The organism is Muricoccus vinaceus (assembly GCF_042433125.1).
GTDB classification, from domain to species: Bacteria; Pseudomonadota; Alphaproteobacteria; order Acetobacterales; family Acetobacteraceae; genus Roseomonas; species Roseomonas vinacea.
Window position 1 is genome coordinate 1 of record NZ_JBHLVZ010000011.1, and the last position, 54637, is coordinate 54637.

The window sequence follows — 54637 nt, forward strand, 5'->3', positions numbered from 1 at the left end:
TACGTTGGCGTAGACTGATCAGACCAGGTCGTGGAAACCCTTGCGGACGGGGCGGGCCATACGATTCGTGTATGGACGCGGCGCGCAGGGCGACCCGCACAAGGTGATCTTCGGCACCAACAACGAATGGCTTCTTCCACTCGTTGCCCGCGTTGCCTGGAAGCCGCTCGACCTGACGCCCGTCACCGCGATGGCGTTCGACGAGTTCATGCTCTGGGTGAAGGAGGATTCTCCTTATCGCAGCGCGGCCGACCTCGTCGCCGCCGCGCGCGAGCGGCCGGGCGTGTTGCGCATGGGCGGCAGCCAGACGCGCGACACCGACCAGACGCTGACGCTGCTGATCCAGAAGGCCGCGGGCATCCGCTTCACCTACATCCCGTTCCGCGGCGGCGGAGAGGCGGGCGTGCAGCTCGCGGGCGGGCATATCGACGCCAACACCAACAATCCCTCGGAAAGCACGGGCGGATGGCGCGGCGGGCAGGTGCGTCCCGTCTGCGTCTTCCGCCGTGAACCGCTTCCCGCGGGCCCGCGCGTGACCGAGGCGCAGTCATGGTCGGACATCCCCCCCTGCGCTGCCCAGGGCATCACCGTCGATGAATTCCGCATGCCCCGCACCGTCTTCCTGCCCCCCGCGGTGCCGCCGGGGGCGCAATCCTTCTGGGCGGATGTGATGCGCAAGGTCAGCGAGACGCCGGAATGGCAGGACTACATCCAGCGCACCAGCCAGACCGCGGCGCTGCTATCGCCCGACCAGATGCGCGCCCTGATGCAGACCGAGGAGCGCGCGGCGCGTGAACTCTATGGCCCCGAAGGCTGGCTGGTGAACTAGCGGCGGGCGACCGGAAGGGGAGAAGGGGATGCTGGACCGCTTCCGGCTTGAGCTGGCCTTTGCCGGCGTCATCCTGCTGGTCGGCGCGCTGGGGTTGCTGGGCTCGGCCGGGCTCGACACGGGGTGGGCCTCCGACGGACCGCAGGCGGGCTTTTTCCCCTTCCGCGTTTCGATCATCCTGATCGGCGCCGCGGCGCTGGTGGCGGTGAATGCGTGGCGCGCGCGCGGAACCCTGGCTGCGATCCCGGTGATCGACCGCGAGGGCGGGCTGCGCGTGCTGCGCTTCGGCCTGCCCGTTCTCGGCATGGTGGCCGTGGCGCAGTGGCTGGGCCTATACGTCGCCATGGCGCTCTACCTGCTCGTGGCGATCCGCTGGGTCGGCGGCCGCCGCTTCGCCACGGGCCTCGCGGTCGCGCTCGGCGTGACCTTCGCCAGCTTTGTCGTGTTCGAGAAATGGTTCGGTGTTCCCTTGCTCAAGGGCCCTCTCGAAACGCTGCTCGGCCTGGGCTGAGGGAGGAGCCGCCATGCTGTCCAACCTCGAAGCCCTCATGCACGGCTTTTCCGTCGCCCTCACCGGTTACCATGTGCTGCTGATGATCGCGGGCGTGCTGCTGGGCATCCTGGTTGGCGTGCTGCCCGGACTGGGCGCGCCCAATGGGGTGACGCTGCTGCTGCCGCTCACCTTCTCCATGGACCCGGTATCGGCCATCATCCTGCTCACCAGCCTTTACTGGGGCGCATTGTTCGGCGGCTCCACCACCTCGATCCTGTTCAACATTCCCGGCGAGCCCTCTTCCGTCGCCACGACCTTCGACGGCTACCCCATGGCGCGGCAGGGCCGTGCGACGGAGGCGTTGACCTTCGCCTTCGTGTCCGCCGGCATCGGCGCGCTGGTGGGCATCGTGGTGATCACCCTCCTGTCGGGCGCCGTCGCCTCCTTCGCGCTGCGCTTCGGGCCGCCCGAGTACTTCGCGGTCTACCTTCTCGCCTTCGCCTCCTTCATCGCCTTCGGCGGCGGCGCGCCGCTCAAGACCATCGTGTCGCTGGCTCTGGGATTCGGCTTCGGCATGATGGGCATGGACACCGTCTCCGGCTCCATGCGCCTGACCTTCGACATTCCCGAACTCATCCGCGGGATCTCCTTCCTGGTCGTGGTGATCGGCCTTTTCGGCCTGGGCGAGCTGTTGCTGACCATCGAGGAAGGGCCGGAGTTCAAGGGCGCCAACGCCCGGCTCGACCCCGCCGCCATGCTGCGCGCCATCGCCGCCTTGCCGCGCTACTGGCTGGCCATCCTGCGCGGCTGCGCGGTCGGCGTCTGGATGGGCATCACCCCGGGTGGCCCCACCGCGGCCTCCTTCATGTCCTACGGGCTGGCGCGCCGCATGTCGCGCAACGGCACCGGCTTCGGCGGTGGCGAACCGGAGGGCGTGATCGCGCCGGAAACCGCCGATCATTCCGCCGGCACGGCCGCGATGCTGCCGATGCTCTCACTCGGCATTCCCGGTTCGGCCACCTCCGCCGTCATGCTCGGCGGGCTGATGATATGGGGCCTCAATCCCGGCCCCATGCTGTTCATCGAGCAGCGCGACTTCGTCTGGGGCATGATCGCCTCCATGTATCTCGGCAACGTCATCGGCATGGTGCTGGCGCTGGCCACGGTGCCGCTTTTCGCCGCCATGCTGTCGGTTTCCTTCTCCATCATCGGGCCGGTGATCGTCACGGTCTGCCTCGTCGGTGCCTATACCGTGGCCGGGGCGCCGTTCGACCTTTGGCTCGCCCTGGGCTTCGGCGCCGCCGGCTATGTCATGAAGAAGCTCGACTATCCGCTCGCGCCGCTCGTGCTGGCGATGGTGATCGGCGACAAGGCGGAGGATGCCTTCCGCCAGTCCATGCTGATGTCGAACGGCTCGCTCGGCGTGCTCTGGGCCAACCCGCTGGTGGGGACGCTCTCCACCATCGCCCTGTTCTTTTTGTTATGGCCCGTCGCCGCGGCGGCGCTGGGCCGGCGCCGCACGGCCGCGGTTGCGGCCGAACCCGGCGCGTGAACCCTTCCTGATCCAGCAAGGACCCGATCCGTGACCGACGACGTGCCACCGGGCACCCTGCGCTCCCGCGCCTGGTTCGCCCGCCAGGACAAGATGGGCTTCTACTACCGCTCCTGGCTTCGCAACCGCGGCCTGCCCAACGACCAGTTCGATGGCCGGCCCGTGATCGGCATCTGCAACACCTGGTCCGAGCTCACGCCCTGCAACGGCCATTTCCGGACCATCGCGGAGCACGTGCGCTACGGCATCCTGGAAGCGGGCGGCTATCCGCTCGAGTTCCCCGTGCTGAGCCTCGGCGAGACGCAGATGCGGCCGACCGCCATGCTCTACCGCAACCTCGCCTCCATGGACGTGGAGGAAGCGCTGCGCGCCAATCCGCTGGACGGCGTCGTGCTGCTGATGGGCTGCGACAAGACCACGCCCGCGCTGCTGATGGGGGCGGCGAGCGTGGACCTGCCCTCCATCGGGGTTTCCGGCGGCCCCATGCTGAATGGCCACTACCGCGGCCAGAAGATCGGCTCCGGCACCAACACCATCTCCATGAGCGAGCAGCTTCGTGCGGGCGAGATCACGCTGCGCGAGTTCCACGAGGCCGAGGGTGCGATGTCGCGCTCGGCGGGAAGCTGCATGACCATGGGCACGGCCTCGACCATGGCCTGCATGGTGGAGGCGCTGGGCGTGGGCCTTCCGGGCAACGCCGCCATCCCCGCGCCCGATGCCCGCCGCAACGAGCTGGCGCGCCTCGCCGGGCGCCGCATTGTGGAGATGGTGCGGGAGGACCTCCGGCTTTCGAAACTCCTCACGCGGGACGCATTCGAGAACGCGATCCGCGTGCTGGCGGCAGTTGGTGGATCCACCAACGCCGTGGTCCACCTCCTGGCGATCGCTGGCCGCCTCGGCGTTCCGCTGCAACTGGACGATTTCGACCTCCTGGCCAGCGAGGTGAACTGCCTGGTCAACCTCCGTCCATCAGGCGAACACCTGATGGAGGATTTCTTCTACGCCGGCGGCCTGCCCGTGGTGCTGCGCGAGCTGGTCGAGCGCGGGCTGATGCACGGGGACGCACCCACCGCGAACGGCCGCAGCCTGGCCGAGAACGTGGCGGACGCCGAGTGCTGGAACCGCGACGTGATCCATCGCTACGACGCGCCCTTCAAGCCGCAGGCCGGCATTGCCATCCTGCGCGGCAACCTTTGCCCGGATGGCGCGGTGATCAAGCCTTCAGCCGCCTCGCCGCACCTGCTTCGCCACACCGGCCGCGCCGTGGTGTTCGAGAGCATCGAGGACCTGCACGCCCGCATCAACGACGAGGCGCTGGACATCGACGAGAGCTGCGTCATGGTGCTGAAGTACTGTGGCCCCAGGGGTTATCCGGGCATGGCGGAGGTCGGCAACATGCCGCTCCCGCCCAAGCTGCTCCGCCAGGGCGTGCGGGACATGATCCGGATCTCGGATGCGCGCATGTCCGGCACGGCCTATGGCACGGTGGTGCTGCACGCCGCGCCCGAGGCCATGGCGGGCGGCGCACTCGCCCTGGTGGAGAACGGGGACATGATCACGCTGGACGTCGCGGAACGCCGGCTGCACCTGCATGTGGACGACGCCGCGCTGGCCCAGCGCCGTGCCGCCTGGACAGCCCCGCCCATCCCGCTCGCGGAGCGCGGCTACACCCGCATGTACGTCGACCACGTGATGCAGGCCGACAAGGGCGTGGACCTCGACTTCCTTCGCGGCGGCAGCGGCGCACCCGTCGCGCGCGACAACCACTGACGCCCGCGCCGTGAACCACGAGATCCTGTTCCGAGACCCCGCCGGACGGCGCGTGCGCTTCGCGCTCAGCGGTGCGCGCGGCGGCTTCGCTCGCACGCTCCTTGCCCAGGCACGCGCCATCCCGCGCCTGGAGCCTGCGGTCCTGTGCGACCTCGACGCGGAGGGCGTGATGGCCCTGCTGGCCGAGCTCGGCTACCCGCCGGGTGCCGCCGTGCTGTGCGAGACCGCGGCCCAGGCCGGGGGCAGGGGCGACCGGATCGCGGTGGTGCGCGACGCGAGCCTGCTGGATGCCGTTCCGCACGACATCCTCGTGGAGGCGACCGGGCAGCCGGAGGCGGGCGCGCGGATGGCGCTCGATGCCATCGGCAGGGGCGCTCATGTCGCCATGGTGAGCAAGGAGACCGACTCCGTTGTCGGGCCGGAGCTGAACCGCCTGGCGGTGGAGCGTGGGCTTGTTTACACCACGGCGGACGGCGACCAGCCCGCCAACCTCATCGGGCTCGTCACCTGGGCGCGACTGCTGGGCTTCGAGGTTCTCGCCGCCGGCAAGTCCAGCGAGTACGACTTCGTCTTCGACCATGCCAGGGCCGAGGTCACCTGCGCGGAGTTGCGCTGCGCCGCGCCGGGGCTCGGGGCGCTCTGGATGCTCGGCGCGGATGTTCCGGGCATGCTGGCCAGCCGCTCGGACGTTCTGGCTGCCCTCCCGCAGCGTGCCACGCCCGATTATTGCGAGATGAACGTGGTGTCGAACTCCACGGGCCTGCTCCCCTCGCGCGATGCGCTCAGCTTTCCCCTTTGCCGGATCACCGAACTGGCCGACGTGTTCGCCCCGCGCGCGGAGGGCGGCATCCTCAACCGGACCGGCGTGGTGGACGTCTTCAACTGCCTCCGGCGTCCGGAGGAGGTCAGCCTCGGCGGCGGCGTTTTCGTGATCGTGGCCTGCGGTGATCCCGTGGTCTGGGAGATGCTGCGCGGCAAGGGGCATGTGGTGTCGCGGGACGGCCGGCGCGCCTGCATCTTCCTGCCTTACCACCTCATGGGCCTGGAAACGCCCGTCAGCCTGTTCTCGGCCGTGCTGCACGGCCGCGCATCCGGCAGCGACCAACAATCCGTGCAGTCGGTGATGGTGGCGCGCGCCGGGCGGGACTTCCGCGCGGGGGAGGTGCTCCACATGGGCGGACACCATCACGTCATGGATGATTGCACCGCCCTTCTCCTGCCCGCCTCCCGTGCGGGGGGGCTCGTGCCCTTCTACCTGGCCGCCAACAAGACCCTGTGCGCGGATGTGCCGGCCGGCGCGATGATCCCGGAGAGCGCGGTCGCGCTGGAGGGCTCGCTGCTGCAGGCGCTCCGCCGCGGCGCCGCGCGTCCCTTGCCTGCTGCCACCGGAGCCATGCGATGAGCCACCCCCGTTACCGCGGCGTCTTCCCCGTGGTTCCCACCATCTTCGACGAACGGGGCGCCCTCGATCTCGGCGGCCAGCGCCGCTGCCTCGATTTCATGATCGATGCCGGGTCCGAAGGCCTCTGCATCCTCGCGAATTTCTCCGAGCAGTTCGTGCTCTCGGACGAGGAACGCGAGGTGCTGACGCGGGTCATGCTCGATCATGTGGGCGGGCGCGTGCCGGTGATCGCGACCACCACCCATTTCTCCACGCGCATCTGCGCCGAACGCTCGCGCCGCGCCCAGGAGGCGGGCGCGGCCATGGTGATGATCATGCCGCCCTATCACGGCGCCACGATCCGCGTGGCGGAGCCCGGCATCCAGGCTTTCTTCCAGGGTGTCTCCGACTCGATCGGTATTCCCATCATGATCCAGGACGCGCCGGTCAGCGGCACCGCGCTTCCGGCGGCCTTCCTCGCGCGCATGGCGCGGGAGATCGAGCAGGTGGCCTATTTCAAGGTCGAGGTGCCTTTTGCCGCCAACAAGCTGCGGGACCTGATCGCGCTGGGCGGGGAGGCGGTCGAGGGCCCCTGGGACGGCGAGGAGGCGATCACCCTCATGGCCGACCTTGATGCCGGCGCCACGGGCTCCATGACCGGTGGCGGGTACCCCGACGGCATCCGCCGCATCATGGACGCCTACCGCGGCGGCCGCCGGGAGGAAGCGGCGGCGGCCTACCAGCACTTGCTGCCGCTCATCAACTACGAGAACCGCCAGTGCGGCCTTCTCGCCGCGAAGGCCCTGATGAAGGAGGGCGGCGTGATCGCCTGCGACGCACCCCGCGCGCCGCTCCCCCCGCTGCACCCGGCCACCCGGGCGGGGCTGATCGAGGTGGCACGGAAGGCCGATCCGCTGGTGCTCCGCTGGGCGCGTTGACCGCGTTGCCCTGACACGGGACAACGGGTGGCGCGCGGCGGTCCTTGGCGCCGCGCGGCAGCGCCGGCACGGGGCCGGCGTCACGGAGCGCAAGATGGCCGCGACCGAACCCGCGTTGATCGCGCTCGACTGGGGCACCTCCTCGCTCCGCGCCTACCTGATGGGGCCCGGCGGCGCCGTGCTGGAAACGCGGCGCCTGCCGCTCGGCCTGATGCAGGTGCCCGGCCGCGACTTCGCGGGGGTGATGGAGCGTGCCGTGGGCGACTGGCGCCTGGCCTGGCCGGGCCTGCGGGCCGTCGCCGCCGGCATGATCGGCAGTGCGCAGGGCTGGGTGGAGGCGCCCTATGCCGAATGCCCGGCGGGCACCGATGAACTGGCGCGCGCCCTGGTGCCTGTCCCGGGTGGCGCCCTCCTGGTGATACCAGGGGTCGCGCGCTATGGCGCGGCGCCGGACATGATGCGGGGCGAGGAGACCCAGATCGTCGGCGCGCTGGTGCAACGGCCCGCCCTCGCGGCCGGCGCGCTCTTCGTCCTGCCGGGCACGCATTCGAAATGGGTCCCGGTCTCCGATGGCCGCATCCGGGATTTCCGCACCTTCATGACGGGCGAGGTCTTCGCGACCCTGCGCGAGCACTCCATCCTCGGGCGCTTCGCCACGAAGGATGCGCCCGCGGCGGACGCGGGCCGTCTGGCCGAGGCCTTTGCACGCGGTGTCACGGCGCTGCGCGACAGCGGGTCCGGGGCCGCGCCGCTTCTCTTTTCCGCCCGTGCCCTGGTGCTGGCAGGCCAGCTCCGTCCCGAGCTGAGCCTGGAATACCTGTCCGGCCTCTTGATCGGCGAGGAAATCCGCTGCGGCCTGCATGGGGAGGGCGCCGCGCCCGTGCTGGTGGGCGACGCCGCGCTCTGCGATCGCTACCGCCGCGCTTTCGCGTTGTTCGGCATCGACGAGGTGGCGGTTCTCGGCGACACCGCCCCGGCCGGGTTGTGGCGCATCGCTGAACTCGCCGAACTCACCGGGCGCAAGGAGCTTCAGCCATGATCCTGCAATCCTTCATGGATCGCCTGCCGCTGGTCGCGATCCTGCGCGGCATCACGCCCGAGGAAGCCTTGCCGATCGGCCATGCCCTGGTGGCGGCCGGCTTCGCGATCATCGAGGTGCCGCTGAACTCGCCGCGTCCCTTCGAGAGCATCCGCGCCCTCTCGGCCGAGTTCGGCCGGGACGTGCTGGTTGGCGCGGGAACGGTGACCGACCCTGCCCAGGTCGCGGAGCTCGCCTCGGCGGGCGGACGGATCGTGGTGATGCCGCACGGCGACCCCGAGGTGATCCGCGCCGCCAAGGCCGCCGGCCTGCTCTGCGTGCCCGGCGTCTCCACGCCGACCGAGGGCTTCGCGGCGCTCCGCAGCGGCGCCGACGCCCTCAAGCTGTTCCCTGCCGAGCTGCTCACGCCCCGGGTGCTCAAGGCCATGCTCAGCGTGTTTCCGCGGGGCACGCGCTTCCTGCCCGTTGGCGGCATCGCGCCGGACAACATGGGCGAGTTCGTGTCCGCGGGCGCCGCAGGCTTCGGGCTCGGCTCCGCCCTCTACAAGCCGGGCGCGACGGCGGCGCAGGTGGCCGATCGCGCCCAGGCTTTCGCCGCGGCCTGGCGCGCCCTGCGGCCCGCCGGCTGAACCCCGGCTTCAGTCCAGCGCCGCGAGCGCCGGGTGCAGGCAGGATCCCTGGCGCGCCAGCACGTCCGACCAGTCGCGGATCAACTTCGCATAGGCCCGCCCGGCCGCGCGCGGGCGGCGGTCCAGGTCGAACAGGCCGCGCGGGTTCACGCGGCCGCGCTGCTGGCGCAGCGCCACGTCCCAGTCCACCTGGTCGGTCAGGGAATACCAGGTGAAGCCCAGCACCGGCACGTGGTCGCGGCGAAGCTGCATCACCCCGGCCCACTGCTTCCATAGCCAGCGCTCGGCCTCGTCGCCGTTCGGGCCCTCGTCGCAATTGGTTTCGGTGTGCATGATCGGCAGGCGGTAGCGGTCGTGGTAGAGGCGCGTCACCGGGCCATAGCCGAAGACCTCGCCAGCCCAGCGGCTGCTGCCGGTGCCGGTGATCAGGTGCTCGTTGGTGGCGTACCAGTCGTTGCCCATGATGCAGTGGCGGCGCAGGTCCTGCTGCATGAAGAAACGGTACTCGTCACGGGTCATGCCGTTGTCGAGAAGGAACTCGTACATGCCGCTGTCCACGCGGTGCCCGTAGTTCAGGTCGAGCGTCAGGAAGCGCTCTCCGTTCCGGAAGTCGGCGTGGCGGAGGGCGGCCGGGCATTCCGGATGGAAGTGCTCGGTGGATTCCGATTGCACGAACAGGGCGTCGGGCCGCACCTCCAGGATGGCGTGCATGGCCAGCACGTTGGCGCGCACGATGTTCTTGATGGCGGTGACGTAGGACAGGTCGTCGCGCGCCTGCTCGTTCCACCAGCCGTACTTGGCGGAGAAGACCGCCGTGATGAACATCTCGTTCACGGGGGTGTAGAGCTGTATCCAGGGAAAGCGGCGCGCGAAGGCTCCGGCATAATCGGCGAAAAGCCCGGAGAAGTCGGGGTTCTGGAAGTCGCCGATCCAGTCGGGCACGCCGAAGTGGCAGAGGTCGACGATGGGCACGGTGCCCTGGCGGCGCAACGCGGCGAAGGCCTCCTCGGCGAAGCTCCAGTCATAGCGCCCGGCGCCCAGCAGGCAGCGGTGAAGCTGGGGACCATAGCGCAGGTAGTTGCAGCCGACCTCGCGCACCAGGGCGAAGTCCTCCTGCCAGCGCTCGTAATGGCCGCATTCGGCGAGCTGGTCGCGCCGGATGCGCCCGCCGGCGATGGTGGGTGCGCTGTTCTCGATGCCTGTCGCGAACATGAAGCCCGGGCGAACTCCCGCAGCGCCGAACGGCCCTGCGGGAGACATGGGGTAAGTGTTGGCGACGGTGCCGACGACGTCCAGCATGACCTGTTTCCCGCGTTCCGGGGACCTGCCGCCCCCTTCACGGATAGGTTATCGGGGTATCACGATCCGTTGAACAGGTATTTTCACGGATTTGCCCGGTGTGGCCATGGCGCCACGACTGACCGTCGCAGGCGGGTTGCTGGTCCTTGCCCCTCGCCACCCGGCGCGTGGCGTGGCCTCCCTTGTCAGGCCTCTTCCTCCTCGAGGAGCTGGTCCTCCTCTGCCTCCAGCGCCGGAGCCTCGGCAGGCTCCAGGCCGAAGCGCGCAGCGACATCCGGGGCGTAGCGCAGAAGATCCGGGCGCAGGCGGATCAGCGCGAGGTCCTTCACCTTGGCCTCCAGCATCACATCGAACTCGAGCCCCTCGGCGAGGCGCATGAAGGTGATGAACTCGAAGGGATTGCAGAAGTCGGCGTGGCCCGTGTTCACGGGCGCGACGAACACCGTCTTGAGCTTGCGCGAGCCCTTCTCCTTCCGCTTCAGCTCGCGCATCTCCGTGCGTGGGGAGGAGAAATGCACCTTGGGCCGCTGGCCCTCGGGCCAGGTGCGCAGGACGGCCTCCAGCGCCGCTCGCATTTCGAGCCCGTCCGGGTTGAGGCACCAGAAGTGCTGGTGGTCGAAGATCAGCCGCACCCCCGTGCGCTCGTGGATCCAAAGGATGTCGGAGACCGAGAAGCGGAGGTCATCGTGCTCCAGCACCAGCCGGCGGCGCACATGCTCGGGGAGGAGGTTGTTCCAGGTTTCCACCCAGCGCGCATTGGCCGCGGGGCGATCGCCATAGGTGCCGCCCACATGGATCACCATCACCGCCTCCGGGCCAAGCTCCATCCGGTCCAGCATCTCGGCCTGGGAGGAAAGGTCCCAGATGCTCTTCTCCACCAGCGCGGGGTCGGGGCTGTTGAGGACCACGAACTGGGAGGGATGGAAGCTCAGCCGGATGCCCAGCCGGCGGGCCTTGGCGCCGAGCGCGCGCAGTTCCGCATCGCTTTCCCGGACCATGCCGTGGAACTGCGGCATGTCGGGATGCGTGGCATAGGGCGCGAGGTCGGAGGACAGCCGGTACATGCGGATGTCGTGCTGGTCCAGGTAGTCCAGCGCGCGGTCCATGTGCTCCAGCGACACCTTGAGGTGCGGGTTCTGCTGCCAGCGCCGCGTGTCGTTGCTCTTGATCTCCGGTGCCCCCATCAGCTTCACGGGAACGCCCAGGCGCAGCGGCGCGGGAGCGCCGGGACGCTGGGGCGTCACGATGGGCTTGCGGCGCGTGCTCACGCCGGCACCTGCATGTCGGCCTCAAAGCCGAGCCCGGCGACGAAGCGGTTCCAGGCCGCCGGCGGCAAGGCTCCGCCGGAGGCCTGGGCATGGCCATTGCCGTAGTTCACGGGATCCGCTCCTTCTGGCCGGTGGTTTCGGAAAAAGGCGATCAGGTCCGTGCCGCTCCCCGCCCGCGCGGCGAAATGCACCCAGCCCGGCCGGTATCCGGTGTTCACCGCGATCACCACCTTGTCCTTCAGCCGCCCTTTCCACTGCTGCGCCACCAGGGGGTGGATCTGGCAGGGTGAATCCAGGGGGATCAGCGCCACGTCGCCGCGGATCCGCGGCGCGACGCGGCGCCCCTCCGCCAGGGCCTCCTGCACCTCGGCCTTGGCCGCCAGCAGCAGGGCCGTCTCGGCGTGGCCACCCGAGAGCACGTCCTTCGGCCCATCCGCCTTCATCAGCAGCGCGAAGGCGGGCCCGGCATCGGCCGCGCTGGCGCGCCGGGGCGCGTTGACCAGCGACACCGCGTTGCGCAGAGCGGTGATCCCCCAGCGCGACCGCGCTTCCGCCAGCTCGGCGAAGCCCGCCGCCTCCTCCATGTCCCCGATGATGCCCAGCGCCGCCAGCCAGAGCAGGTCCTCCACGGGGGCAACCGCGCCCGCGCACCACCAGGCCAGCAGGGAGGTCGTGGGCGTCGGCACCAAGCCTTGACCGCTCACGAGGAGGGCCTCTTCCGGTACGCCGGTGGGAACATGGTGGTCCAGCAGGATGGTCGGCGTGCCCGGCAGCGGCGGTTCGGACCGCGTGCCGAGATCGGCCACGATGAGCCCGCCAAGCGGGCGCTCCCTCAGCGCCGCCGCCATCTCGGGCGACCACGCATTCTCCCCGCGCCCGAGGATGCGCACCTCCGGGCGGCGGCCCGCCCTTTCCAACGCGCGCGCCAGGATGGCGGCGGAGGAAAGGCCGTCGGCGTCATGGTGCGACAGGAGCAGCAGCGGGCGGGAGGCATCGAACTGCTCCAGCGCCGCGCGAAAGCCGTCCCGTTTCGCCGCGATCCAGGCCGCGTCCGCCCGCGCCGCTCCGTCGCCCTGCTCGGCCATGGCCAGTCTCCCCCGCGCACCGCTTCACCAGCCGAGAGAAGGGTGCGGGGCCGCGCGGGTTGCGGTGGGGAACGGGGAACCGGACGCTTGACATGCTTTGAGAGCTGTTCGACCTAGTGTTCGCAGATTGATAAAAGTGTTCGCTGTGCGCACGGAGTGTGCTGGTGGAGGGGAGGGGAAGGGATGACGGACGAGGCCGGCCTGGAGGCGCTCTGCGACGCCTCGGATGTGGAGGAGGACACGCCCGTGCGCGCCGAGCTGCGCGGCGAGGCCTATGCCGTCTTCCTTGTGGAGGGCCGCTTCTACGTCACGCAGGACCTCTGCACCCACGGCCCCGGTTCGCTTTCGGAAGGCTTCGTGGAGGGGAGCGAGATCGAATGCCCCTTTCACCAGGGCAAGTTCGACATCCGCACCGGCGCTCCCGCCGCCGCGCCCTGCACCGAGCCGCTGCGGACCTGGCCGGCGCAGGTGGTGGACGGAAAGGTCTGCATCGATCCCGCGAAGGGGCGGCGCGCCGCATGAACGCCATCGCCAAGCCCGCATCGCCGAGACCCCGCATCGCCCTGGCCCTGGGCGACCCCGCCGGGATCGGGCCCGAGATCGCGCTGAAGGCGGCGCTCGACCCCCGCGTCCGCGCGGCCTGCCGCCCCGTGCTGGTGGGCGACCGCGGTGCCCTGGAGCGGCACGCGCAGGCCTGCGGCCTCGCCGCACCGCTGGCGGTGGTGGGCACGGCTGCCGAGGAGGTGGGCGAGGACCGGATCGCGCTGATCGACCTCGACCAGTTTCGCGAGGAGCCGCTCCGCCTCGGAGAGATCCAGGCGGTGCATGGAAAGGCTGCCGTGGAGGCCGCCGCCGTCGCCATCCGCGCCGCCATGGCAGGCGAGGTGGAGGCGGTCGCCGCTTGCCCGCAGACGGAGTTCGCCATCCAGGCGGCCGGCATCGCCTTTGACGGCTATCCCACCTTCGTCGCCCGCTGCACGGGCACGCCGGAGGAGGACGCCTTCCTGATGCTGTGCTTCGACAACAAGCGCATCGTCCACACCACCCTTCATGTGGGCCTGCGCCAGGCCATCGACCTCGTCACCCCCGGGCGTGTGCTGCGCGTGCTGGAGGCCACCCAGGCGGTGCTGGTGAAGCTCGGTGTGGCCGAACCGCGCATCGCCGTGTCCGGCCTCAACCCCCATGCCAGCGAGCACGGCATGTTCGGCAACGAGGAAGCCACGATCATCGAGCCCGCCATGGAGCGCGCCCGCGCGCGCGGCATCCGCTGCGAGGGCCCCTTCGGCGCCGACACGATGTTCCAGAAGCCGGACTACGACGCCTTCGTCGTCATGGTGCACGACCAGGGGCACCTGGCGGCCAAGCTGCTGGCCACCAACCGCACGGCGGGCATGACCATCGGCACGCCCGTGCTCTTTTCCTCCGTGGCCCATGGGAGCGCGCTCGAGATCGCGGGCCAGAACAAGGCGAGCCCCGAGGCCGTCGTGGAAGCCCTGCTGCGCCTCTCCGGCGCCGCCATCCGCGCCCGGGCGGCGGCCTGAGCCATGGAGCCCTTGCTGCGCGACGGCGTGGTGGTGGTCGGCGGGGGCCAGGCGGGGGGCCGCGCGGTGGAAGCCATGCGCGGCGCCGGCTTCACCGGCCCCATCACCCTGGTGGGCGAGGAGGCCGAACCACCCTACGAGCGTCCGGCGCTCTCCAAGGACATGCTGCTGGGCTCGGACGAGATCGCCTGGGTTCGGCCAGCCGACTGGTACGCGCAGCACGGCATCGCGCTGCGTCTCGACACGCGCGTGGCGGCGATCGACCGTGCGGCGCGCAGCCTTCGCCTGGAGGACGGCGACGCGCTGCCCTACGGCGCGCTGCTCCTCGCAACCGGCGGGCGCCCCCGCCCGCTGCCGGCGCCGGGCGGCGACCACCCACGCTGCCACCCCATCCGCAGGTTGGCCGATACGCGGGCGCTGCGCCCGCACCTCCGTCCCGGGGCGCATCTGGTCGTGGTCGGGGGCGGCTTCATCGGGCTGGAAGCCGCCTCCGCCGCGCGCGCGAAGGGGGCGCAGGTCACGCTGGTGGAGGCCGGCGGGGCGCTGATGGCCCGCTGCGTGCCGGCCGAGGTCGGCGCCTTCTACGCTGCGCTGCACGCGGGCAAGGGTGTCGACCTGCGCTTCAACACCCAGGTGGCAAGGATCGAGGACGACGCCGGCATCCCGTCCGTCGTTCTCGACACGGGCGAACGCATCCGGGCGGACGCAGTGGTGGTCGGCATCGGGATGGTGCCCAACGCCGAGCTTGCCGCCGGGGCAGGGCTGCGCGTGGCCAACGGCATCGTGGTGGATGCCTTCGGCCGCACGGAGGACCCGTTGATCTGGGCCGCCGGCGACGTCGCCAGCCGCTATGATCCCCGCTACGGCCGGCATCTCCGGCTGGAGTCCTGGCAGAACGCGCAGAACGCCGCCATCGCCGTGGCGCGCAACATCGTCGGCAAGCCCGCGCCGCATTCGGAGGTTCCCTGGTTCTGGACGGACCAGCACGGGCTGAACATGCAGATCGCGGGCCTCGTCTCGGACACGCTGCCCTGGATCGCCCGCGGCACGCCTGGCGAAGGCCCTGCGCTGCGGCTGCAGATGGATGGCAGCCGGCCGGTCGCGGCCATCGGCATCAACGCCGCGCGCGACCTGCGCTTCATCAAGGAACTGATGCTGCTGGGCGCCGAGGTGTCGCCGCAGCTGCTGGCCGACCCCACGGCGAAACTGGCCGACCTCGTGCGAAGCGCCAAGCGGGACCTGCGCCCGGCCGCGTGAACGGGTCACGGAAGAAACACTCCAAGGAGACCATCGCGATGCTGCGGAAGGAACAGAACGACCTCCTCACCCAGACCGGCCCGGGAACCCCCATGGGGGATGTCTTCCGCCGCTACTGGATCCCGGCCCTGCTGGCGGAGGAGGTGGCCGAGCCCGGCGGCGCCCCGGTGCGCGTGAAGCTTCTGGGCGAGCGCCTTCTGGCCTTCCGCGACAGCGAGGGCAAGCTCGGCCTGATCGACGAGTTCTGCGCCCATCGCGGCGTGTCGCTCTGGTTCGGCCGCAACGAGGATTGCGGCCTGCGCTGCCCCTATCACGGCTGGAAGTACGACACCTCCGGCCAGTGCACCGAGGTTCCGTCAGAGCCTGAGTCCAGCGGCTTCCGCCAGCGCATCAAGCTGACCTCCTATCCGCTGGTGGAGCGCGGGCACATCGCCTGGACCTATATGGGCCCGCCGGACCTGCAGCCGCCGCTGCCGGAATGGGAGTTCATCACGGTGCCGCCGGAACAGACCTTCTCCTCCAAGCGCCTGCAGGAATCCAACTGGCTGCAGGCGATGGAAGGCGGCATCGATTCCGCCCATGTCTCCTTCCTGCACCGTGGCGCCCTCAGCTCCGACCCGCTCTTCAAGGGCGCCAAGGGCAATCAGTACAACCTCAATGACAGCGCGCCCGTGTTCGAGGTGGTGGAGCACGGCAGCGGCCTTTACATCGGCGCACGCCGCAACGCGGAGGACGGTCACTACTACTGGCGCATCACGCCCTGGGTGATGCCCTGCTTCACCATGGTGCCCCCGCGCGGCGACCACCCGATCCACGGCCACTTCTGGATCCCGATCGACGACGAGAACTGCTGGGCCTGGAGCTTCGACTACCACCCCGTGCGCGCACTCACCGAGCGCGAGGTGCAGGCCATGCGTGACGGCCACGGCATTCACGTCACCTATGTTCCCGGCACCTACCGTCCGGCAGCGAACAAGGACAACGACTACCTCATGGACCGCGCCGCGCAGAAGGCGGGCATCACCTATAGCGGCGTCTCCGGAATCGCGATGCAGGATGCTTCGCTTCAGGAAAGCATGGGTCCCATCGTGGACCGCACGCGGGAAAACCTGACCTCCACCGACAACGGCATCATCATGGCGCGCTTCCGCCTGATGAAAGCCGCCAAGGCACTGCGCGACAAGGGCGTGCCCCCGCCCGGCACGCGGCCCGAGGAGCAGCAGGTGCGCTCCGCCGCCGTGGTGCTGCCGCCCGACCAAGCCTTCAAGGACGCCGCGGGCGAGGCGCTGCGGGCCAGGCCCGGTGTCGTCCAGGCATCGGTCTGATGGCCAGCGAGAGCGCGCGCGCCACCACGGCGTCCGAAGCCGCCTTTCGCGTGCGCGCGCCCAACTCCGCCCCGCGCGCGACGCTGGTGGTCGCGCTCGACCCGCCAAGCCTGGAGGTTGTGCAGGGGCTCGCCGCCCGGCCCTGGAACGGCGCGGTTTTCTTCGCTCCCTCCTTCTTCGAGCCGGAGGCGGGCGCCGACTCCCGGCGGTGGTTCCGCGACGTGATCGGCCGCGCGGCAGGCTTCGTTCAGGAGGTGGAATCCTCCAGCCAGGCCGTCATGATCGCGACCTCCGGGCAGGATGCGCAACTGGCCGCCGTGGTGGGCGAGGCCTGCGCCGCGACGGGCACCAAGACCTGCGGCCTGATCCTGCACGACCCTGCCACCCGGCCACCCTCGGCTCTATCGTCGGCGCTCGAGCAGTTGCGTCCCCACGTGTCCATGCTCAGCGTAGCCGGCGACGGCGCCTTCGCTGAAGCCATGCTGGAGGCGCTGCGCGCATGAGTGGCGCGGCGCTGGCGGGAGCGCCGGATCAGGAGGCCGACAAGGAGCAGGGCCGGGATTTCGTCACGGCGCTGGCCCGCGGCCTTTCGGTCATGCGTGCCTTCACCGAACAGGACCAGGACCTGACCCTGGCCGACATCGCGCGGCGGGTGGAGCTCTCGCGCGCGACCGTCCGGCGCTCCCTGCTGACGCTGGAAGCGCTGGGATACGTGCAGTCCTCCGGTCCCTTCTTCCGCCTCGCCCCTCAGGTGCTCACACTGGCGCAGGCCTATCTTTCCTCCTCCGTGCTGCCACGCGTGGCCCAGCCGTTCCTGGAGCGCACGAGCGAGGCACTTGGCGATTCCTGCTCCGCCTCCGTCCTGCACGGCGAGGACGTGATCTATGTCGCCCGTTCCACCCGGAAGCGGGCGGGGTCGCTGCACCGGGATGTCGGCACGCATCTTCCGGCCTATTGCACATCCATGGGCCGCGTCCTCCTGGCCAACCTGCCGGAGGGCGAGCTGGACCGCTTCTTCCGCACCGCGCGCCTGGAACAGGTCACGCCCTTCACCCTTCACACCGAGGAGGCGCTGCGCGCGGCGTTGGACAAGGTCCGGCGCGAGGGCTTCTGCACGGTGGACCAGGAGCTGGAGATCGATCTGCGCTCCCTCGCGGTTCCGATCCGCAACGCTGCCGGGCGCATCGTCGCCTCGCTCAACGTCTCCACACAGGCGCGGCGGACAACAAGCGAAGAGCTGCTGGGCACCTATCGTCTGGCGCTGGAAGAAGCGGCCGCCGGCATGCGCCCGCTGCTCATCGGATCCTAGCCGCCGTCAACGCGCCTGAGCGGCGGAAGCGCGTGCGATGGGTGTCCAGCGCGCGATCTCCTCGGCGACGAAGCGGGTGAATTCCGGCGCCGTCATGGCCGGCGAAACGAGCCCGTCCGCCTCCAGCCGCGCGCGAATGTCGGGTTTCGCGAGGATGCGCCGCACCTCCGCGTTCAGCCGCTCCACCACCGGCGCGGGAAGGTTCGCGGGCCCTGCGAGGCCGAACCAGGTGGTGGCTGTGAGGTTGGGGTAGCCAAGTTCGGCGAAGGTCGGGATCGCGGGAAAGCCCGGCAGCCGCTCGGCTGTGCTGACGGCGATACCGAAGATGCGGCGGTCGCGCAGCGGCTCGGCGGCGGAGGTGAGGGCGATGAAGGCAGCATCCACCGATCCGCCGAGCAGGTCGGACATGCCGTTGCCGCCGCCGCGATAAGGGATGGATTCCAGATTTGCGCCCGTCGCCTGCCGGAACATCTCCCCGATCAGCGCTCCGTGCGTGCCCGCACCCGGCGTCGCGAAGGACAGCGTGCGCGACCCGCGTGCGAGAGCCAGGGCCTCGGGCATGCTGCGCGCGGATGTCCCCGGCCCGACAACGAAGCCGACCGGCGGGCCGCCGAGATAGGCGATGTGCGTGAAGTCGCGCAGCGCGTCGAAGCCGTTCGCGCCCGCGTTGGTCGCAACCGCGATGACGTGGGACGCGATGCCGGATATGCCGAGCGTGTAGCCGTCCGCCGGCGCGCGCGCGACCTGCGTGGTGCCGATCAGCCCCCCCGCGCCGGGCCGGTTGTCCACGATGAAGGGCTGCCCGAGGCGTTCCGAAAGGTCGCGCGCGATCAGCCGCCCCAGCGTGTCCGCGCTGCCCCCGGGCGCGAAGGGCGCGACGATGCGCACCGGACGCTGTGGCCAGTCGCCGCCCGCAGCCGATGCGCCGCCCGCCGCATAGAGAAGCGGCAGCCCCACGAGTAACTTGAGCAGCGCACGCCGCATCGCATGTTCTCCTCCCCCAATGAAACGACATGCCCGCGTCGCAGCGAAGCCGTCGCCTTTTCGCTATCTTAGCGTGGGGAACGCCGGCGCACGCAAGCCGTGCGCGGCACAAGAAGGAGAGACCGCATGAGCGACGGCACGCGAGAAGGAGATGCTCGCGGAGGCGCTCCGCATGCTCGAGCACGCGGGAATGATCGACCATAGCGGCCATGCCAGCATCCTCAGTGCAGAGGGGCGCATCCTGATCAATGATGCCGTCGCGCCGAAGCGGCGCGTCGGCCCGGCGGACCTCGTTGAAATCGATGCGGACGGCGCGCTGCTCGCCGGCAGTGGGCGCCCGCCGCTGGAGTTCCACATCCACACGGAGATCTACCGCCGCCGCCCGGAGGTGCGCGCGATCATCCACCTGCACCCGCGCTGGTCCACGCTGCTGACCATGGTTGGCGCCGCCTTCCAGCCGGTTTTCGCGCAGGGCGCGCTGCTCGGGGACGTGCCGGTCTTCGATGATCCCATGTCGATCAGCACGCGCGCGATGGGAGAGGCGCTGGCGGCCTGCCTCGGCCCTGGAAGCGCGGTGTTGATGAAGTCGCACGGCGCGACGGTGGTTGCGGAGGACCTGACTGCCTGCTTCGCCCTCGCGGCCTACCTGGAGGAGAATGCGGAACGCCAGGTGGAGGCAATGCGGATCGGACAGCCCTTCGTGTTCGATGCGGCCCAGCGGGTCACGATCCGCCAGCGCCTCCATACTCCCGCGCTGTTCCGCAAAACCTGGGACCACTACCTCGCCCGCCTGGGCTGAGGCGTCCTGCGGACCCGAAGGAGTTTGCGTGATGACGTATCAATCTCTGGCGATACGCACGGCGTCGAGCCGCGTTACAGAAGAAGTTATCGTCGGCTTCCGTAACGAGCGGTTGGGAGCCGGGTGTGGTCGGACCGCAAGCAAATGAGGTGATCCATGGCAAAGCGCTCCAGCGAAGAGAGCAGCCAGAATAAGGGGCGCGCCTCGGCCAAGTCCGTGCCGTCGCACAGGGCCCGGCCTGACAAGGGCGATGCCGCCAAGCCCAAGCCCGCCTCGGCTGCAGAGTCCGCGCTGCGGCGAAAGCCTTCCGCCAAGCCGCCTGCCCGCGACGGCAAGGCCGATGCCGCGGCAAAGCCCGTCGCCAAGCCCGTTCGCGCGGCCAAGGCAGAACCGCCGAAGGCTGCTGGTTCCGCTTCCCGGCCGAAGCCGGCCGCTGCCCGCCTCAGGGCCACGCCGCGCTCCACACCGCCCTCGCCAGAAGCAACTGCGTTCGATGGCGTTTTTCCTTCGGAGCAGCCGGCCGCGCAGTCGCCTGAGCCGTCAGCCGAACAGCCAACCATTGCGAGCGCCCCCGCGGCACGGCTTTTCGTCCCCGGTCCCGTCACGACGGCCGTTCGCGCGGCGGCGTTGACCGCGGCCACGATGGCCACCCACTTCATGGCAGCGATGACCCTGGGCACGAGTATGCTGGGCGGCGCCGCAACGCCGAAGGTGAGGCCGGAACCACCGGCCTCGGGCAAGCCCGGGAACGACGACCGAGCGTAGCAAGACCACCGATCCGGGCGGCAGCCGCGATGCGGCCCCGTGTGGTCCACCGGTGCCGCGGGGCTGATGTTCCGGCGCGACATGTGCCGGGCGAGGGGAGGGGAGGCGCCTCGCTGGTGCTGTCGCGCGCCGACGTCATCGGTCCCGCCAGCTTCTGGCTGGCTCACTTATTCAAGCGCGTGATCTTCTACGCAATGCATCAACGGATGCCGCTGCTGTTCCGCGACGCCGGTCTCATGCTTGCCACCGCAGCGTTGATCTCAGCCCTCTTTTCTCTCGGCGGCGTCGGCGCGGTGCTGTTCGGCTTCCTGATGGATCGCTTCAACGCCAATCTGGTGATCGCGGCCGGCTTCGCGCTGACGGCCCTGGCGATCTGGGCATGGGGCAGGTGAGCGGCACGGCCGGGCTGCTGGTGCTGGTCGCGGGCACCGTGATGATACACGGCGCGGTCCTCGCTGCCTGCACTTGCAGCAGCTTTCTTCCCCACTGTGAGCCGGGTGACGGGGGTGGTTCAACGCTGGGCCTTGGCGGCTTCGGCGGGATCGCCAGCTCCATCCTTGTCGCCGAGCCCGGACGCCGCTAGCTGGATGTCGGAGAGATCTTCACGGTCCGGGCGGTAGCTGGACTGTTCGCGGCCGATGTGCTGGTGATCAAGCAGCTCGCCCATCCGGAACCGGGCCGTACCACAGCGAAGCCCGGTGACGGGACGCCTGCCCACTGGGACAGGCACGCGCCTTGACCGCGCAGCCGGGTGGACGCAGCCTCGCGCAACCCTCCCGAAATGCCGTTCGAGGAATGCACCTGAGCATGACGCGCCAAGCCATCCTGGATGAGATCCAGTCCTATGCCGACGAGCTGATCGCCCTGCGCCGCGACATCCACGCGCACCCCGAGACCCGCTTCGAGGAGGTGCGCACCGCGGGCATCGTCGCGGAGAAGCTGCGTGGCTGGGGCCTGGACGTGACGGAGAAGGTCGGCGTGACCGGTGTGGTCGGCACGCTGAAAGGCCGGCGGCCCGGCCAGCGCGCCATTGGGCTCCGTGCCGACATGGACGCGCTGTTCATCGAGGAGCGGAACGAATTCTCGCACCGCTCCACCGTGCCCGGCAAGATGCACGCCTGCGGGCATGACGGCCACACGGCCATGCTGCTGGGCGCCGCGCGTTATCTCTCGGACCACCGGGATTTCGCGGGCACCGTGCAATTCATCTTCCAGCCCGCCGAGGAGGCAGGGACGGGTGCCAAGGCCATGCTGCGCGACGGGTTGTTCGACCGCTTTCCCGTTGATGCCGTCTACGGCCTGCACAATTCGCCCGGCATTGATGTCGGCCGGTTTGCAACTCGTGTGGGGCCGATCCTTGCTGGTGCCGATTTCTGGGGCGTGACCTTCCGCGGCACAGGCGGCCATGGCGGTGCGGCGCCCCATTTGGCCACTGATGTCACCGTGGTGCTCGGGCAGTTCCTGCTGGCCGTGCAGACCATCCTGCCGCGCAACCTCCACCCGACGGAGGGTGCGGCGCTGAGTGTCGGCCATGTCTCCGGGGGCGCCGCGAACTCGCCCAATGTCATGCCGTCCGAGGTGATGGTGCGCGGCACGGCACGCTATTTCCGGCTGGAGGCTCAGGCCATCATCCGGCGCCGCCTCGCGGAGCTGGCGGAAAGCCTGGCCGCGGCGCATGGCTGCACGGCGGAGTCCCTCTACGAACCACTCTGCCCGCCCACGGTGAACGCCGCGGGGAAAGTCCCGGTGGCGTCCGCCGCGGCCGCGGCGCTCGTCGGCGAAGCCCGTGTCGGCGACATCCCCCTGAGCACGGGCGGGGAGGACTTCGCTTTCATGCTGCAGGAAAAGCCGGGAGCCTTCATGCGCATCGGCAACGGCAGCAATCCCGATGGCAGCTTCCACAACGTCCACACGCCGCTCTACGACTTCAACGACCAGGCCCTCGCACTCGGCTCGGCTTATTGGGTCAGCCTCGTACAGGAAGAACTTGGCCTGGAGGACCGGTGAGGGCGGCGCCGGGCGCGGGCGTGACCATCGCCGGCGGGCGGTTCTGCGCCCAGGGCCGCGCGGCCTCCAGCAGCGCGCCCAGACGCAGCACATCCATGTCCGCGCCCCAGCGGCCGATGATCTGCACGCCCGTCGGCAGCCCGTCCCGCGCGAAGCCGGATGGCACGGTCAGTGCCGGGTGCCCCGTGAGGTTGAAGGGATAGACGTAGGCGCTCCAGCCCTGCCGCGTGATGCCGCAGCGTTCGCCTTCGACCTCCACCTCGTCATCGGCGGCGTCGAAGTCGGCCGGCAGCGCGGTGCGCGTGAGCGTCGGCGAGACCAGCACGTCGTAGCGCTCCATCAGCGCCTGCACGGCGCGGAACAGGCCGGTGCGGGCATACTGGGCCTGCCGGAAATGGGCCATGCTGAAACCCTCCCCGCGTTCCATGAAGGCCAGCAGCACCGGGTCCATCCGGTCCCGCCATTCCGGCAGGTGCTTCGCCATCGCGACGGCGAAGTTGCCCTGGTACATCACGCGTCCCGGGAACTCGATCCAGTCGATGGGATCGGCCACGGATTCTACCGCCGCGCCCATTGCAGCCAGAACGTCGAGCGAGGCGCGGGCATTGGTCTCCATGTCGCGGTCCAGCCGCGGGTTCGCCGCGCGCTCGATGAAACCCACCCGCAGCCCCGACAGGTCGCCGCCGACCAACCCGGCGGAAGGCCCCGAGAGCGTGGGCCCGTTCAGGCTCCAGGGGTCGCGCGGGCTGGGTCCGGCCATGGAGCGCAGCATCACCGCCGCATCCGTCACGCTGCGCGCCATGGGGCCGGCATAGGTGTAGTTGCCGAAGGCGTCCGTGCTGGCCTCCCAGGGCACCAGGCCGAGCGTCGGCTTCAGCCCCACCACCCCGCAGCAGGCGGCCGGGATGCGGATGGAGCCCGCACCGTCCGTGCCCAGCGCGATCGGCCCCAGCCCCACCGCCAGCGCTGCCGCCGCACCGCCGCTCGATCCCCCGGAGGTGCGCGACAGGTCCCAGGGATTGGGCGTCACTCCGAAGCTTGGTCCGTCCGTCATGCCCTTGTGGCCGAATTCCGGCATGCGGGTCTTGCCGATCAGGATGGCCCCGGCCTCGCGCAGGCGCGTCACGAGGATGTCGTCCCGGGCGGGGACATTGTCGGCGAAAATCGCGGAGCCGTGGGTGGTGTGGATGCCCGCCGTGTCCACCTGGTCCTTGATGCTGACGGGCACGCCGTGCAGTGGGCCGAGCGGGGCGCCCTCCATCACCTGGCGCTCGGCGGCGCGGGCCGCCTCCCGCGCCCGGTCGTGCAACAGGGTCACGAAGGCATTCAGCGCGGGCTGTGCGCGTTCGGCCGCGGCCAGTACCGCATTGATGTACTCCACCGGGGAGAGTGCACGCCGCCGGATCAGCGCCGCCGCCTGTTCGGCGGTGAGAAACAGAACGTCGTTCTCGGACATGGGCGTGGCTCCTCCGTGGCGGGCGGCCCGTTCGATCATGCTGGAGCCGCACGCCCGATATCTGATATATCGTCCTTACCCGGCTTCCAAGGAGCCGCCGAGTGCCTGGCGCGAAGTGCAGCATCGCCGAGCCCACCCGACGCCGCGCGGCGCGAGCCGCCGCGCCACGCCCGTTGCCGAGAAGAAATCCAGGAAGGAACACGCCATGCTGACGCATCCCACTGCCGGGCGCGTGCCACGGCGCGCGCTGATGCGCGCCGGCGCCGCCACTCTCGCCGCAGCCGGAATGCCGTTCCTGGCCCGGCCCGCCCAGGCCGCGGGCACGCTGACACTGGTTCTGGAATCGGAGGTCGTGATCCTCGACCCCTATGCCACCACGGCCGCGATCACGCGCACCTTCGGCTATCACGTGTGGGACACGCTCTTCGCGATGGCCGAGAACGGCGAGATCCGGCCGCAGATGGTTCGCGACCACACGGCCTCGCCGGATGGACTCACCTGGACCTTCACCCTGCGTGACGGACTGAAGTTCCATGACGGCGCGCCCGTCACGGCGGCGGATTGCGTCGCCTCGCTCAATCGCTGGATGCCACGCGATCCGCTCGGGCGGATGCTCCAGGCCGTTGTCGCCTCGATCGAGCCGCGCGGGGCGGACAGCTTCGCCATCGTGCTGAAGGAGCCGTTTCCACTTCTGCTGGACGTGCTGGGCAAGCCGAACGCGCCCGTTCCCTTCATCATCCCGGCGCGCATCATCCCGTCCAATCCGTCGGCGCGTATCACCGAGATCATCGGTTCCGGCCCCTTCGTCTTCCGCCAGGACCAGTGGCGCGCGGGAGACCGCATGGTGCTGGACCGCAACCCGAACTACGTTCCGCGCGAGGAGCCGCCGGACTTCCTGGCCGGCGGCAAGCGCGTGAAGCTGGACAGTCTGGTGCTGCGCGTCATGCCCGACGACGGTACGGCGGCGAGCGCCCTCGCGGCGGGCGAGGTGGACTATGTGCAGTACCTCGCCTTCGACCAGCTTTCCCGCCTCGAACGCTCCCGCAGCGTGGAGCTGATGGGGCTGACTGGCATCCACATGTTCCAGGGCAACTTCCGGCTCAATCACGCCAGCGGCCCCTTCGCCGATCCGGAGGTGCGCAAGGTGCTGTGGCACCTGGTGGACCAGTCCAGCATCATGCAGGCGATCGGCATCCCCGCGCGCTTCGCGAGGCCGGGCTGCCCCTCCTTCTGGATGTGCGACGCGCCGCTGGAAACAAGGGCGGGCGCCGAGCCGGCGCGCTACGACGTGGCGCTTGCGCGGGAGATGCTGAAGCGCACGAACTACAAGGGAGAGCCGGTGGTGATGCTGGAGGTGTCCGCCTCCATATCCCAGACGGCGGCCAACGTCTTTGCCCAGGCGATGAAGGAGGCCGGTTTCACGGTGGACGAGCAGGTGATGGACTGGGGCACCGTCCTGGCGCGCCGCGCCAACAAGCAGGGATGGAGCCTGTTTCCCGTCTATTCCAACGGCGTGGACATGGTGTCGCCCCTGAACCACTTCTACATCGCCAGCACCTGCGCCGATTACCCGGGCTGGAGCTGCGATGCGCGCATCCCCACCCTCGTGGACCGCTTCGCCAAAGCGGGAAGCCTGCCGGAAAAACGGCAACTGGCGGACCAGATCCAGACGATTGCCTACGAGCTGGTGCCAAACCTGATGTGGGGCCAGTTCTCCCGCCCCGCGGGCTACCGCAACCGCATGAAGGGCCTGATCCGGTCCAGCTTCCCCATCTTCTGGGAGGTGTCGGTTTAACGATCGGACGCGATCGGCGGCTCGGAGCGGAAGGGTTTTCCGCACGCGTGGCAGGCGTGGATCATGGGAGATGGGGAAGGGCGCTGCTCCGGGTGTCGGGCGAGGCCTGGGCACCGACCGAGGCGTTGGTCTCCGCCACCCCGCATGTGCCGCAGACTGGCTGGCTGCAGGTGCGACGGCCCGGCCGAGTACGGGCGGTCGCCGTGGAACCACGATCGCTCCAAGCGAAAGGCGGTTTCGGCAGCGTAGCCCGGGAATGGAGGGTCGGCAGCATCGCTCGACCCTGGCCGTGCAGGCCCTCGCGCGCCGGCCCGTGCGCCGCCCGGTGTGCGGGGGCGCCGGGTGGGCGGCCGTTGAACCCCATCACCGCATCGCGCGGGCCCGCGCCGCGCCGAGCCCGAGCAGGCCCAGGCCGAACAGGGCGAGGGTCGAGGGTTCGGGCACCGACACGGGGTTCTGGGAGAAGGTGAAGTCCACCGCGACCTGGGAACCCGTGATGTAGGACAAGCCGTTCCAGTTGATCCGGACCTCGTTGCCGGTGAAGGAGACGCGGCTGTCGTCGAAGCCGGCGAGCGTCGTCGCGAGCGCATCGACCACGGCACCGGTGATCCCGAGGTTCGAGCCGGAGGTGAAAACGGGTCCGTTGAAGGGAACGGAACTCCACGTCGGCGAGACGAGGTCGGTGCTCAGGACGAGCACCAGCCGGGCGGCGCTGAAGTCCGTGGCGATGCTGGTCACGCCCTCGATCAGCCCGGTCGTTTCCACACCGGCACCGACCGTGAAGCTGGCGGGCGACCAGGAGGAGGGGCCATAGGCGGCACCCGCCACGGGGAATTCATAGGTTGGCGTGAACGCCTGCCCGATGAAGTCCGCACGGGCCGGCGCTGCGCCGGCGAGCAGTGCCATGCAAAGACCCATGCAGGCCAGACGAGTACGGTCCATTTCTCTTCTCCAATCCGTGCCACTTGCGGCGGGGACAGAGAGAGCAAACTTCGTTCCACAAAAGCAAATAATGCAGATTCAGATCGTTACGGTTTGTGCAAGAAAGGCTGGGGCGGGATGTGTAAGATCCGCCGACAGCCAGCTTCAGCCCGTCACGCGATCGCCGCCACGGCCGCGAAGCCGGCGTCGGCGGCTTCCAGCGCCGTGTCGATCTCGGCTTCCCCATGCGCACAGGACAGGAACATGTTGTGCCGCGGGTGGAAATACGCGCCATGCCGCAATGCGGCCGCGCAGAATGCTTCACCCAGCCGCACGCCCGGATCCTGCTCGAACTGCATCAGCGGCATGGCGGGCGGGCCGCTGTTGCGTATGGTAAGCCCGTGGCGCGCGGCCAAGCGGTCCAGTCCCGCGCGCAGGCGCTCCCCCATCGCGCGCATCCGGGCGGGGCCATCGATGCGGCGAAGCTCGGTCAGCGTCGCCAGCGCAGCGGCCATCGGCACGGCGGTGCACCAGAAGGAGCCGGTGGTGTAGACGCGGGTCGTCGCCTCGCGGAACCGCTCTCCCCCCGTGACGGCGGCGAGCGCGTGGCCGTTCGCGATGGCCTTGCTGTAGGCCGCAAGGTCCGGACGCACGCCGATGGTTTCCCAGGAGCCGCCGAGGTCGAGGCGGAACCCGGCGCGCACGTCGTCCAGGATCAGCGCGGCGCCGGTTGCGTCGCATATGCTGCGGGCCTGGCGCCCGAAGGCGGGATCCGCCAGTTCGAGAGCGACGCCCATGTCGTGGCGGAAGGCGGAGACGATGATCCCCGCGAGATCCGCGCCGGCGCGGTCCGCCGCCGCCTCCAGGCTCGCGGCGTCGTTGTATTCGAAGGGGATCAGGTGCGCGCGGTCCTCCTCCGTCACCCCCGCGACGGAAGGCGAGCACCATGGCACCGCGCCGTGATAGGCGCCGCGCGCGACCAGAAGCTTGCGCCGACCGGTCTCCGCCCGCGCGATGGTGACGCAAGCCGTGGTGGCGTCGGTGCCGTTCTTGGCCAGGAGGCACCAGTCGGCGTGCGGGATCATCTCCACCAGAAGCTCCGCGAGCTCCACCAGCACGGGGGCAGGGCCGTTGAGGCAGTCGCCCTGCGCGGCCTGGGCGCTGGCTGCGGCTTCCACCGCCGGGTGCCGGTGGCCGAGCACGATGGGCCCCCAGGAGCACATGAGGTCGATGAACTCACGGCCGTCAGCGTCCCAGAGGTGGCATCCCTCCGCGCGCGAGAAGAATTGCGGATATCCGTCAGGCAGCTTGGCCGCGTTCAGGTGGCCCCAGAGGCCGCCAGGAATCACCTGGCGGGCACGGGCGCGCAACGCGGCGTCCATGGGGCCTGCGGCTCCCTCGGCCTGGGACAGCGCCTGGGCCTGGAACATGGTGTCGGGCATCGGGCGATCCTTGCTTCGCGCTTGATATATCATATTCGCCAAGGCAGGCTTTGGCGAGGCTTCTGGTGAGGATCGCTGATGCGCGTTTTCCGTGCGGCCCTGCTCGGCCTTTCGCTGTGGGCGGCCAGCGACTTGGCCCTGGCGCAGGCGCCCTCCGCGCAAACGCTGCGCGTCGGCATCGTCAGTGATCCGGACGTTCTCGACCCGACCCTGTCGCGGAGCCTCGCGGCGCGGCAGGTCTTCGCGGCCATGTGCGACAAGCTGATCGAGCTGGACGCGGAGGGGCGCCTCGTGCCGCAGCTCGCCACCGCCTGGCGCTGGGCGGAGGACGGGCGCGCCCTGGTGCTGACGCTGCGCCCGGGGGTGCGCTTCCACGACGGTGCGGCGATGGACGCCGAGGCCGTGGTGACCGGCCTCCGGCGCCACCTGGAAACACCCGGCTCCACCCGGCGGGGCGAGATGGGGCCGGTGCGGGAGGTGTTGGCCACCGGACCGCTGGAGGTGACGCTGCGGCTCGGGCAGCCCTTTGCCCCCCTCCTGGCGGCGTTGTCCGACCGCGCCGGGATGATCGTCTCCCCCCGCGCGGCGGGGCGCGTGAACCAGGACTTCGCGCGCGAACCGTCCTGCGCCGGCCCGTTCCGCTTCACCCGCCGCGTTGCGCAGGACCGGATCGAGCTGGAGCGCTTCGCGGAATACTGGGACGCGGCGCGCATCCACTTCGACCGGCTGGTCTACAGGCCCATCACCGACAGCACGGTGACGGCGGCCAACCTTCGCTCCGGACAGCTGGACGTGGTGGAGCGCGTCGCGGCGACGGATCTGCCGGAGATCCGGGCGGACCGGCGCGTGCGGGTCGTGAGCGTGCCCAGCCTGAACAGCGTCTATGTCGCGGTGAACATCGCGAACGGGCCGCGTGCGGACAGCCCCATGGGGCGGGACCCGCGGGTGCGGGAAGCCTTTGAACTGGCGATCGACCGTCAGGCGCTGGTGCAGGTGGCCTTTGACGGGCAGTACCTGGCGGGGAACCAGTCGGTTTCGCCGGGAAGTCCGAACTACGTCGCCTCCCTGCCGGTGCCCGGCCGGAACCTTGCCCGCGCGCGGGCGCTCCTGCGGGAGGCCGGCGTCGAGGGGCGGCTGCGGATGCGCATGTCCGTGCCCAACACCAGCGAGTACACCCAGGCCGCCGAGATCATCCAGGCCATGGTCGCCGAGGCCGGGATCGACCTGGAGCTGCAGGTCATCGAGACCGCGACGCTGCTGCGGCAGTGGACCGCGGGCGATTTCGAGACGCTGCTGATCGCCTGGTCCGGCCGCGTCGACCTGGATGGCAACCTGTGGGGCTTCAACGCCTGCGGGGAAAGTCTCAACGGAGGCAAGTACTGCTCCGCCGAGGCGGACGCGGCCCTGCGCGAGGGACGGGGCAGCGTGGAACCGGAGCGCCGCGCCGCCGCGTATGGGGCGGCGATGCGGGTGCTGCTGCGGGACAGGCCCTACATCTACCTCTGGCATTCGCGCGTGCTGCACGGCGCCTCCGCGCGGCTGGAGGGGCTGCGCGCGATGCCCGACGCGCTGGTGCGCGTGCAGGACCTGCGGATGCGCTAACCGCGCGCGGGAACGAGTTGCCGCAGCCCCGCGGCGACCTTGGCGCTGTCCCCCAGCGCAGCGTGGTTGAGCGGCCTTGACACCGTCGGGGCCGCCTCGCTCCCGCACACGCGGAGAATCTCCGCGTCCAACCAGTCGAAGCAGCGCTCCTGCACCTCCTGGGCCAGCCTTGCCCCGTGGGAGGTGCCGCGCGCGGTCTGCTCGGCGATCAGCACGCGGTTGGTGCGGCGGATACTGGCTTCCACCGCGGGCCAGTCGAGGCCGAGCGGGTCAAGGGTCCGCAGGTCGATCACCTCCGCGTCGATCCCGGTCGTGGTCGCGGCTTCCTCGGCCGCGCGGACCATGGCCGCATAGGTCAGCACGGTGCAGGCATTGCCGGCGCGGGCGACGCGGGCCGTGCCGGGGGCGATGCAATAGTCGAGGTCGACCGGCACGGGCCCGGTGGTCTGGAACAGGTCCTGGTGCTCGATCACCAGCACTGGGTCCTCGCAGCGCAGCGCGCTGTTCATGAGGCCGACATAGTCGTGCGGCGTGGAGGGCGAGAAGATCCGCCAACCCGGGTACATCGCGAACAGCGCGGAAGGGTCCATCGAGTGCTGCGAGCCGTAGCCCGCGCCCGGGTTCACGCGCGCGCGCACCACCAGCGGGATCGGCACGCCGCCGCCGAACATGTGGGCGAACTTGCCGATGCCGTTGAACATCTGGTCGGCCGCGACCACCGTGAAGTCGCCGAACATGATGTCCACCACCGGGCGCAGGCCACACAGGGCGGCGCCGAGCGCCATGCCGGTGAAGCCGTTCTCGCAGATGGGGGTGGCGAAGACGCGCTCGGGGAAACGCTCCATCACGCCCTTGGTGGAGCCGGAGACGCCGCCGCGCAGGCGGTGGATGTCCTCGCCGATGACGACGATGCGCGGGTCGCGCTCCATGTTGTGCAGCAGCGTCGCGGCGACCGCCTCGATGAACTTCATCTCGCGCGCCGCTTCGGCCGGAACGGAGGTTGCCTCGCGCATGGCCTCGCCGCGCAACTCGGTGAGGTCCCCGCGGATGCCGCGGTCCACTTCGCCCGGGTCGGGCAGCAGGCCCGGGCGTATGGAGGGCGCGTTGGCGCCGGGCGCCGTCTCGGTCAGCGCCTCGGCCGCTTGCGCCACCATGCGCCGCGCGCGCGCGTCCAGCGCCTCGAAGCCCGCCGCGTCGAGCACGCCCATGGCTTCCAGCCGTGCCGGCACCGTGAGCAGCGGGTCGCGTGCCCGCCATTCCGCTTCCTCCTCCTTGCTGCGGTAGCCAAGCTGGCTGCCCAGCAGGGGGCCGGACTGGTGCAGGAAGCGGTAGCAGACGGCCTCGACGAAAACCGGGCCGCCCTTTTCGCGGATGGTCTCGCGCGCCCACTGCATGGCGCGGCGCACGGCCACGGGGTCCATGCCGTCGCACTCCACCGAGGGCACGCCGAACATGGCGCCGCGCCCAGTGAGGCGGGTTTCGCGCGTCTGTTCCCGGACATGGGTCGACACGGCGTAGAAGTTGTTCTCGAGGAAGAAGATGACCGGCAGCGTGTAAAGGGCGGCCAGATTGATGGCCTCCAGCGTCTGCCCGGCCATCAGCGTGCCGTCGCCGAAGAACGCGACCGAGACGTTGTCGCGGCCCAGCACCTTGTCGGCCAGCGCGTAGCCGGCGGCATGCGGCACGTTGCCGCCGATGATGGCGGAGCTGCCGACCACGCCTGATTCCGCGTGGCGCATGTGCATGGAGCCCCCGCGCCCGCCGCAGAATCCGCTGGAAAGCCCCATGATCTCCGCCATGGTTCCCTGCACCAGCGCGGCCGCCGCGGCCGTCGGCGGGTCCCGGCGGGGGTCATAGCCCTCGGGCGTCGCGTGGTTGAGGAGCTTGGCCAGGATCTGGTGATGGGCCCGGTGCGTGCCGTTGATCTTGTCCCCGCTGCCGAGGACGGACATGGCGCCCACCGCGCCCGCCTCCTGCCCGATGGAGGCATGGGCGGGACCATGGATCAGGCCCTGGCCGTGCAGGTCGAGGATCGCTTCCTCGAAGCGGCGGATGAGCAGGAGCTGCTCGGTCCATCGGGCGAGGTCGGCCGGCGATTCGGCAGCCCAGTCGGCCTCCTCGGCCTCCAGCCGGAACCAGTCCGTTTCGGTGCGGAGAGGGCTGCGCTTCATGGCCTTTCCTCCAGCTCCCGCAGGCGGCGCACCAGGCCGGCGCCCCCCTCGGTCATGTCGGCGGCCAGCGCCTGGCAGGTCGCGGCCGGGTCGCGGGCGCGCAGCCCGTCCAGCACGTCGAGGTGGCGGTGGCGGCCGGGATAGGTGGGCGGCGCGTGGGGATAGAGATGCGCCAGCGTGGGACCGTTGCGCAGCCAGATGCCCTCGATGATCGCCAGCAGCTCCGGCATGGCCGCGGCGCGGTGGATCCTCTGGTGAAAGCGCCAGTTGGCGCGGTTGGCGGCGTCCGCGTCGCCGCGCGCCTCGGCCTCCACGAGGGCCGCGTGGTCGCTCGCCATCGCCTCGATCGTCTCCGGCCGAATGCGCAGCGCCGCCGCTTCGGCAGCCAAGCCCTCAAGCGCCATGCGCACCGTTCGCAGCTCCAGGTATTCGTCGAGGGTGAGGCCGGCGACGGTGATGGACTTGGCAGCCTCCATGCGCAGCGCCCGCTCCCGCACCAGCTGCATCACGGCCTCCCGCACGGGGGTTTCGGAAACGCCCATTGCGGCGGCGAGCTCGCGGATTTTCAGGCGCTGGCCCGGCGCCATGCGGCCTTCCATCAGCGCGGCGCGGAGCTCGGCATAGACCCGGCCGGCGAGGTTGTCCCGGCCGATTCGGGGAAGGCTTTCGAGCGGGTCTTCGGGAGCTGCCTGGGCGCGCGCGCGAATGGCGGCGGGCTGCGCCACGCGTTTTGCGGCGGACCGGCGCATGCGCACGGAACGAGGAAGCTTCGGGTTGGGAGCGCGGGTCAGCGGGATGTCCTCCGGCCTCGGTTCGGCGGCACGCATTTGGCACCGACGTTATTTGATATATCGTCTGACGACAACCGAACGGCCGATCATCCATGCAGACACACCTCGACGACGCCGCCCTTCGCGCCGCCCTGCCGCCGCTTTCCGGCGAACTGCGCCTCCCCGGGCTGGAGGCGGAGGTTGTGGTGCTGCGCGATACCTCGGGCATTCCGCATATCCGCGCAAAGGGAGAGGGGGACGCCTTCTTCGCACTGGGCGCGGTGCATGCGCAGGACCGCCTGTTCCAGATGGAGCTTAACCGGCGGCGGGCGCTCGGGCGTGCGGCGGAATGGCTGGGGGAGGCCGCCCTCGCGGGCGACGTGCTCGCGCGGCGCCTGGGAGTGGAGGCGGCGAGCCGGCGGGATTACGAAGCGGCGACGCCGGCGGCCCGGGCCATGCTGGGCGCCTATGCCGCGGGGGTGAATGCTTTCCTTGGCTCGGGCGCCCCTTTGCCGGTCGAGTATGGGCTGCTGGTCGCCGTGCCGGAGCTGTGGGAGCCCTGGCATCCGATCGCGGTGATGCGGCGGCTCGGGCTCCTCATGGGGTCTGTCTGGTTCAAGCTGTGGCGCGCGGCGGCGCTGCCGGTGGTGGGGGCGGACGCGGCCGCGAAGCTGCGCTACGACGATGGCGGGGGCGACCTGCTCTGCATACCGCCGGGGGTGGAGGCCGAGCGCTGGGCAGCCGACCTCGCGGCACTCGGCCCGTCCATCGCCGCGCTGCTGGAAGCGTCCGGCGCGGACGCGACGGGCGGTGGCAGCAACAACTGGGCGGTCGGGCCGGAGCAAAGCGCGACGGGGCGGCCGGTGCTGGCGGGCGACCCCCATCGTGTCTTCGAGATCCCGAACATGTACGCGCAGCACCACCTGGCCTGCGACGCCTTCGACGTGGTCGGTCTGACCGTGCCGGGCGTGCCGGGTTTCCCGCACTTCGCGCATAACGGCCGCGTCGCCTGGTGCGTGACCCACGCGTTCATGGACATCCATGATCTTTACCTGGAGCGCTTCGACGAGACCGGCACCGCAAGCCTCACGGCCGAGGGCTGGATGCCCGTGCGGCGGCGGGTGGAGACGGTGGCCGTCCGGGGCGGACCGGACCGGGCCGTGCCGGTGCTGGAGACCGTGCACGGGCCGGTCATCGCAGGCGATCCGTTGAAGGGCACCGCGCTGGCGCTGAAATCGGTGCAGTTCGCCGAAGCAGACCATTCCTTCGACTGCCTGCCGCGCATGCTCCGCGCGGGCGGCGTGGCGGAGCTGTTCGAGGCGACCCGGGGCTGGGGCGTGATCGACCACAACCTGGTCGCCGCCGATGTCGCCGGACACATCGGGCACCTGGTTCGCGCCCGCGTTCCGCGCCGCCCGAGGGAGAATGGATGGCTGCCCGTGCCGGGCTGGACCGGGGCGCACGAATGGGATGGCTGGATCGCGCACGAGGCGATGCCGGCCGTTCTGGACCCACCCGGCGGGGTGATCGTGACGGCCAACAACCGTGTGGTCGCCGATGGACATCCGGATTACCTCTGCACCGACTGTCATCCCCCGCACCGGGCCCGCCGCATCGCGGCGCTCCTGGCCGCGACCCCGCACGCGCCGGAAGCGGCAGGGGCGGTGCATGGCGACGTCGCGTCGCCCATCGCGGCTCTTTTCCGTGACCGGCTGGCGGCGATGCCCACGCCCGCCGATGCGGGGGCCAAGGCGCTGCGGGCCCGGTTGCTGGACTGGGACGCGCGCATGGAGGCGGGCAGCGAGGCCGCGACGGGCTATGTCGCGTTCCGGCGGGCGCTCACGGTGATCCTGGCGGAACGAAGCGGGCTCGTGGCGACAGCGGGGCACCCCTGGCTCGCGCCCTCTCCCGGCGTGGCGCCGCTGAACCAGCTCTGGTGGACCCTGCCGGCGCTGCTGCGGGCGGGTGACGAGTCGCTGCTGGGCGGCTGGGGTTGGGGCGAGGCAATGGAGGCGGCTCTGGCGAAGGCCGGGCGCGAACCGTTGATGCCCTGGGGCGAGGCGCACCGGCCGCGCTTCGCGCACCCCCTTTCGGCCATGTTCCCAGACGCCGCGGGGCTTCTCGACGCGCCGTCGCGTCCGCTGGGAGGCGATGGCGACACCGTGCTGGCGCAGGGAGTGATCGCAGGGGCTGGCCCGGCTGCGGCCTACGGTCCGCTCGCGCGCTACGCCTTTGATGTCGGCAACTGGGAGAACTGCCGCTGGGCGGTGTTCCACGGGGTGTCTGGCCAGCCCGGCAGTCCGCATTACGCCGACCAGAATGCCGCATGGTCGAACTGTGAGATGGTGCCCATGCGGTATGGCTGGGAGAACATCGAGGCCGAGGCAACCTCGGGCGCGGGATGCCGGCAGGTCATGCGGCCCTGATGGGATTTCAGGTAACCGGCAAGGAGACTGGCGATGGGTGCACGCCCCGGGCACCCGGGCGGGCAGCCCCGGTCTCTTAGCGACGTCGGATGGCCCGGGCTGGTCCGCGTGAAGTTCCTATGGCTTTGGCATCCGCGCGAAGCCGGTTGGTGCCACGTGCCGGACAGGGCGGGAGGGAATAGGCGTCCGCGCGACGAACGAGCCTCTCCTGTCCGCGTTGAAAACGGGCGTGCGACCCCTAGCGGTTGGCACGGGAAAGGCTGCGGGACGTGCCCGGCCACATCGGATGGTGGAAGGACGACCGCGGAGCAGGCAATTTTGGGCGTGGCCCTCTCGGCGCTGGTGCTTTCGGACTGCGCCGGAACGCAGAGGCGGCCAATACCAGTCTGGCGGCGGCACGGGCGAGGTGAACCCGACCCTTTCGAGAAGCGATGCCACCTTCATGACCACGGCGGCCAGGGGAGGGATGGCTGAGGTGCAGCTGGGGCAGCTAGCACAGCAGAATGGACGCTCGCCGGCTGTGAAGCGCTTGGGCCAGCACATGATCGACGACCACGGCCGCGCGAACCACGCCATGATGGAGCTGGCCCGGCAGACGCAGGGAGGGGATCGGGGCGGAGCACCAGCAGGTTTACGATCTTCTGGCTGCCCTGCGCGGGCGCGACTTCGACCGCGCTTACGCGCAGGCCATGGTAGAGGACCACGAGGAGGACATTCGCCTTTTCGAGGCTGAGGCACGCGATGGGACGGACGCCGATGTGAAGGCTTTCGCCGCGCAAGAGGTGCCGATGCTGCGTGAGCACCTCCGGGAAGTGCGGGCGCTGGCGCGGCGCTGAGGTCCGCCTCGACCGATGCCATGACGGCCGTCCGGTGGGGACCCTCCCCTGAAGGCCGAAGATCCGGATCACGGGCAGGCACCGCCACCCGGTGGGCGCTCGGGCCGGCGGCTTCATGGCTCAGGCCGCTGCTCCGGCTTTCATGCATCGCGGGCGAAAGTTTCGACGAGCCGGGGCAGAGCCTCTTTCTCGGCATGGAAGGTCACCTCCCGCCGGGCGTGGTCGAATGGCACTGCAGGCTGTGTTCCGGCCTCCATCCCTGGCCTTCTTGAGGGGAGCGTCCACGCTCTCGGTCCAGTCCCCACAGGTCATGTTGCCAACACGGAGGCGCAGCATGAGGATCCTTCGGGCGCAGGGCGCCGGAAGAAGATGGGAACAGCCACGCGCCCGGGGTCAAGGGTAGCGGTCTGATCAGTGAAGGCTGGGCCTGAGTCGCGCAGGTGAGAGGAGGATGGACGCCGGCTGTTCGGAGCGTCGGCTCAGAGAAGCTGGCGGAAGGCGTTGGCGAGCGCGATCCAGAGCAGAACAGATGTCGCTGCAATCAGTGGACCGGCCAGCCGCCAGACGAGGAGGCCGCCCATGGGTCTCGCGAAGATCGCTGAATGAAATGACAACATGGATGCTTTTCCCCCAAAGCGTAAAATGAACCGCAGCGCCGGAATGACCTTCCTGTTCCTTCCAAAAACCGTAATAGAAGGTGGCTGAAGGTAACAAATCACCGAAGTGTGAGCGAGCGATGCGCTCAGGCGGAATGATCTGTCTTTGGAATAACTCTTCGGTTGTTGCTTTTTATTATCGATATGCAGTGTTACGCACGTCTTTCTGTGAGGAAAGGCACAGCGCTCGCGGCACTCACACGGATAGCGTTCCGGTGTCCCGCACCGGATGTCGCTGGTGCATTTCTCCCGGTCCTGCCGGGTCAAACGGTGGCCGCATGCACCTTTCAGTTCCTCCGCCAGACCGTGTCGCCAGCCAAGCCCCGATCGATCAGGCGGTACAGCAGACCCCTTTGAGACCAGCCCCCCCAAGAGGCGCTGCGTCGCCTCGCAGGCAGGCTCAAGCGCATCTTTGGGTCCGAGGTACGGAGGTTCTCCTTGCGCTGGCCCTGCTGGCGCTGACCTTGCCGCTGCTGCTCCTGGTGGCTCTCGCCGTCCGACTGGAGGGACCAGGGCCGGTGCTCCGCAGGGCCGCTTACCGTGGCAGGGCAGGGCAGCGCTTCCACTTGCTCTCATTCCGGGTGGTGAGGGACGGTGAGCTTTCGATCGTGGGCGGTCTCATTCATCCATGCCGGATCGATCAGCTGCCAGCATTGATCAGCCTGCTGCGCGGCGACGTGGCGCTGTTCGAGCCCATGCCCGCGGAATGGGACGCAGTTCGCGGGAAGCAGCAGGGTTAGCGGCCCGGCCCCACCCAGAGTTCATCAAGTGCGCCGGAGGCGCGGCGCCGCTTTTCCATTTGCGACGACGTCGAAACTGTTTTAGTGTCCGATCACGATATCGCGAGCCTTGCGCTTGCCGGGGATTGGCATGCACCTGAAACACCCGCTTGACGGCGATCAGCAGATACTGCCGCCCTTTTCGAAGAAGGAACAGGAGCCCCGGGAGCGCCTCTCGCTGCGCCTGTCCCTCCTGGTCATCGTCGCGCTTTCCGTTGCCGCCTGGGCGGGGGTGGTTGCCCTGATCCGCCTGGTCCTCTGAGCGACCACGGACGTGGGCGCGTGACTGGTGCGTCTCCCTGCGGTACCTGCTCAGGCCGCGCGTGTTGACCTGATGGTGCCCGCGTGCCGGGCGGCCTCGCGTGCGGCCTGGACGTGCTTGACGGCCGCGAGACGGGCCGCTTCGGGCGCCCGGCTGGCGATCGCCTGCAGGATCGACCGCATCTCCAGCGCGCTTTCCGCCGCGCGTCCTTCCCTCGACATGGAGCGCGAGCGCAGCAGGTTGATCCGCGCGTGCAGGCCACGAAGCACGTCCTCGATGACGGCATTGCCGCAGCCGGAGAGCATCGCGGCGTAGAAGCGGGCCGTGGAGGCGATGCGGGCCGGGGCGTCCGCCGCGGCCGCGGCGGCGTCGAAGTCGGCGAGGGCGGCGGCCATGGCCTCCCTTTGCGCTTCGGTGGCGCGGGTGGCGGATAGGGCGGCGGCCTCGCCCTCCAGCAGGGCGCGGACATCGTAGATCTGCGCGGCTTCCTCCCAGCTCAACTCCGTCACCGACGGGCCCCGGTTGGGAGTCATCAGCACCAGGCGCTCTCCCTCCAGCCGCCTCAGCGCTTCACGGACGGAGCCGCGGCTGATGCCGAGGGCGCGGCACAGCTCGGCCTCGACCAGCCGTTGACCCGGCAGGAAATGACCCGAGACGATCGCCTCGCGCAGGCGGTCCACGGCCTGGGACTGGACGCCCTGGGGGGCGATGCGGAGATCCATGGCGGGGATGGTCAGGTGACCGGCGGGCGCTGGCGTGGGCGGATGGCCTCGAAGACGCCATAGGTGCCCTTGAACCAGGGCTCGGCCGCAAGCTTCGCACGCCAGGGCGTGGCGCGTGCCTTCTCCCGTGCGGGAGAGGTCAGGGCGGAACCGTCCGACAGGTAGTGCAGGGCGAGGCGGTTATAGGGCAGCGGGTCGGCGTCGGTCACACGGAAGCGGCGCACCATCAGCCACTCGGGCGCTTCCATGAGCAGCGGCACGTGGTCCTGCTCGTACCAGGCGTCGAATTCGCCGCAGCGCTCGGCGGGAACGTTGAACCAGACTGCGTAGAGCAGCGGTGCCTCCAGAGCGGACGCGGCGTCGCCCTCGGTCCGGCGGCGCACGGCGATCTCCTGGCCGATGTAGCGCGTGAAGCCGGACACGCTGCCGAGCATGTTGCGGGTGGCCTCGGTCGGGCGGTTCTTCACGCCGGCATAGGCTTCCGAGGCCAGCACGCCCGGTGCGTCCATCTCGTAGACGGCCAGGAAGCCGCCCGCACCCTCGGCGGTGTCGCGGTAGCGCCGGGCGGAGACGAAACCGGGCACGGCCATGCGGAGCGGGATGTGCTCCGTGTCGTACCAGTCGTGAAACCCGGCCTCCTGGCCGGGCGGCGGCGTCATCTCCGAAAACAGGATGGTCGTGCCCTGCACCAGCATTCTCCGCGCCCGAGGATTGTTTGACAATCTTATGATGCGCGGGAATCATCCGCAACGCCGATCGCGGCGCCTGCCCCGCCGCCCCTACGGGAATGCCTCATGCCGCTCGATGTCCGCCGCTGGTTCACGCAGGTTGAGGAAAGGGCCGTGGAGAACGGGCAGCGGCATGCTGCGCCCCTGCGAAAGGTGGCGGCGACGGCCATCGTCGGGAACCCCTTCGCCGGACGCTACGAGGCCGATCTGTCCCAGGCCGTTGCCGACAGCGAGGCCGTCGGCGCGCTGCTGGCGCGGCTCGCGGTCGAGGCCATGGGCGGCCTCGCGGTGGAAAGCTACGGGAAGGGTGGGGTGGTGGGGCTGCGAGGGGAGCAGGAGCATGCCAACGCCATGCTGACCACCACCTTCGCCGAGCCTCTGCGCGTCGCGGTGGGCGGGGCGCTCGCCTGGATCCCCTCCTTCACCAAGCTGGCGGCACCGGGCGCGGCCATTGACGTGCCGCTGGCGCACAAGGACGCCCTTTACGTGCGCTCTCACTACGATGGCGTCACCGTCGCGCTGCCGCCGGATGCGCCGGCACCGGACGAGGTCGCGCTGATCGTGGTGCTGGCCAACCGCGGCCGGCTGAACGCCAGGGTGGGCGGGCTGAAGGCGGCCGAGATCAGCGCACGGGACGGGCTGCGCTGACATGCGGGTCGCGATCGTCAACCTGTCGCGCATCGTATCGGGCGACCTGAACGCGCCCTTCGTGGCGGGAAGCAGCATCCTGCTGGAGGGTGGCCGGATCGCCGCCATCGGCGACCTGCCGCCCGGGAGCATCGCGGATGTCGATGTGACCGTGGATGCGGCGGGAACGATCGCGATTCCCGGGCTGATCGACAGCCACGTCCACATCACCTTCGGTGACTACACGCCGCGCCAGCGGGTGGTGGGCTATCTGGAGAGCTACCTGCACGGCGGCACCACGACGGCGATCACGGCCTCCGAGGTACACGTGCCCGGGCGGCCGAAGGACCCCGCCGGGGTGAAGGCGCTGGCGCTGGCCGCCGCCGCCTGCTTCCGCGACTATCGGCCGGGCGGCATGCGCGTGCATGCGGGATCGGTGATCCTGGAGCCCGGGCTGACCGGGGCCGACCTGCGGGAGCTGCGGGAGGCCGGAATCTGGCTGGCCAAGGCCGGCTTCGGTGCCTTCGCGACCCCTTACGACTACGCGCCGCTGATGCGTGAGGCGCGGGCCTGCGGGATGGTGACCACCATGCACACCGGTGGCTCTTCCATCCCGGGATCGTCGGGCATCTGGGCGGAGCACGTGCTGGCCTCGGACCCCACCGTTTCCTTTCACGTCAATGGCGGGCCGGTGGCGATGCCGGAGGAGGGTTTCGCGCGGCTGGTGGGGGAGAGTTCCGTCGCCATGCAGATCTGCACGGCAGGCAACCTGCGCACGGCGCTGCTGACCGCGCGGCTTCTGGAGGAGGCCGGACAGCCCGAGCGGCTGCTGATCGCGACGGACACGCCGACCGGAAGCGGCATCATGCCGCTCGGCATGTTCTACACGATCAGCCATCTGGCCAGCCTCGGCGGCATGGCGCCGGAGCGCGCCATCGCGGCGGCCACCGGCAACAACGCGCGCGTTTACGGCCTCAACGCCGGCATCCTGGCCGAAGGGCGCGATGCGGACGTGGTGCTGATCGACGCCTGTGCCGGGGGCTCGAAGGACGACGCGCTCTCGGCAATCTCCAACGGGGACGTGCCGGCTGTCTCGGCGGTGTTCACCGCCGGGGTGCCGCGCTTCGTCGGCCGCAGCCGCAACACGCCTGCGGGAATGCGCGAGGTGCGCGTCGCCGGCTGCCGGTTGCCCATGGATTTTTCGGGGAGCGCGCACTGATGGCCGTGCCGAGCGTGATCGTGGCGGGCGCGGGGCCGGTGGGCGTCATCACCGCGCTGGCCCTGGCGGATGCCGGCTTCTCCGTGACGCTGCTGGAGGCAGCGGGAGACATCGACCGCAACCCGCGCGCCTCCACCACGCATCCTTCCACGCTGGCGATGATCGAGCGCGTGGGACTGATCGAGCGCTTCGTCAGGGAGGGGCTGGTGGCGCGGCGCTTCCAGTTCTGGGATCGGCCGGCCGGGCGCAAGGTGGCGGAGTTCGACCACGCCGTGCTGGCGGAGGACACGCCCTTCCCCTTCGTCGTGCAGACGGAGCAGCACAAGCTGGCGCGCATGGGGCTCGACCGGCTGGCGACTTTGCCCAACGCCGACGTGCGGCTGAACACGGGCATCGTAGGGTTGGAGCAGGATGCGGCGGGCGTGTCGGCCAGGCTGACTGACGGTACGCTGCTGCGCGCTGACTGGCTGGTCGGCGCGGATGGCGGGCGGTCCACGGTGCGCAAGGCGCTGGGGATCGCGTTCGAGGGTTATACCTGGCCGGAGCGGTTCATCGTGCTGACGGTGACGGACGACTTCGAGGCGATGCTGGGCTGCTGCTTCCGCAACTACTTCGCCGACCCCGACGAATGGGCGAACCTGTTCAAGGTGGCGGGCGACGGTGAGGGCCCGCGCTGGCGGGCGGTGTTCCCCACGCGCGCCGACGAGCCGGATGAGGTGGCGCTTTCGGACGAGGAGGCCGAGGCCCGGCTCCAGGGGCTGCATCCGAAGCGTGGGCGGTACGACCTCGTGCACCGCAACCTCTACAAGGTCCACCAGAGGGTGGCGGCGCGCTTCCGGGAGGGCCGCGTCTTCCTCGCCGGGGATGCGGCGCATGTGAACAACCCGATCGGCGGCCTCGGGCTGAACTTCGGGATCCACGACGCGATCGACCTGGCGGACACGCTGTCGGCGCATGTGTTCGGCGGTGCCGACCCCGTGCTGCTGGACGGCTATGAGCGCCGCCGCCGCACGCTGAACATCGAGTTCGTGCAGCAGCAGACGGTGGCGAACAAGAAGCGCCTGGAGGAGAAGGACCCCTCGCGGCGCCGGACCGAACTGGACGCGCTGGCGGATACTGCGGCCAGTCCGGGACGTGCGCGGGAGTTTCTCCTGCGCACCTCCCTGATCGAGAGCACGCGGCGCGCCGCGGCGATGGCCTAGTCGAGCGTCGCGCCTGAGATCTGTACGGCCTCGCGCCAGACCGGGAGGTCCGCCTCGATACGGGCCGCGAGATCCGCTGGCGTGTTGCAGACGGGATCGACGCCAAGGCGGCCAAGCGCCGCGCGGAAGTTCGCGTCGGCGCAGGCCGGGCGCAGGGCCTCCGCGAGGCGCGCGACGATGGCGGGTGGCGTGCCCGCCGGGGCGGCGATGCCGTTCCAGGTTTCGGTGAGCACGCCACCAACACCCTGCTCCGTCACCGTCGGCACGTCCGGCAGCTCGGCGATGCGCGCGCGGCCGGAGGTTGCGATCACGCGCAACCTTCCGCCCGCGAGCTGCGGCACGGCCTCGGCCGGATTGCCGAAGTAGGCGGCCACGCGCCCACCCAGCAGATCCTGCACCGCGGGGCCGCCACCACGATAGGGAATGTGCTGCATCTCGATCCCGGCGCGGCGCAGGAACAGGGCCATGGTGAGGTGGCTGCCCGAGCCGTTGCCGGCGGATGCGTAGTTCAGCGTGGGGTCGCGCCGGGCGAGGGCGATGAACTCCTGAAGGTTCGAGACCCCGAGTTGAGTGGGCACCGTCAGGGCGAAAGGATTGCTCGCCACGATCGACACCGGCGCGAAGCTGCGGACCGGATCGTAGCGGACGCTCGTCAGCGCGGGCAGCACGACCATCTGCGAGGCGCTGGCGACCAGAAGCGTGTAGCCATCCGGGCGGCTGGCGGCGACGAACTCCGCGGCAATGGTGCCGTTGCCGCCGCTGCGGTTCTCGACCACGACGGGCCTGCCCAGGCGTGCGCCCATCCATTCGGCGGCGAGGCGGCCGATGCTGTCCGTCACGCCGCCGGGTGCGAAGGGAACCACCAGCCGAATCGGGCGGTCGGGCCAGTTCTCCTGCGCCGATGCCGGGCCCGGAAGCGCGAGGGCGGCGAGTGAAAGCGCGGTGCGCCGCCGGAACACGGGAAAAGCCATCAAGCCCTCTGTCGCTGTAGCGGTTTCCCGGTCAGCAAGAACCGTTCCCCGTTGCGCGCCAGCATAGTGCATCAGGGTGCTTGGTTCACGCGGAATGCATCCCCGGAGGTGGTTCCCGCATCGGCCGCCCCCATGCGAGCATGGGTGAAACAGGCAGGGAGTGCGGGTCCATGGGTGAACGGCTGCGAGGCAAGAGCGCCTTCGTGACGGCGGCCGGGCAGGGGATCGGGCGTGCCATCGCGCTCGCCTTCGTCAGCGAGGGGGGGCGGGTGGTCGCGACGGACCGCGACGCGGACAAGCTCTCGGGGCTGGAAGGCTGCGAAACGCGGGCACTCGACGTGCTCGACGACGCGGCCTTCGCGCGCGCGGTCGCGGAGGCCGGGGCTCTGGACGTGATGGTGAACTGCGCCGGGATCGTGCACCAGAACACCGCCCTGACCTGCACGGATGCCGAGTGGGAGCTGGCCTTCGCCTTGAATTGCCGGGCGACCTGGAAGGGCATGGCCGCGGTGCTGCCCGGCATGGTGGAGCGCGGCCGCGGCGCGGTGGTCAACATCGCGAGCGCCGCGGGCTGGGCAAAGGCGGCGCCGAACCGCTTCACCTATGCGGCGACCAAGGCGGCCGTGGTGGGAATGACCAAGGCGGCGGCGGTGGACGTGGTGGCGCAGGGCGTGCGGCTGAACTGCATCTGCCCGGGCACGGTGGACACACCCTCTCTCGGGGAGCGGATCGCGGCCAATGCCGCGGCCGCCGGGGGGATGGAGGCGGCACGGGGCGCCTTCGTGGCGCGGCAGGCCATGGGGCGGCTGGGCAGCGCGGAGGAGATCGCCGCGCTGGCCGTGTATCTCGCCTCGGACGAGAGCGCCTTCGTCACCGGGCAGGCGATCGTCATCGATGGTGGCTGGACGCTGTAGCCGCGCCCGCCCTCAGAAACCCGTGGCGGTGGCCGCCAGCGCCGCGGGGTCGGCTGGCGGGGCATCGCCGCGCCAGACCACGTGCAGGTCGGGGCGCAGCAGCAGGAGGTCGTGGCCGTAAAGGGCGCGCGGTGCGTCCTCCGCGACCTCGATCACCGAGAGAGGTGCGCCGCGGGCGCGGAACGCCTGCTGCATGCTGGCGGTGTCGGCGGCCGTGCCACCGAGGCGGAGCAGGGCGTAGCCGCTGTCGGGGATGTGGTCCTGCACCGCCGAGCCGTCCGCGCGCCATGTATGGGGCAGGCGCGCACCGGGCCAGGTGGTGGGGTGATACTCGCGGAACAGGTGTTCGGGCCCGCCCGGGATGTTGTCGATGATGGGACTGTCGACGTACCGGTAGCCGAGCTCGGCGCCGATCATCTCGTTGGTCTTGCGCTGCTCCACATCCGCCACGCGGGCGAGGTTTTCGCGCGCGGCCTGGCCGGCGGGTGTCGCGTCGCGGATCTCCGGCCGGTACTGCGAGCGCCACTTGCGGCGGCCGAGCGAGGCGTAGCGGGAGGCGCCGATGTTGCGGTCGCCGACCTGGCGGCGCTCCACCTCGTAGGAGCGCAGAAGATTCGGGCCGCCCCAGCCGCGCAGCGTTCCCGCGAGCTTCCAGGACAGGTCGAAGGCGTCGCCGACGCCGGTGTTCATGCCGAGGCCGCCCGTGGGGATCACGAGGTGGGCGGAATCGCCGGCCAGGAACACGCGGCCTTCGCCGTATCGATCTGCGAGGAGGAGGTTCTGTCGCCATTCGCCGCAGTAGAGCATCTCGTACGCCACGGGGGCGGCGACGACCTGCTCGAACTGCCGCCTCATCGCCTCGTCGCTGTCCACCACGGCGTGCAGGGTCCAATGGCGGGTGGAGTCCTGCATGATCAGGAAGCTCGAACGATCGTCGGCCACGTGGTAGTGGCGGCCGTGCCCGGGGCCGTGGCCCAGGGGCAGGCGGGCGAAAAGCTCGTCGCAGCGATACAGGGCCTGGCGGAGCCGGAGCAGGTTGCCTTCGCCGCGCAGGCGGATGTTGAGCTGGCGCCGCACGGCGCTTGAGCCGCCATCGCAGCCGGCCAGGAAGGCGGCGCGGATGCTGCGGGTTGCGCCGCCGGGGGCGCGGATGGTGGCCGTTACGCCTTGCTCGTCCTGGGTGAAGGCCTCGAAGGCGTGGCCGTAGAGCAGGGTGACGGAGGGGAAGTCCCCGGCCACCGACTTCAGCAGGGGCTCCAGCGTGTACTGGGAGATGAGCTGGTAGGCTTCCGCCGGCTGCGTGCCGTCATCGCTGGCGGCGCATTGCGCCTGGGCCTCGGCGACGGAGGGATAGGGCAGGTGGAGCAGCGGCGGCTCGACCATGGAAAGCACCACGAAGACGTCCATGGGCACATTCGCCGCGAGCCCCGCGGCACGGATGCGCGGGGCGAGGCCGATGCGCCGGTAGAGTTCCATGGTGCGGGCGTTGCAGCGCTCCATCTTCGGCAGGAACTCCGGCGCCGGCTTCTGCTCCACGAGGGTGCAGCGGATGCCGCGGCGGCCGAGGTCGATAGCGAGCGTCAGCCCGACCGGGCCAGCGCCCACGATGATCACCTCCGTGTCGAACATGGCGTTCCGGTGTCTCCCTTGCGTCCGTAGCGAGCGGGCGCCTGGACCCGCCCACCGTCATGCCTCAGGCGGCCGCGGAACGGCCGTCCCCGAGCAATCCCCATTCGCCGAGGCGGCGCTGGAGTTCGCTCGACTGGCGCTCGGTGAGCGGCCAGGCGCCGGGTGGCCGGACATGGCCGCAGTCCTGGCCCATCATGCGAAGCGCGGTCTTCACCACGGAGACGTTGGTGCCGTTGCCCTCCTCCGCGCGCAGCTCCTCGAAGGCGGACATGGTGGCGATGAGTGCATTGGCCCGCGCGTAATCGCCCGCGGACAGGGCAGCATGGATCGCGACGGAGTGTTCCGGCCAGACGTTGATCAGGCCGGAGGTGAAGCCGCGCGCGCCCACCGCGCAGAGCGGCGGCGCCCAGGTCTCGGCCAGGCCGCCGACCCAGACGGTGCCGGGATCGGCGCGGCGGATGGCTTCGGCCAGGCGGAGTGGCGTGGGGCTGGCCCATTTCACGCCGGCGACGCCGGGGATGCGGCAGAGTTGCTCGATGGCGTCGAGGCCGATGCCGTCGTTGCGGAGATAGAGCACCAGCGGCAGGCCGTCGCCGGCTTCGGCCACGCGCTGCACGTAGGACACCACGCCGCGCGGGGCGACGAAGGGGTCGGGGGGCTGGTGGACCATCAGCGCGGCGGCGCCGGCCGCGCGGGAGGCGCGGGCGAGCGCCACGGCATCGCCGATGCTGCGGCCGACGCCGGCGACCAGGGGCACGCGGCCGTCCACCATCTCGGCCACGGCATGGACCATCCGTTCGGCCTCGGCGGTGGTCAGGCCGTAGAACTCGCCGGTGTTGCCGTTGGCCGTAAGGATGTGGACGCCCGCGGCGATGGCGCGGTCGATCACCGGGCGGAGGCGCTGCGGCGCCACCTGGTCGTCGTTGTCGAAGGGGGTGACCAGGATGCCGGAGATCCCGGGCAGGGCCTTGAGGAAGTTGGGATTGGGGGCGGGCATGGCGGCCTTTCCTTGGGGTGGCGTGGGTGCCGCTAGTCCGGCTTGACGTTGGCGCTCCGCACGACCTCGCCCCACCGGGCGATCTCGCTGCGCAGGAAGGCGCCGAACGCCTCGGGCGTGTCGCCGCCGGGCTCGGCCCCCTGGTCCTGCAGGACCTTGGAGACGGCGGGTGCCTGGAGGGCGCCTGCGATCGCCTCCCGGAGCGCCGTGACCAGGGCGGGCGGGGTGCGGGCGGGGGCCACGAAGCCGTGCCAGTTGTCGGCGCGGACCTGGGGAAGGCCGGCCTCCGCCGTGGTGGGCACGTCCGGGAAGTGGGGCGAGCGGTGCTCGCTGCCGATCACGATGGGGCGGAGCGCGCCCGCCGCGAGCTGGGGCATCAGGATCGGCAGGTCGGCCCAGCCCATCTGGGTCTCGCCCGTCAGCATGGCCGTGACGATCTGGCCGCCGCTGCGGTAGGGCACGTGGACCACGTCGATTCCGGCCGCGGCGCGCAGCGCCTCCATGGCCAGGTGCGGCATGCTGCCGTTGCCCGAGGTGCTGTAGTTCAGCTTGCCCGGCTGCTGCTTGGCCAGCGCGATCAGCGCCGCGAGATCCCTGACGGGGAGGGAGGGCGCGACCGCCAGGATCTCGGCCACGCGCACGCCCATGGTGACCGGCACGAGGTCGCGCAGCACGTCATAGGGCATGGAGGGCTGGAGGGAGGGCGAGATGGCCAGGGCGCCCGCCGAGCAGAGGCCGATGGTGTGGCCGTCCGGCTGCGCCTTGGCCACCGCGTCGGTCCCGACCACCCCGCCGCTGCCGGCGCGGTTGTCCACCACCACGGGCTGGCCGAGGGCCGCGGAAAGCGTGGGGGCCAGTGCGCGGGCGGCGATGTCGCTGGGGCCGCCGGGCGCGAACGGGACCACCAGGCGGATCGCGCGGCTGGGCCAGCCGGCCGGCCGGGTTCCCTGCGCCAAGGCCGGTGCGGCGAGCAGGATGGGCGAGGCGAGCAGTCGGCGTCGGTTCATGGGAGTCCTCCGGGACGCTTCCGTTGTGGTTACGTGGAACTTGCCACCCCTGGCGCCGCTGGAACAGGCGCCCGGCCCTAGGCGGCTTCCGGCACAGGGTCCAGGCCCAGGCCGGCGGATTGCGGCAGGGCAACCCTTCCGTCGCGGGGGAGGAGGGCATCGCCGAAGGGCGGGTGTTCCAGGCTGGCGTGGTAGCATTCCAGCGCCGCGCCCTGGTTCCACGCGGCGATCAGGTGAGCGGTGGCCAGCAGGGCCGGGCCGAAATAGGGGGCGTGCGGCACCACGGGCAGGCCGTTTTCCCGCGCCAGGGCCGCGACCTCCAGCACGCGGGAGATGCCCAGCTTGGCCACGCTGGGCTGGAGGACATCCACGGCGCCCGCGGCCACCATGGCGCGGAACTCCTCCACCGTGCCCGCGCACTCGCCGGCGGCCACGGGCAGTCCCCCGGCGGCACGGACCTGGGCGATGGCCGTGAAGTCCTCGGGCGGCCAGACCGGTTCCTCGATGAAGCGCGGGGAGAGGGGAGCGATCTCCGCGGCCCAGGCGATGGCCTCGGGGGCGGGGAAGGCGCAGTTCATGTCGATCATGAGGGGCAGGCCCGGCACGGCGCCCCGCGCGGCGCGGAGGCAGGCCGGGTCGATTTCGTGCAGCTTCAGCTCGGTGAAACCCTGAGCCGCCGCATCGGCGGCGTTGCGGGCCACGGTGTCGGGATCGCCGTAGCGGAGCAGGCTGGCATAGGCCGGAACCTCCGGCGTTTCCGGCCCGCCCAGCAGGCGGTGGAGCGGAAGGCCCGCCAGGCGGCCGGCGATGTCCCAAAGGGCGATGTCCACCCCGGCGATGGCGAAGCTGGCCGGGCCGTTGCGGCCGAAGTTGTGAAGGCGGCGGTGCAGCAAGCCCGTCAGCGCCGCGATGTCGCGTGGGTCCTGGCCGATGCAGAGGGGAGCGACCAGGGCGTCCACCGCGCGCTGCGTGACCTCCGCCAAGGTGAAGCCGAAGGCCTCGCCCCAGCCCGTGACGCCGGCATCGGTGTCCACGCGCACCAGCAGGGTTGCCATGGTTCGCAGGCGGAGGTTGCCGCCCTGGCCATCGCCGCCATAGGTGAAGGGGCTTTGGCGCAGCTCCGTCGTGACGCGCGTGATCTTCAACCTGTTCCCTCCGTTGGCCCCGGCACCGTCGGGCCTGAGGCGACCGTAAGCAAGCGCGGGGGGGAGCGTCGGGCCTACCCCGGAAACGTGGAAGGCTCCGGCCAAGGGAAAGGGATCGCCACGACGCGGCGGAGACGGTTCGGGAAGAAATTCAAGGAGGAGGCGGTCCGGCTCGTCCGGAGGTCTCGGGAAGGTTCTGCCGACGCTGGTCCGGTGGATTAGCCAGGGCCGACACCGGCTGACCGACGAGCCCGGACCGCCCGGACCGGAGGACTTCGCGGGCGCGCCGAAGCGGCGGCGTTGGAAGGAGAACGGGATTTGCCAACCGGAAAGCGACACTGTTCAAACCGGCCGCGGGTTCGTCGCCAGCGAGGAACTTCGGTGAAACCCGTGCCCATCGGTTCGGCGCCGATGCCTTGCCACCAACCCCCAGCAGGTCGAGCGGCCGCGTGGTTTATTCCAGCCGGAGGTCGGCGCGGCGAACCACCTCGCTCCAGCGGCTGCGCTCGGACAGGATGAAGTCGCGGAACTGCTCGGGCGTGTTCGGCGCGGCCTCGGCCCCCTCGGCTTCGAGGCGCGCGCGCAGGGCCTCGCCGCGCAGGGCGCGGGCGGAGGCCGCGTTCAGCCGGTTCACGATCGGGCGTGGCGTGTTCGCGGGAGCGAGAAGGCCATACCACTGCGTGGCCTCGAAGCCGGGGGCGCCCTGCTCGGCGATGGTCGGTATGTCGGGCGCGGCGGGAAGGCGGTGCAGGGACGATACACCGAGAGCACGCAGCAAGCCCGCGCGCACCGGCGGCAGGGCAGGCGGGCCGCCGGTGAAGGTGAGGTCGATCGTGCCGCCGATGAGGTCGTTCATCATGGGCGCGGTGCCGCGATAGGGCACGTGCTCCATCACCGTGTCCGTCGCCAGGTTGAAGGCGGCCATGGCGATGTGGGCGGCCGAGCCGTTGCCACCCGAGCCGTAGGACAGCGAGCGTGGCCGCTGCCTCGCGAGCGCGATCAGCTCCGCGACGCCGCCAGCCGCGACCCGGCTGGGGTTCACCACCATGACGTTGGGCACGACAGCGGCCAGCGTGATGGGCGCGAAGGACTCCACCGTGTCGAAAGACAACCGGCGGTAGAGGGAAGGGTTCACCGCGAGGGTGCCGATATGCCCCAGCAGCAGCGTGTAGCCATCGGGCGCCGCATGGGCGACGGCTTCCGTGCCGATGGTGCCGCCGGCGCCGCCGCGGTTCTCCACCACGAAAGGCTGTCCGAACTCCGCCTGAAGATCGGCGGCCAGGGCGCGGGCAATGATGTCGGTGGAGCCGCCGGGGGTGAAGGGCACGACGATGCGTACGGGCCGCGCCGGCCAGGTGCCCTGGGCCAGGGCGGGGGCCGGCAGCGCCAGGATGCCGGCGGCAGGAAGGGCGAGCAGGCCCGCAAGGATCGCGCGGCGAGAGGAGGGAGGCGCTGTCACGCGCGCACCGGTGAGATCATGAAGCGCATCGCGCCTCCTCCTGCCTGCTTCCGGCCGTTCGGGGCGCCGGTGCGGACTCAGCCAAGGCTAAAGGCGGTCCTTACGGGAACAGCCATCAAATCTTGCGGCTGACTCATAAGCCAGGGGAATAGCCGCGCGTGGCATCGGGCCGCAGGCCACTCACGGGACGATGGTGGAAAGCCGTTCGGACCCGACGGTAGCGTTACACTTCGAACGCTTGCATCCGCCCGACAATAGATATATCTAAATTCTATCTTAGATGGGCTAAGGAGGCCTGATGTTCCGAAAATCTCAGTACGCCCATGGCTGCGAAGGCCATCGGCGGCATTTCGCACGGCGCGGGCATGGTCCCGACAGCGACGCGTTCGGGGATGGCTTCGGCGGACGCGGCGGCATGGGTCGCGGCGGTCCAGGCCGTTCGGGCCTGGGGCGTTTCTTCGCCCATGGCGACCTGCGGCTGGTGATCCTTCATCTGGTCGCCGAGAAGCCGCGGCACGGCTACGAGCTGATCCGCGCGATCGAGGACCGGGTGGGCGGAGCCTATAGCCCGAGCCCCGGTGTGATCTACCCGACGCTCACGTTGCTTGAGGAGCTTGGCCTCGTCACCGCCCATGCGGGCGAGGGGCCCGGGGGCAAGAAGCTGCACCAGATCACGGAGGAAGGGCACGCCTTCCTGGCGGAGAACCGCGTGGCGGTGGAGGCGCTGCTCGCCCGCATGGATGAGGCCGGGCGGGTGCATGGCGGCGGTCCGGCGCCGCAGGTCGCGCGCGCGGTCGAGAATCTCCGCATGGCGTTGCGGCTGCGGCTCGCGCGCGGGCCGCTGAGCGAGGAGCAGGCGCTTGCCGTGGCCGCCGCGCTCGACGCGGCCGCCACGTCGGTGGAGCGAAGCTGATGACGGCCGAGGGCGCATTCCGGTCGGCGGCCCGGGTGGAGATGGCCGTGCCGTCCCGCTATCTCACGCAGCTCTGCAAGCACTTCGAGCACAAGCTGCCGGTGACCCATGACGGGAAGCGGGGAAGCATTGCCTTTTCCGCCGGCACCTGCGCGCTGGAAGCCGAGGACGGAGTGCTGGTGCTCCGCGTCTCCACGGAAGACGAGGCGGCGCTGGACAGGCTGGAGGACGTGGTGGCCCGCCACCTGCTGCGCTTCGCCTTCCGCGAGCCCCCGGCAATTTGCTGGGTGCGGGAGGCGCCAAGCGCTGCCTGAGACAGGACGGCGCGCATTCCTTGGCGGCAGTGCTGGCGGTGTTCGCGGCGTTGATACCGGCCTGCGAGAATTGATACGACCGGCCGCCGCCCCGGCGCCTGGGTGCCTCGCCGCGCGGCACAAGCTCCGTGTGGGGACGAAACACGATGCACCCGCCCGAGCCCGTCATGGATGTGGCTCATATTGGCCACCTGGAACTGCTGGCGCCGAAACCGAAGGAGTCCCTGCGCTTCCTGGTGGACGTCCTGGGCATGACGGAGAGCGGGCGGCGGGGCGACAGCGTCTATTTCCAGGGCTGGGACGACTACGAGCGCTACTCTCGGGCCCCGGCTCGCACCGCAGCAGCCCGAACCCGCGCGCTATCTCCTCATAGTGGTCCGGCTTGGCGGCAAGCCTGATCTTGCCCGAGCGGCGGACGTCGCAGGCGATGTTCTCTTCCCGCGCGATCCGCTCCACCGTGTCGACCGCGTCCTCGACGGCGCGGTCGATGCGGCGGGCGTGGTCGCGCCCCAGGCTGTCCGTCAGCGCCGAGAGGATGTGGGCAGATCCGTTGTTCACATGGCCACCGTTCCGGTCGGATGTTTGCCCGACAACCTTGCCCGTCTCCAGCACCGCCCCGCTCGCGCCGCCCTGCGCCAGCGCGGCGAACGGCCCGGTGCGGCCGCCGCCGATCACGGCCAGGTCCACGGAGCCCTCCACCGGCCCGGCTTCCGCCTCCTCGAAGGGTGCGGTCGTGCCGAGCCAGCGAGGCGTTGCCTTCATGATCACATCATCCCGGGCTTCTGGATGCGGGATCCGTCCACCAGGCGCTCGTAGCGGAAGGGAGATGGGTCCACCGCTGGCGTGCGGCCCAGGATGATGTCCGCCGCCAGCTGCCCGGCGCCGGGCCCGATGCCGAAGCCATGTCCGCTATAGCCGGTGGAAAGATACAGGCCGGGCAGGGCGCCCACCGCGGAGATCACCGGCACCGCATCCGGCGTGGAATCGATCCAGCCGCCCCAGATCCGCGCCATCTTGGTGCCGGCGAGTTCCGGGAAGGACTTCGCGAGCTGCCGCAGGGCGGGTTCCACGACACCCGCCTTGGGCGCGGGGTCGAGCACGCGCATGTCCTCCGCCTCGAAGATGGTGGGGCGGTCCATGCGCCAGCGGCGGGGAAAGGCCTGGGGGCCGCGGAAGAAGGACTCGCCGAGGCCGAACTTCACCATCTTCCGGCGTGCCACGAGGGTCGGCCAGAATTTGCGGGCGTAGCGCAGGCCCTGCGGCGTGATCTCGATCTGCCCACGGTTGTTGGCGGCGACGATGTAGCCGCCGTCCTCGCGCCGGCCGACCGTGATGTCCGAGGTGTAGAGTCCCCCTGGCGTGATCTCGGGTGCTGGCTCGGTGAGAAAGACGGTGGAACGGATGCTGGACTGCGGCAGGTCCAGCCCGTGCCGGCGCAGGAACATGGAGGACCAGGCGCCGCCCGCCACCAGCACCTGCGCCGCACGCAGGGTGCTATGCTCGGTGATCACGCCGGCCACGCGGCCGGCCTGGATGTCGAGGCCCCGCACCGCGCATCGCTGGTGGATCGTGGCACCGAGCCTGCGCGCCGCACCGGCGATGGCGGGGGCGGCCTTGCGCGGCTCCGCCCTGCCGTCCCGCGGGGAGTGCACGCCGCCGATCCAGCCGCCATCCTGGCCGGGCGTCATGGAACGGGCTTCCTCCGCCGAAAGGATGCGGCTGTGGAACTGGTAGGTGCCGGCCATCTCGACCCAGCGCCGCCAGCTCTCCAGCTCTTCCTCGCTGCGCGTGGCATAGATCAGCCCGGTGCGGCGGAAGCCGACATCGATGCCGGCCTCCTTCGGCAGCGAGTCCCACAGCTCCATGCTGCGCAGCATGACCGGGATCTCGCGCTCGTCGCGGTTCTGCACGCGGCACCAGCCCCAGTTGCGGCTGGACTGCTCGCCGGCGACCACGCCCTTCTCAAGCAGCGCAACGCGGCGGCCGGCCCTGGCCAGGAAGTAGGCGGTCGTTACCCCGGCGATGCCGCCGCCGATGATGGCGACATCCACCTCGGTGGGCAGGTGCGGATCGCTGACAACGGGATCGACAGGCGGCGACATGCGTGGAACTCCGGAGCGGAAGTGGAGGGTCAAAGACCCAGCAGGGCGGGCAGGCCACCGATGTCGGGGATTTCGTGGAAGCCATGGAAGTCATTCCCCCGCGGCTCGTGCCCGTGGTTGAACCAGGCCTTGTCAGGGATGCACAGGTCATGGGCGGTCAGCCGATCGTAGCGTAAAGGAAGAGGAGACGTGCAGCAGGTCTTCCAGCCGCCCGCCCAGCTGCGCCAGCATGTACTCGAAGGCCTGCATGCGCGGATTGTAGGCCTAAGCCTGCTTGGCCGTGAACACCGCGTGGAAGGGTGCCTCCAGCTTCGCCACGTCACGATGGATCTGGTGGTTGGCGGCATTCGGCAGGATCACGAGGGGAACTCCTTCGCCACCCGCGCCAGTCGCTCCGGTACATCTGGGTGCGGCCCCCATGTGGGCACTGCGGGGTGCCGCATGATCGGGTTGTCGCCCTAGCTCGCAGCGCTGGACCTGGCCAAAGTGGGCACGGGCGATGCGCCGCCACCGGTCCTTCCCGCGTATGCCAGGCCCGGGGCAGGTCTCAGCCGCCTTCCGAATGGCCATGATCGGAGTGTTCCCTGCCTTGCCCAAGCAACGGTGAGGGGGAGCTTTTCCTGCCGGACGGGCCTCGCCAGCGCCGAGCACTGGCTCCAAGGAAACGGCGGCCGGCCGCGACCAGCCCCATTCCGGCAGAGTACGGCCGGGGGCCAGCGCTACCTTTCCGCCCCGAAGGTTGAGCCCCTGCCGGGTGAGGATGCCCCAAATTCCCCATAAGCACCGGACCACGAATTTCCGCGCTGGACCGATCACCTTCGGCGCGCGGAAGCGTTCTCCTACGCAATACGACGTGGAGCACGGCATCGGGACAGCGGGGCGGCCGCCAGACCTGGCAGGCGCCTCCGCCCTTAGCGGTGCGGTCAAGGAAAGATGTGGCAGATGCAGAAAGCCAGTGAATTCGAGTTGTCGAGGCGTGGACTGATAGCGGCGACGACGGTTGCGGCGGCGGTGCCGGCGGCACCGTTTGCGGCGCATGCGCAGGCGGAGGTGGCCCCGTCCGGCACACCCGTCATGTCCAAGCTCTCCCTTCAGGTAAACGGCCAGCAGGTTGCGCTGGAGTTGGATACCCGGACAACGCTGCTCGACGCCCTGCGCGAGCATCTTCGCCTGACCGGCAGCAAGAAGGGGTGCGATCACGGGCAATGCGGCGCCTGCACGGTGATGGTGGACGGGCGGCGGGTTAATTCCTGCCTGACACTGGCTATCATGCATCAGGGGGATGAGGTCACGACCATCGAG

At 70.3% G+C, this 54637-nt stretch carries 52 protein-coding genes and 1 pseudogene (1 of these 53 cut by a window edge); 32 read left to right on the forward strand and 21 right to left on the reverse strand.

Annotated features, from left to right (window positions below):
- The first annotated feature begins 67 nt into the window (after nucleotides 1-67).
- From ACFFIC_RS08730 to ACFFIC_RS08765, 8 genes are all read left to right on the forward strand, one after another.
- The gene (locus ACFFIC_RS08730; protein ID WP_377049788.1) at nucleotides 68-829 is read left to right on the forward strand and encodes a Bug family tripartite tricarboxylate transporter substrate binding protein; all 762 of its coding nucleotides are present in this window, start codon (nucleotides 68-70) and stop codon (nucleotides 827-829) included.
- 28 nt (nucleotides 830-857) lie between these two features.
- Nucleotides 858-1340 carry a tripartite tricarboxylate transporter TctB family protein gene (locus tag ACFFIC_RS08735; RefSeq protein WP_377049789.1) on the forward strand — a complete coding sequence of 161 codons (483 nt, stop codon included), beginning with the start codon at nucleotides 858-860 and terminating at the stop codon, nucleotides 1338-1340.
- Between the two features lie 13 nt (nucleotides 1341-1353).
- A complete protein-coding gene (locus ACFFIC_RS08740) occupies nucleotides 1354-2874 on the forward strand; it encodes a tripartite tricarboxylate transporter permease (RefSeq protein WP_377049790.1) in 1521 nt (506 codons plus the stop codon).
- Nucleotides 2875-2904: 30 nt separating this feature from the next.
- Nucleotides 2905-4644: an IlvD/Edd family dehydratase gene (locus ACFFIC_RS08745; RefSeq protein ID WP_377049791.1), complete on the forward strand. Its 1740-nt coding sequence runs from the start codon at nucleotides 2905-2907 to the stop codon at nucleotides 4642-4644.
- A 10-nt stretch (nucleotides 4645-4654) separates the two neighbouring features.
- Nucleotides 4655-6046 (forward strand): NAD(P)H-dependent oxidoreductase, encoded by a 1392-nt coding sequence (locus tag ACFFIC_RS08750; RefSeq protein WP_377049792.1) that lies wholly within the window; start codon nucleotides 4655-4657, stop codon nucleotides 6044-6046.
- Nucleotides 6043-6963 (forward strand): dihydrodipicolinate synthase family protein, encoded by a 921-nt coding sequence (locus ACFFIC_RS08755; RefSeq protein WP_377049793.1) that lies wholly within the window; start codon nucleotides 6043-6045, stop codon nucleotides 6961-6963. The genes ACFFIC_RS08750 and ACFFIC_RS08755 overlap by 4 nt, the downstream gene beginning before the upstream one ends.
- 94 nt (nucleotides 6964-7057) lie before the next feature.
- Nucleotides 7058-8002: a 2-dehydro-3-deoxygalactonokinase gene (locus ACFFIC_RS08760; RefSeq protein WP_377049794.1), complete on the forward strand. Its 945-nt coding sequence runs from the start codon at nucleotides 7058-7060 to the stop codon at nucleotides 8000-8002.
- Nucleotides 7999-8631, forward strand: a complete 633-nt coding sequence (locus ACFFIC_RS08765; RefSeq protein ID WP_377049795.1) for a 2-dehydro-3-deoxy-6-phosphogalactonate aldolase — start codon at nucleotides 7999-8001, stop codon at nucleotides 8629-8631. Before ACFFIC_RS08760 ends, ACFFIC_RS08765 begins: the two co-directional genes overlap by 4 nt.
- Before the next feature lie 9 nt (nucleotides 8632-8640).
- On the opposite strand, the gene ACFFIC_RS08770 is transcribed toward ACFFIC_RS08765, so the two are convergent.
- From ACFFIC_RS08770 to ACFFIC_RS08780, 3 genes are all read right to left on the reverse strand, one after another.
- Complete coding sequence (locus tag ACFFIC_RS08770; protein ID WP_377049796.1) at nucleotides 8641-9930, reverse strand: family 1 glycosylhydrolase; 1290 nt, start codon at nucleotides 9928-9930, stop codon at nucleotides 8641-8643.
- A 185-nt stretch (nucleotides 9931-10115) separates the two neighbouring features.
- The gene (uvsE, locus tag ACFFIC_RS08775; protein ID WP_377049797.1) at nucleotides 10116-11198 is read right to left on the reverse strand and encodes a UV DNA damage repair endonuclease UvsE; all 1083 of its coding nucleotides are present in this window, start codon (nucleotides 11196-11198) and stop codon (nucleotides 10116-10118) included.
- Nucleotides 11195-12283 carry a DHH family phosphoesterase gene (locus ACFFIC_RS08780; protein WP_377049798.1) on the reverse strand — a complete coding sequence of 363 codons (1089 nt, stop codon included), beginning with the start codon at nucleotides 12281-12283 and terminating at the stop codon, nucleotides 11195-11197. Before ACFFIC_RS08780 ends, uvsE begins: the two co-directional genes overlap by 4 nt.
- 183 nt (nucleotides 12284-12466) lie before the next feature.
- Between ACFFIC_RS08780 and ACFFIC_RS08785 the strand changes: the two genes are divergently transcribed.
- Genes ACFFIC_RS08785 through ACFFIC_RS08810 form a run of 6 tightly spaced genes read left to right on the forward strand, consistent with a single transcriptional unit; the run spans nucleotide 12467 to nucleotide 17715 of the window.
- Entirely contained in the window at nucleotides 12467-12805 is a 339-nt protein-coding gene (locus tag ACFFIC_RS08785; RefSeq protein ID WP_377049799.1) for a non-heme iron oxygenase ferredoxin subunit, read from the forward strand.
- Nucleotides 12802-13824, forward strand: a complete 1023-nt coding sequence (locus ACFFIC_RS08790; RefSeq protein ID WP_377049800.1) for a PdxA family dehydrogenase — start codon at nucleotides 12802-12804, stop codon at nucleotides 13822-13824. Before ACFFIC_RS08785 ends, ACFFIC_RS08790 begins: the two co-directional genes overlap by 4 nt.
- A 3-nt stretch (nucleotides 13825-13827) precedes the next feature.
- The gene (locus tag ACFFIC_RS08795) at nucleotides 13828-15081 is read left to right on the forward strand and encodes an NAD(P)/FAD-dependent oxidoreductase (RefSeq protein WP_377049801.1); all 1254 of its coding nucleotides are present in this window, start codon (nucleotides 13828-13830) and stop codon (nucleotides 15079-15081) included.
- 38 nt (nucleotides 15082-15119) lie between these two features.
- Entirely contained in the window at nucleotides 15120-16406 is a 1287-nt protein-coding gene (locus ACFFIC_RS08800; RefSeq protein ID WP_377049802.1) for an aromatic ring-hydroxylating dioxygenase subunit alpha, read from the forward strand.
- Nucleotides 16406-16909, forward strand: a complete 504-nt coding sequence (locus tag ACFFIC_RS08805; protein ID WP_377049803.1) for a hypothetical protein — start codon at nucleotides 16406-16408, stop codon at nucleotides 16907-16909. The genes ACFFIC_RS08800 and ACFFIC_RS08805 overlap by 1 nt, the downstream gene beginning before the upstream one ends.
- Complete coding sequence (locus tag ACFFIC_RS08810) at nucleotides 16906-17715, forward strand: IclR family transcriptional regulator domain-containing protein (protein ID WP_377049804.1); 810 nt, start codon at nucleotides 16906-16908, stop codon at nucleotides 17713-17715. The genes ACFFIC_RS08805 and ACFFIC_RS08810 overlap by 4 nt, the downstream gene beginning before the upstream one ends.
- 6 nt (nucleotides 17716-17721) lie before the next feature.
- On the opposite strand, the gene ACFFIC_RS08815 is transcribed toward ACFFIC_RS08810, so the two are convergent.
- Nucleotides 17722-18699, reverse strand: coding sequence for a Bug family tripartite tricarboxylate transporter substrate binding protein (locus ACFFIC_RS08815; protein ID WP_377049805.1), 978 nt, complete (start codon nucleotides 18697-18699; stop codon nucleotides 17722-17724).
- A gap of 151 nt (nucleotides 18700-18850) precedes the next feature.
- On the opposite strand from ACFFIC_RS08815, the gene ACFFIC_RS08820 reads away from it, so the two are divergent.
- The 3 genes from ACFFIC_RS08820 (at nucleotide 18851) to ACFFIC_RS08830 (ending at nucleotide 20655) form a co-directional block, all read left to right on the forward strand.
- Complete coding sequence (locus tag ACFFIC_RS08820) at nucleotides 18851-19498, forward strand: class II aldolase/adducin family protein (RefSeq protein WP_377049806.1); 648 nt, start codon at nucleotides 18851-18853, stop codon at nucleotides 19496-19498.
- Nucleotides 19499-19654: 156 nt separating this feature from the next.
- Complete coding sequence (locus tag ACFFIC_RS08825) at nucleotides 19655-20263, forward strand: hypothetical protein (protein ID WP_377049807.1); 609 nt, start codon at nucleotides 19655-19657, stop codon at nucleotides 20261-20263.
- 116 nt (nucleotides 20264-20379) lie between these two features.
- Nucleotides 20380-20655: an MFS transporter gene (locus ACFFIC_RS08830; RefSeq protein ID WP_377049808.1), complete on the forward strand. Its 276-nt coding sequence runs from the start codon at nucleotides 20380-20382 to the stop codon at nucleotides 20653-20655.
- Between the two features lie 119 nt (nucleotides 20656-20774).
- On the opposite strand, the gene ACFFIC_RS08835 is transcribed toward ACFFIC_RS08830, so the two are convergent.
- Nucleotides 20775-20930: a hypothetical protein gene (locus tag ACFFIC_RS08835; protein ID WP_377049809.1), complete on the reverse strand. Its 156-nt coding sequence runs from the start codon at nucleotides 20928-20930 to the stop codon at nucleotides 20775-20777.
- Nucleotides 20931-21070: 140 nt separating this feature from the next.
- Between ACFFIC_RS08835 and ACFFIC_RS08840 the strand changes: the two genes are divergently transcribed.
- Complete coding sequence (locus ACFFIC_RS08840) at nucleotides 21071-22270, forward strand: amidohydrolase (RefSeq protein ID WP_377049810.1); 1200 nt, start codon at nucleotides 21071-21073, stop codon at nucleotides 22268-22270.
- On the opposite strand, the gene ACFFIC_RS08845 is transcribed toward ACFFIC_RS08840, so the two are convergent.
- Entirely contained in the window at nucleotides 22230-23726 is a 1497-nt protein-coding gene (locus ACFFIC_RS08845) for an amidase (protein ID WP_377049811.1), read from the reverse strand. The two genes, ACFFIC_RS08840 and ACFFIC_RS08845, sit on opposite strands and share 41 nt — an antisense overlap.
- A 205-nt stretch (nucleotides 23727-23931) precedes the next feature.
- On the opposite strand from ACFFIC_RS08845, the gene ACFFIC_RS08850 reads away from it, so the two are divergent.
- Complete coding sequence (locus ACFFIC_RS08850; protein ID WP_377049812.1) at nucleotides 23932-25521, forward strand: ABC transporter substrate-binding protein; 1590 nt, start codon at nucleotides 23932-23934, stop codon at nucleotides 25519-25521.
- A gap of 363 nt (nucleotides 25522-25884) precedes the next feature.
- Here the strand turns inward: ACFFIC_RS08850 and ACFFIC_RS08855 are convergent, their stop codons facing one another.
- The gene (locus tag ACFFIC_RS08855) at nucleotides 25885-26463 is read right to left on the reverse strand and encodes a PEP-CTERM sorting domain-containing protein (protein WP_377049813.1); all 579 of its coding nucleotides are present in this window, start codon (nucleotides 26461-26463) and stop codon (nucleotides 25885-25887) included.
- A gap of 152 nt (nucleotides 26464-26615) precedes the next feature.
- On the reverse strand, nucleotides 26616-27884 hold the full coding sequence (locus tag ACFFIC_RS08860) for an aminotransferase class III-fold pyridoxal phosphate-dependent enzyme (protein ID WP_377049814.1): 1269 nt from the start codon (nucleotides 27882-27884) through the stop codon (nucleotides 26616-26618).
- A gap of 78 nt (nucleotides 27885-27962) precedes the next feature.
- On the opposite strand from ACFFIC_RS08860, the gene ACFFIC_RS08865 reads away from it, so the two are divergent.
- Nucleotides 27963-29486 carry an ABC transporter substrate-binding protein gene (locus ACFFIC_RS08865; protein WP_377049815.1) on the forward strand — a complete coding sequence of 508 codons (1524 nt, stop codon included), beginning with the start codon at nucleotides 27963-27965 and terminating at the stop codon, nucleotides 29484-29486.
- On the opposite strand, the gene ACFFIC_RS08870 is transcribed toward ACFFIC_RS08865, so the two are convergent.
- Both ACFFIC_RS08870 and ACFFIC_RS08875 read right to left on the reverse strand, forming a co-directional pair.
- Complete coding sequence (locus tag ACFFIC_RS08870) at nucleotides 29483-31657, reverse strand: alpha-ketoacid dehydrogenase subunit alpha/beta (RefSeq protein WP_377049816.1); 2175 nt, start codon at nucleotides 31655-31657, stop codon at nucleotides 29483-29485. The two genes, ACFFIC_RS08865 and ACFFIC_RS08870, sit on opposite strands and share 4 nt — an antisense overlap.
- Nucleotides 31654-32382 carry a GntR family transcriptional regulator gene (locus tag ACFFIC_RS08875; protein WP_377049817.1) on the reverse strand — a complete coding sequence of 243 codons (729 nt, stop codon included), beginning with the start codon at nucleotides 32380-32382 and terminating at the stop codon, nucleotides 31654-31656. The genes ACFFIC_RS08870 and ACFFIC_RS08875 overlap by 4 nt, the downstream gene beginning before the upstream one ends.
- A gap of 158 nt (nucleotides 32383-32540) precedes the next feature.
- Between ACFFIC_RS08875 and ACFFIC_RS08880 the strand changes: the two genes are divergently transcribed.
- The 3 genes and pseudogenes from ACFFIC_RS08880 (at nucleotide 32541) to ACFFIC_RS08890 (ending at nucleotide 35689) form a co-directional block, all read left to right on the forward strand.
- On the forward strand, nucleotides 32541-34853 hold the full coding sequence (locus ACFFIC_RS08880; RefSeq protein WP_377049818.1) for a penicillin acylase family protein: 2313 nt from the start codon (nucleotides 32541-32543) through the stop codon (nucleotides 34851-34853).
- Between the two features lie 286 nt (nucleotides 34854-35139).
- A pseudogene (locus ACFFIC_RS08885) lies at nucleotides 35140-35439 on the forward strand (DUF4142 domain-containing protein); the annotation flags it as partial.
- A 22-nt stretch (nucleotides 35440-35461) separates the two neighbouring features.
- Complete coding sequence (locus ACFFIC_RS08890; RefSeq protein WP_377049848.1) at nucleotides 35462-35689, forward strand: DUF4142 domain-containing protein; 228 nt, start codon at nucleotides 35462-35464, stop codon at nucleotides 35687-35689.
- Between the two features lie 479 nt (nucleotides 35690-36168).
- Here ACFFIC_RS08890 and ACFFIC_RS08895 read toward each other — a convergent pair whose 3' ends face one another.
- Nucleotides 36169-36306: a hypothetical protein gene (locus ACFFIC_RS08895; RefSeq protein ID WP_377049819.1), complete on the reverse strand. Its 138-nt coding sequence runs from the start codon at nucleotides 36304-36306 to the stop codon at nucleotides 36169-36171.
- A 317-nt stretch (nucleotides 36307-36623) separates the two neighbouring features.
- On the opposite strand from ACFFIC_RS08895, the gene ACFFIC_RS08900 reads away from it, so the two are divergent.
- Nucleotides 36624-37085 (forward strand): sugar transferase, encoded by a 462-nt coding sequence (locus ACFFIC_RS08900; RefSeq protein ID WP_377049820.1) that lies wholly within the window; start codon nucleotides 36624-36626, stop codon nucleotides 37083-37085.
- A gap of 130 nt (nucleotides 37086-37215) precedes the next feature.
- The gene (locus ACFFIC_RS08905; RefSeq protein ID WP_377049821.1) at nucleotides 37216-37386 is read left to right on the forward strand and encodes a hypothetical protein; all 171 of its coding nucleotides are present in this window, start codon (nucleotides 37216-37218) and stop codon (nucleotides 37384-37386) included.
- A 50-nt stretch (nucleotides 37387-37436) separates the two neighbouring features.
- On the opposite strand, the gene ACFFIC_RS08910 is transcribed toward ACFFIC_RS08905, so the two are convergent.
- Nucleotides 37437-38108, reverse strand: a complete 672-nt coding sequence (locus ACFFIC_RS08910) for a GntR family transcriptional regulator (protein ID WP_377049822.1) — start codon at nucleotides 38106-38108, stop codon at nucleotides 37437-37439.
- A gap of 11 nt (nucleotides 38109-38119) precedes the next feature.
- Entirely contained in the window at nucleotides 38120-38797 is a 678-nt protein-coding gene (locus ACFFIC_RS08915) for a hypothetical protein (protein WP_377049823.1), read from the reverse strand.
- Between the two features lie 105 nt (nucleotides 38798-38902).
- Here ACFFIC_RS08915 and ACFFIC_RS08920 point away from each other — a divergent pair, with 105 nt between their 5' ends.
- From ACFFIC_RS08920 to ACFFIC_RS08930, 3 genes are read left to right on the forward strand one after another with little or no spacing between them, the layout of a single operon-like run.
- Complete coding sequence (locus ACFFIC_RS08920) at nucleotides 38903-39484, forward strand: amino acid synthesis family protein (RefSeq protein ID WP_377049824.1); 582 nt, start codon at nucleotides 38903-38905, stop codon at nucleotides 39482-39484.
- A 1-nt stretch (nucleotide 39485) separates the two neighbouring features.
- The gene (locus tag ACFFIC_RS08925) at nucleotides 39486-40682 is read left to right on the forward strand and encodes an amidohydrolase family protein (protein WP_377049825.1); all 1197 of its coding nucleotides are present in this window, start codon (nucleotides 39486-39488) and stop codon (nucleotides 40680-40682) included.
- Complete coding sequence (locus ACFFIC_RS08930; protein WP_377049826.1) at nucleotides 40682-41884, forward strand: FAD-dependent oxidoreductase; 1203 nt, start codon at nucleotides 40682-40684, stop codon at nucleotides 41882-41884. Before ACFFIC_RS08925 ends, ACFFIC_RS08930 begins: the two co-directional genes overlap by 1 nt.
- Here the strand turns inward: ACFFIC_RS08930 and ACFFIC_RS08935 are convergent.
- Nucleotides 41881-42855 carry a Bug family tripartite tricarboxylate transporter substrate binding protein gene (locus ACFFIC_RS08935; protein WP_377049827.1) on the reverse strand — a complete coding sequence of 325 codons (975 nt, stop codon included), beginning with the start codon at nucleotides 42853-42855 and terminating at the stop codon, nucleotides 41881-41883. The genes ACFFIC_RS08930 and ACFFIC_RS08935 overlap by 4 nt on opposite strands.
- A gap of 170 nt (nucleotides 42856-43025) precedes the next feature.
- Between ACFFIC_RS08935 and ACFFIC_RS08940 the strand changes: the two genes are divergently transcribed.
- Entirely contained in the window at nucleotides 43026-43769 is a 744-nt protein-coding gene (locus ACFFIC_RS08940; protein ID WP_377049828.1) for an SDR family oxidoreductase, read from the forward strand.
- Nucleotides 43770-43781: 12 nt separating this feature from the next.
- On the opposite strand, the gene ACFFIC_RS08945 is transcribed toward ACFFIC_RS08940, so the two are convergent.
- From ACFFIC_RS08945 to ACFFIC_RS08965, 5 genes are all read right to left on the reverse strand, one after another.
- Nucleotides 43782-45398 (reverse strand): FAD-dependent monooxygenase, encoded by a 1617-nt coding sequence (locus tag ACFFIC_RS08945; protein ID WP_377049829.1) that lies wholly within the window; start codon nucleotides 45396-45398, stop codon nucleotides 43782-43784.
- 64 nt (nucleotides 45399-45462) lie between these two features.
- Nucleotides 45463-46395, reverse strand: coding sequence for a dihydrodipicolinate synthase family protein (locus ACFFIC_RS08950; RefSeq protein ID WP_377049830.1), 933 nt, complete (start codon nucleotides 46393-46395; stop codon nucleotides 45463-45465).
- A 32-nt stretch (nucleotides 46396-46427) separates the two neighbouring features.
- The gene (locus ACFFIC_RS08955) at nucleotides 46428-47402 is read right to left on the reverse strand and encodes a Bug family tripartite tricarboxylate transporter substrate binding protein (protein ID WP_377049831.1); all 975 of its coding nucleotides are present in this window, start codon (nucleotides 47400-47402) and stop codon (nucleotides 46428-46430) included.
- 77 nt (nucleotides 47403-47479) lie between these two features.
- Nucleotides 47480-48547 carry a mandelate racemase/muconate lactonizing enzyme family protein gene (locus tag ACFFIC_RS08960; RefSeq protein WP_377049832.1) on the reverse strand — a complete coding sequence of 356 codons (1068 nt, stop codon included), beginning with the start codon at nucleotides 48545-48547 and terminating at the stop codon, nucleotides 47480-47482.
- A 454-nt stretch (nucleotides 48548-49001) separates the two neighbouring features.
- Complete coding sequence (locus ACFFIC_RS08965; protein ID WP_377049833.1) at nucleotides 49002-50006, reverse strand: Bug family tripartite tricarboxylate transporter substrate binding protein; 1005 nt, start codon at nucleotides 50004-50006, stop codon at nucleotides 49002-49004.
- A 298-nt stretch (nucleotides 50007-50304) separates the two neighbouring features.
- On the opposite strand from ACFFIC_RS08965, the gene ACFFIC_RS08970 reads away from it, so the two are divergent.
- Both ACFFIC_RS08970 and ACFFIC_RS08975 read left to right on the forward strand, forming a co-directional pair.
- Nucleotides 50305-50919 carry a PadR family transcriptional regulator gene (locus tag ACFFIC_RS08970; RefSeq protein WP_377049834.1) on the forward strand — a complete coding sequence of 205 codons (615 nt, stop codon included), beginning with the start codon at nucleotides 50305-50307 and terminating at the stop codon, nucleotides 50917-50919.
- The gene (locus ACFFIC_RS08975) at nucleotides 50919-51233 is read left to right on the forward strand and encodes a DUF2218 domain-containing protein (protein ID WP_377049835.1); all 315 of its coding nucleotides are present in this window, start codon (nucleotides 50919-50921) and stop codon (nucleotides 51231-51233) included. The genes ACFFIC_RS08970 and ACFFIC_RS08975 overlap by 1 nt, the downstream gene beginning before the upstream one ends.
- 165 nt (nucleotides 51234-51398) lie before the next feature.
- Here ACFFIC_RS08975 and ACFFIC_RS08980 read toward each other — a convergent pair whose 3' ends face one another.
- Both ACFFIC_RS08980 and ACFFIC_RS08985 read right to left on the reverse strand, forming a co-directional pair.
- Nucleotides 51399-51995 carry an FAD-dependent oxidoreductase gene (locus ACFFIC_RS08980; protein ID WP_377049836.1) on the reverse strand — a complete coding sequence of 199 codons (597 nt, stop codon included), beginning with the start codon at nucleotides 51993-51995 and terminating at the stop codon, nucleotides 51399-51401.
- A gap of 2 nt (nucleotides 51996-51997) precedes the next feature.
- Nucleotides 51998-53335 (reverse strand): NAD(P)/FAD-dependent oxidoreductase, encoded by a 1338-nt coding sequence (locus ACFFIC_RS08985; protein ID WP_377049837.1) that lies wholly within the window; start codon nucleotides 53333-53335, stop codon nucleotides 51998-52000.
- 942 nt (nucleotides 53336-54277) lie between these two features.
- On the opposite strand from ACFFIC_RS08985, the gene paoA reads away from it, so the two are divergent.
- Nucleotides 54278-54637: the 5' portion of an aldehyde dehydrogenase iron-sulfur subunit PaoA gene (gene paoA, locus ACFFIC_RS08990; RefSeq protein WP_377049838.1), read on the forward strand. Its footprint extends 282 nt past the window's final position; only the first 360 of its 642 coding nucleotides appear in the window; its start codon is at nucleotides 54278-54280; its stop codon lies beyond the right edge, outside the window.

What these genes read in the sequence shown, in the direction of transcription:
- ACFFIC_RS08940 (WP_377049828.1), top strand. Translation starts at nt 43,026, where the DNA reads ATGGGTGAACGGCTGCGAGGCAAGAGCGCCTTCGTGACGGCGGCCGGG.
- ACFFIC_RS08795 (WP_377049801.1), top strand. Translation starts at nt 13,828, where the DNA reads ATGGAGCCCTTGCTGCGCGACGGCGTGGTGGTGGTCGGCGGGGGCCAG.
- ACFFIC_RS08900 (WP_377049820.1), top strand. Translation starts at nt 36,624, where the DNA reads ATGCACCTTTCAGTTCCTCCGCCAGACCGTGTCGCCAGCCAAGCCCCG.
- ACFFIC_RS08850 (WP_377049812.1), top strand. Translation starts at nt 23,932, where the DNA reads ATGCTGACGCATCCCACTGCCGGGCGCGTGCCACGGCGCGCGCTGATG.
- ACFFIC_RS08835 (WP_377049809.1), bottom strand. Translation starts at nt 20,930, where the DNA reads ATGGGCGAGCTGCTTGATCACCAGCACATCGGCCGCGAACAGTCCAGC.
- ACFFIC_RS08770 (WP_377049796.1), bottom strand. Translation starts at nt 9,930, where the DNA reads ATGCTGGACGTCGTCGGCACCGTCGCCAACACTTACCCCATGTCTCCC.
- ACFFIC_RS08860 (WP_377049814.1), bottom strand. Translation starts at nt 27,884, where the DNA reads ATGCCCGACACCATGTTCCAGGCCCAGGCGCTGTCCCAGGCCGAGGGA.
- ACFFIC_RS08910 (WP_377049822.1), bottom strand. Translation starts at nt 38,108, where the DNA reads ATGGATCTCCGCATCGCCCCCCAGGGCGTCCAGTCCCAGGCCGTGGAC.
- ACFFIC_RS08930 (WP_377049826.1), top strand. Translation starts at nt 40,682, where the DNA reads ATGGCCGTGCCGAGCGTGATCGTGGCGGGCGCGGGGCCGGTGGGCGTC.
- ACFFIC_RS08925 (WP_377049825.1), top strand. Translation starts at nt 39,486, where the DNA reads ATGCGGGTCGCGATCGTCAACCTGTCGCGCATCGTATCGGGCGACCTG.
- ACFFIC_RS08950 (WP_377049830.1), bottom strand. Translation starts at nt 46,395, where the DNA reads ATGCCCGCCCCCAATCCCAACTTCCTCAAGGCCCTGCCCGGGATCTCC.
- ACFFIC_RS08810 (WP_377049804.1), top strand. Translation starts at nt 16,906, where the DNA reads ATGAGTGGCGCGGCGCTGGCGGGAGCGCCGGATCAGGAGGCCGACAAG.
- ACFFIC_RS08805 (WP_377049803.1), top strand. Translation starts at nt 16,406, where the DNA reads ATGGCCAGCGAGAGCGCGCGCGCCACCACGGCGTCCGAAGCCGCCTTT.
- ACFFIC_RS08920 (WP_377049824.1), top strand. Translation starts at nt 38,903, where the DNA reads ATGCCGCTCGATGTCCGCCGCTGGTTCACGCAGGTTGAGGAAAGGGCC.
- ACFFIC_RS08970 (WP_377049834.1), top strand. Translation starts at nt 50,305, where the DNA reads ATGTTCCGAAAATCTCAGTACGCCCATGGCTGCGAAGGCCATCGGCGG.
- ACFFIC_RS08760 (WP_377049794.1), top strand. Translation starts at nt 7,058, where the DNA reads ATGGCCGCGACCGAACCCGCGTTGATCGCGCTCGACTGGGGCACCTCC.
- ACFFIC_RS08765 (WP_377049795.1), top strand. Translation starts at nt 7,999, where the DNA reads ATGATCCTGCAATCCTTCATGGATCGCCTGCCGCTGGTCGCGATCCTG.
- ACFFIC_RS08945 (WP_377049829.1), bottom strand. Translation starts at nt 45,398, where the DNA reads ATGTTCGACACGGAGGTGATCATCGTGGGCGCTGGCCCGGTCGGGCTG.
- ACFFIC_RS08780 (WP_377049798.1), bottom strand. Translation starts at nt 12,283, where the DNA reads ATGGCCGAGCAGGGCGACGGAGCGGCGCGGGCGGACGCGGCCTGGATC.
- ACFFIC_RS08985 (WP_377049837.1), bottom strand. Translation starts at nt 53,335, where the DNA reads ATGTCGCCGCCTGTCGATCCCGTTGTCAGCGATCCGCACCTGCCCACC.
- ACFFIC_RS08905 (WP_377049821.1), top strand. Translation starts at nt 37,216, where the DNA reads ATGCACCTGAAACACCCGCTTGACGGCGATCAGCAGATACTGCCGCCC.
- ACFFIC_RS08735 (WP_377049789.1), top strand. Translation starts at nt 858, where the DNA reads ATGCTGGACCGCTTCCGGCTTGAGCTGGCCTTTGCCGGCGTCATCCTG.
- ACFFIC_RS08840 (WP_377049810.1), top strand. Translation starts at nt 21,071, where the DNA reads ATGACGCGCCAAGCCATCCTGGATGAGATCCAGTCCTATGCCGACGAG.
- ACFFIC_RS08865 (WP_377049815.1), top strand. Translation starts at nt 27,963, where the DNA reads ATGCGCGTTTTCCGTGCGGCCCTGCTCGGCCTTTCGCTGTGGGCGGCC.
- ACFFIC_RS08935 (WP_377049827.1), bottom strand. Translation starts at nt 42,855, where the DNA reads ATGGCTTTTCCCGTGTTCCGGCGGCGCACCGCGCTTTCACTCGCCGCC.
- ACFFIC_RS08785 (WP_377049799.1), top strand. Translation starts at nt 12,467, where the DNA reads ATGACGGACGAGGCCGGCCTGGAGGCGCTCTGCGACGCCTCGGATGTG.
- ACFFIC_RS08790 (WP_377049800.1), top strand. Translation starts at nt 12,802, where the DNA reads ATGAACGCCATCGCCAAGCCCGCATCGCCGAGACCCCGCATCGCCCTG.
- ACFFIC_RS08845 (WP_377049811.1), bottom strand. Translation starts at nt 23,726, where the DNA reads ATGTCCGAGAACGACGTTCTGTTTCTCACCGCCGAACAGGCGGCGGCG.
- ACFFIC_RS08855 (WP_377049813.1), bottom strand. Translation starts at nt 26,463, where the DNA reads ATGGACCGTACTCGTCTGGCCTGCATGGGTCTTTGCATGGCACTGCTC.
- ACFFIC_RS08800 (WP_377049802.1), top strand. Translation starts at nt 15,120, where the DNA reads ATGCTGCGGAAGGAACAGAACGACCTCCTCACCCAGACCGGCCCGGGA.
- ACFFIC_RS08825 (WP_377049807.1), top strand. Translation starts at nt 19,655, where the DNA reads ATGGCAAAGCGCTCCAGCGAAGAGAGCAGCCAGAATAAGGGGCGCGCC.
- ACFFIC_RS08740 (WP_377049790.1), top strand. Translation starts at nt 1,354, where the DNA reads ATGCTGTCCAACCTCGAAGCCCTCATGCACGGCTTTTCCGTCGCCCTC.
- ACFFIC_RS08820 (WP_377049806.1), top strand. Translation starts at nt 18,851, where the DNA reads ATGCTCGCGGAGGCGCTCCGCATGCTCGAGCACGCGGGAATGATCGAC.
- ACFFIC_RS08880 (WP_377049818.1), top strand. Translation starts at nt 32,541, where the DNA reads ATGCAGACACACCTCGACGACGCCGCCCTTCGCGCCGCCCTGCCGCCG.
- ACFFIC_RS08895 (WP_377049819.1), bottom strand. Translation starts at nt 36,306, where the DNA reads ATGTTGTCATTTCATTCAGCGATCTTCGCGAGACCCATGGGCGGCCTC.
- ACFFIC_RS08980 (WP_377049836.1), bottom strand. Translation starts at nt 51,995, where the DNA reads ATGAAGGCAACGCCTCGCTGGCTCGGCACGACCGCACCCTTCGAGGAG.
- ACFFIC_RS08955 (WP_377049831.1), bottom strand. Translation starts at nt 47,402, where the DNA reads ATGAACCGACGCCGACTGCTCGCCTCGCCCATCCTGCTCGCCGCACCG.
- ACFFIC_RS08755 (WP_377049793.1), top strand. Translation starts at nt 6,043, where the DNA reads ATGAGCCACCCCCGTTACCGCGGCGTCTTCCCCGTGGTTCCCACCATC.
- ACFFIC_RS08815 (WP_377049805.1), bottom strand. Translation starts at nt 18,699, where the DNA reads ATGCGGCGTGCGCTGCTCAAGTTACTCGTGGGGCTGCCGCTTCTCTAT.
- ACFFIC_RS08975 (WP_377049835.1), top strand. Translation starts at nt 50,919, where the DNA reads ATGACGGCCGAGGGCGCATTCCGGTCGGCGGCCCGGGTGGAGATGGCC.
- ACFFIC_RS08870 (WP_377049816.1), bottom strand. Translation starts at nt 31,657, where the DNA reads ATGAAGCGCAGCCCTCTCCGCACCGAAACGGACTGGTTCCGGCTGGAG.